We start from the raw sequence: 57,058 nt of genomic DNA, 5'->3' as shown, positions 1-57,058 counted from the left end.
CCGGCCGTGGCGGGCTCCAGTTGCCAGGGAAGAGCGGCGAGCGCGGTCCGCCAGTCGGCGGCCGTGCCACCCAGTTCCCCGGCCGCGATCGCGGCGGCCTCGGCCGGGTGGGCCGCCACCCAGGCGTCCGCCCGGCGCAGTGCGGTGGCGATCGCGGCGACCACCTCGGGGCGCGTGGCGGCGAAGTCCCGGCGGGTGAAGAAGACCGAGCGATCGGTGATGACGTCACCGGTACGGATCAGCTCGCGGAACTCCCCGCCGCGACGGGCGGCGGCGAGTTCGGCGCCCTGGGCGATCCAGCCCGCGATCTCCCCCTCGCGCAGCCGCCGCGCCTGGTCCTCCCCCACCGCCGGGCGGGCCGGGGTGACGTCCTCGCCGTACGAAAGGCCCTGGGCGTGCAGGGCCTTGGCGAGCAGATGGGTCTGCCAGGAGCCGATGCCGAGGACGACGGTGCCGCCCTTGAGGTCGGCGACCGTGCGGACCGGCCCGGCGTCCAGGACCAGCAGCGCACCGTGATCGGGGCGGGGTGCGGAGACCACCGCGTACACCAGGTCGTGGCCGGCCGCCTGGGCGGTGATCGGCGGGGTCGACCCGGTGCCGCCGAAGTCGATGGTGCCGTCGGCGAGCAGCTCCCCGGTGCGGGTGCCGTCGGTGTAGTGGTGGAAGCTGCCGCGCTCGCCGAGCGGGGCCAACTCCTCGTCCAGATAGGGAAGCCGGGCGAGGTAGTAGAGCGAGGGATTGCTGGCGTGGACGCCGAGGGTGACGGTCATCTGGTCAACTCCGGTGGTGCGTGCGGATCGTGCAGGAGACGGACGGGGTGCGAGGAAGGACTGCGGGCGGCGCGGGCGGCCCGCGGCGGGCGGGGTCGCCGCGGGCCGACGTTCAGTGGACGCCGAGATCGGCGAGCAGCCGGCGCCGCAACTCGGCGAAGGCCGGGTCGGCGGGGTCACGGGGGTGATCGACGGCGACGGCGTCGTCCCGGACCAGCCGGCCGTCGCGCAGGACGGCGACGCGGTCGGCGAGCCGGACGGCCTCGTCCACGTCGTGGGTGACCAGCAGGACGGCCGGACGGTGCCTGCGCACCAGGTCCCCCACCAGGTCCTGCATGCGCAGCCTGGTCAGGGCGTCCAGGGCTGCGAACGGTTCGTCCAGCAGGAGGAGCTGCGGCTCGCGCACCAGCGCCCTGGCGAGCGCCACGCGCTGCGCCTCACCGCCCGAGAGGGTGGCCGGCCAGGCCTCGGCGTGCCGCTCCAGGCCGACTTCGGCGAGCGCCCGCAGTCCGGTCTCCCGGGTCGCGGCGCCGCGCGGCAGGCCGACCGTGACATTGGGCAGCACCCGCTTCGACGGTACGAGCCGCGGCTCCTGGAACACCACCGTGCGCACCGGCGGGACGAGCACCGTGCCCTCGTCCGCCTGGTCGAGCGCACCGAGGATGCGCAACAGGGTGGTCTTGCCGGTGCCGCTGGCGCCGAGCAGTGCGACGAACTCACCCCGGGCGATGGAGAGGTCGACCCCGTCGAGGACCGCCCGGGCACCGAACACCTTTCGCAGACCCCGCAGATGGACGGCCGGGACGGCAGTGGGGCCGGTGGCGGGGGCGCCGACCTGGACGGTGGAGGACGGGGTGCTGGGGGTGGTCATCGGGCGACTCCCGGGACGGCGCGGCGCCACGGCATCAGCAGACGTTCCAGGATCCGGACGATGCCGTCGGCGGCGAGGCCGAGCAGCCCGTAGATCAGGATGCAGACGGCGAGGACGTCGGTGCGCGAGTAGTTCTGGGCCTGGGCCATCAAGTACCCGATACCCTCGGTGGAGTTGATCTCCTCGGCGGCGATCAGGGCGATCACGCTGAGTGTCATCGAGAGCCGCAGCCCCGACAGCAGCGACGGCAGCGCCCCGGGCAGCACGACGGTGCGCACGATCGCCCAGCGGCCCAGACCGAAGCTCCGCATCGCCTCGACCAGCTTGCGGTCGGTGTTGCGGACGCCGCCCGAGGCGGAGACGTACATCGGGAAGCTGGTGGCCACCCCGATCAGCGCCACCTTCGCGGTCTCGGTGATGCCGAACCAGACCATGAACAGCGGGACCAGCGCCAGGAACGGTACGGTGCGCAGGACTTGGATCGCCGAGTCGAGCAACTCCTCGCCGAGGCGGGTGAATCCGGTGACCACACCGAGCACCAGCCCGGTGGTGGCGCCGAGGAGGAGCCCGAGCCCGGCCCGGGTCAGCGAGACGGTGAGGGCGTCGGTCAGCTGTCCGTTGCCCCACAACTCGCCGACGGCTTCGGCGACCTGGCCGGGCGAGGCGAGCACGTCCTGGGTGAGTGCGCCGGTGGCGGAGGCGAGCGCCCAGCCGCCGAGCAGGGCCAGCGGGCCGAGCGTGCGCAGGAGCACGGCGAGGGCGCGGGGGCGGGGCCGTCGGCGTTCGGCCCGTGGGGGCACCAGGCCCGCGGCCAGGGCGGCCCGGGTGTCCTCGGCGGCGCGTTCCGGGATCTCCGGTGCCGGGGCCGTCACTTGGTGCCGTCCCCGAGCTTGTCGATGTCGATCAGGTAGGGCTTGACATCGACCAGTTGCTTGGTGACCTTCTGGTCGGCGAAGAACCGGGCCACGGTACCGAAGCGGGCGGTGTCGTCCGCGGAGATGGCACCGGCGGCGGCGCCCTGCCGACCGACGTTGACCGCGACGTCCTTCTCCGCGGGAGTGACCGCGGTCGGGCCGGAGTCGGTGAACACGTTGAGGTAGGCGGCCGGATCGGCCTTCTCCTTCAGGCCGTTGTCACGCAGGTAGGCGTAGAAGGCCTTGACCACCTCGGGGTGCTTGTCGGCGAAGCCGTTGCGCACCGCCCAGACCGCGTAGTTGTCGGAGCCGATCGCCTTGCCGTCGACCAGGAAGTGCGCGCCGGCGTTGGCGATGGTGGGCGTGGAGAAGGTGTTCCAGGTGGCCCAGGCGTCCACCTGGCCCGAGTTGAAGACCCCGGAGGTCTGATCGGCGCGCAGGTAGACCCGCTGGACCTGGTCGGCCGGGACCCCGTTCTTCTCCAGCGCCTTGAGCAGGAGGTACTCGCTGGTGCCACCCTGGGAGACGGCGACCTTCTTGCCGACCAGGTCCTGCACGGTCTTGACCGCGGAGTCGTTCTTGACCAGGATCCCCTCGCCGACACCGTCCGGAGCGGTCTGCGCGAACAGCTTGAAGCCGGGCTTCTGGGCGAGCGCGGCGACGGCCGAGGTGATCGAGCCCTGGGCGACGTCGAGTTGGTCGGCGGACAGGGCCTGGGCGGCGGGGGCGAACGGGCCGGCGCTGCCGGTCCAGGCGACCTTGGCGTGGACGGCCGCCAGGGCCTGGTCCAGCGAGCCGTCCTTCTTGCCACGGGCGAGGAACCCGTTGTTGCCCGGGTCGGGCAGCCGGAGCACGACGTCGGCCTTGCCGCCGGCCCCGCCCCCGGCGGAGTCCTTGGCCCCGTCGGCGGTCGAGCCGCAGGCGGCCAGAGCGGTGGAGGCGAGCAGCGCGGTGGCGGCGAGGGCGAGACGGGCGGTGTTCACGGGCTCTCCAAAGACGGGTGACAGATGGCAGCGGACAACTTTCGAAATCTGTTCGCTGAACTCTGTTGTCTGAACTCTGTTCGCTGAAAGTCGTTCGCTGAGGGTCGTTCGCTGAGGGTCGTTCGCTGGAAGGTGTTCGCCGAAACCCGGTACAGCTGCCGTTCGGCGCGCCGGACCTGCCCGGCGTGCGCCGCCGAACCGCGTGCAACCGGGCCAGGTGGACGAACGACCGGGCGGTCAGCGCGTCACGCCCCGCCGTTCACGCAGCAACGCGCGTGCCTCCCGGAGCGGCTCCGGGTCGGCCCAGTCGCGGATGTCCACCGGACCCGCGAGGAAGCCCTCCCCCGAGAGGAATCGTTCCTGCTGCGCCAGCAGATCCAACCGCTCCTCCGACAGGTCCAGGTGCAGGGTGCGGTGACCGCCCGCCGCGTACGCCCCCGCGACGCCCTCCGCGCCGGCACCGGTCTCGGCCTGCAGGATCCGGGCCACCTCCGCCGGACGCTCGGCCGCCCAGTCGGCGGCCTCCAGCAGCACGGCCAGGAAGCGGGCGACCAGCTCCGGATGTTCGTCCAGCAACCGCTGGTGGACGGTGACCGGCCGGGGCGTGCCGTTGTTCACCCGGGCCCGGCGGTCCGGGGCCGCGTCCAGTTCCACCGCCACCTCCGCGCCGATCCGACGGGCCGCCTCGACGGCGAGAGCCCCCTTCACGTACACGGCGTCCACCACCCCGTCCCGCAATGCGGACAGTTCGGCGGACCACTGCCCGCCGCCGGGGACGGCCGGGACGTCGACCAGTTCGGCATCCTCGAGACGGAGTCCGGCGAGCTCCAGGGCGCCGCGGAATCCGGCCAGTGCCATGGCCCGCCAGAAGTCGATGCCGATCCCATGACGTGGGATCGCCAGTCGCAGTCCGCGGAGCTGTCCCGGCTCGTCGATCCCACTGCCGGCCCGGACCAGGACGGCCTGCCGCTCCTCGATCCAGGTCAGTCCGATCAGCCGGGTCGCCTCGCCCCGCGAACGGGCCCACAGCGCCGGCACATTGCCGCCCTCACGGAACAGACCGGTCAGCGCATGGGTGTAGTGGTGGTCGGCGGCCACCTCGGGCGGGGCGTCCTGGAGCGAGCGGACGGCGATCCCGTCGGCGGCGAACTCCCTGGCCAGCCAGCCCTGGTCGGCCGCGATCCCGGTCGCGGTGGGCACCGGGCAGCGGGTGAACCAGAGGGTCTCGGGCAGTGCGGGGGAACCTGGCGAACGACTGGACACGGGCTTGGTCCTCTCCGGGGGTTCCGGCGGTGGCCGGAAGCGGCGGCGATCGACTACGCCGCTGGCCATCGGGCAACGAGCGTAAAGGAGTTGGAGCTGTCGCGGGCGAAACGAGCGACGGACGCGGTACGGGGTGCGTCAGCGACAACAGGGGCCGGAACGGACGGAGAGGGGCCGGTGGGACGTCACGGCACTGCTCCTTCCTGTTCCTGGGTCCGGGGATCCCCCCGTCGGATCCCCCCGTCGTGGAGGCGCAGCCACACGGACGAACGACCGCTCGGACACGCGTCCGCACCGGTGCCCGGGTACGCCGGTGGGTGATGGGGGGCGGCGCACTGCCCGGTTCGAGGAGCCGGTCGGCGCGATGCGAGGAGCGTTCCACGTCGGCCGATCCGGAGGCAAGGCTTTGCCACATGGTGGGATCACTTGTTCATCAACGCCATTCCATTGCAACGCCGCTGACACAATCCCGCAGCACCGACTGCCCTACGCTGAGACCCGCTCCGGCGGTCCGCCCGGAGTCACGCAACCGAACGCGAGGTGCCATGGCCGAGGCCGCCACCGCCACCGCCACCGCCACCGCCACCGCCACCGCCACCGCCACCCAGAGCCCGCCGGCCGGTGCGCAGGCCGTCCAGCGCGCACTCGGACTGCTGCACTGCTTCCACGACAACGGCCCCGATCTGAGCGCCTCGGACCTGGCCCGCCGGATGGAGCTCTCGGTGTCCACCGCGCACCGGCTGGCCCGCACCCTGGTCAGCGCCGGGTTCCTGGAGCAGGACGAGCAGACGGCCCGCTACCGGCTCGGCCCGGCCGTCGCCGAGCTCGGTCAACTCAGCTTCCACCAGCGCGGACTGCACCTGGCCGGGCCCGAGTTGGACCTGCTGTCCCGACGCACCCACACCACCGCCGACCTGGCGATCCGCAGCGGCCCGCACGCGGTGATCCTGGTCGGCGGCTCGGTCCGCCCGGACACCGGGCTCGGCCTGCGCCGGCCACTGCACTCCACGGCGCTCGGCAAGGTGCTGCTCGCCTGGCCCCGGCCCGGCGAGGCGGCGGTCTCCGCACTCGGCCCGCTGCCCTCCTTCACCGACCGCACCATCACCGAACCGGCGCTCCTGGAAGAGGAGTTGTCCAGGGTTCGGACCACCGGCCACGCGCTCAACGACGGCGAGTCGGCCGCCGGGGTCCGGACCGTCGCGGTTCCCGTGCTGGACGCCGCCGGACAGGCCCGGTTCGCGCTCGCGGTCCGCTCGACCCCGGCGCACCTCACCGACGACCGGCTGGACTGGTTCCTGGCCCACACCCGGACCTGCGCCGACGCCCTGGCCGTCCTCCTGCTACCGCCCGAGCAGCGCCCCTGACCCGGGCAACGGCCCGGACCCGGGCGGGAAGCCGGGCCGACGCGCCGCACCAACACATCGCACCAAAGCCCCCCACCAACACGCCGCAGCGGGCCGCCCGTTCACGGAACGAACGGACAACCCGCTGCGGCGGAGCGGAAATCGACCCCGGTCAGCTGACCGGCGTGTACTTGTACCCGACCCGACGTACCGTCACGATCGAGTCCCGGTAGGCCGGTCCGAGCTTGCGACGCAGGCGGGCGACGTGCACGTCGACGGTGCGGCCGTCCCCGACGTGACCGTAACCCCACACCGCCGAGACCAGGTGGTCCCGGGTGTGCACCCGCTGCGGGTGCTCGGTCAGATGGGCCAGCAGCTCGAACTCCAGGTAGGTGAGGTCGAGCAGTCGCCCGTCGACGTAGGCGTTGCGCCGCTCGGCGTCCACGCTGATGCCGCGCCCGGCGGGACGGACCGGGCGCACGGCACCCGACGCGGCGGCGACGGCCGGACCGGCAGCACTGCCGGGCACGGAGCCCGGCGGTACCGCGCCGGGCACGCCCGCCGGGGCCACCGGGCTCTCGGCCGGCACCAGCACCAGGTACCCGACCATCGGGTGGCCCGCAGCCGCACCGGCCTGCGCCCCGTACTGGGCGAGCAGGCCCTGCGGCAGCAGCCCCTGGGGCAGGGCGGCGACGACCGTCGCCCCCTCCGGGAGCGCGGCGAGCAGGGCGGCGGGCGCCTGCGGTGCGACCGGGCCGGGCTGCGGGCCGACGGCCGGACCGACGACGCCGTGGCGGTTCGGCACGAGCCCCTGACCCGCACCGGGGCGGGCCGGCCCGACGACCGGACCGTGCGGCGGAACGGCGGAGACAGCGGAGACGGACGGGAGGGCGGAGACGGGGGGAACGGACCGGACCGCGCGCAGGTGCGGGGTCGCGGTGGGCAGGGGCAGGGTGGCCGTGGAAGAGGAAGACATGGTGTGCCGCTCATTTCGCGCGTGACGGACGGGGTGGAGTCGTCTGCGCGTCGACCGGGCGTACTGCCGGGGCTGGACCGGGTGGACCGGTGTCAGCGGGCGGAGGGCCGGGACGCGCTGGGCGAGCCGGGACACGTCTGATCGAACAGGTGTGGCTGCCGCGACGGCCAGAACGGTTCGAGGTCGAGGTGACCCCGCCGGCCGTCCTCGGTGAGGCGGGCGCGGTCGCCGCGTCCGTTCCACCGTCCGGTCCGCGGACCCGCGCACATCGCGGGAGCCGGCCCGGCCGGACCGGAACGGCCGGCGACGCCGGGGGGTTTGCTGGGGCAGACGATGTTCACTGGTGGGTTCTCCGCGGGGCGGGGCCGGATCGGTCGGCCGCGGGTACACCTGACGGGCGATCCGCTACGGCCTGGTCGACGGGGTCGGTGGTGCGTCGGGCGGCGGCCCGGAGGGGCCGGAGGTGCCGGGGACGGACCGGGTCGGGGCGAAGCCGGTCAGCGACAACAGGCGCTGCAGATCAGCGCGTGGTCGATGTAGCGGCGGACGGTGAGCACCGGCATGACGGGGCCGGGCACGGCGGTGATGCGTCGCTGGCCGACGGTCATCCCTGCTGCCCTCCCCCTTCGTCCTGCCTCGTCGTGCTGCGTCCGTACGGCGGCGCACCGCGGTCCGGTGCGCGCCGACGGCGCCGCGTCGGATCGTCGAAAGACCGTTGGCCGGTCGGCAGTGTCCGCACGGAACCACCGGCCCGAACGGACCGGCGGAAACAGGACCTTCCCGACCTTCCCGACGGCATGGCCGGGACGGCTTTCGTCCACAGAGCCTTCCACGCCCGAGCCTGTCTAGGCAACCTTCCGCACGCCGATCGTCCGACATGTGGACCGCCGAATGAGACGTCGGATCCGCGAGGGCCCCTGACCAGCGGCGATCCCACGGAGCCTCAGGCCCGGGCAGCGGCCCGGTGGCGGAGCGCGGCGGCGTGCTCGACCAGCGCGACCAGCAGCTCCTTGCCGTCCTCCCGAAGCCGCGCGTCGCACAGCACCACCGGGATCCCCGGGTCGAGGTCCAGCGCGTCCCGGACCTCGTCCGGGGCGAAGCGCTCGGTGCCCTCGAAGCAGTTCACCGCGACCAGGAACGGGATGCCGCGCTGCTCGAAGAAGTCCACCGAGGGGAAGCAGTCGGCCAGCCGACGGGTGTCCGCGAGCACCACGGCACCGAGCGCACCGCGCGCCAACTCGTCCCAGACGAACCAGAACCGGTCCTGCCCGGGCGTGCCGAACAGGTAGAGCGCGAGGCCGGGCCGCAGATCGATCCGGCCGAAGTCCATCGCCACCGTGGTGGTGCGCTTGGCCTCCACGCCCGCGGTGTCGTCCACCGGGCGGCCCAGTTCGCTGAGCTCCTCCTCGGTGCGCAGCGGCCGGATCTCGCTCACCGAACCGACCAGGGTGGTCTTGCCCGCGCCGAAGCCGCCGGCCACCAGGATCTTCACCGCGACCGCCGGACCGCCGCGCCAGCGCGGGTCGTTGGCGCTCGCGCCCGGCCTGGCCGGGGCACCCGGCGGGCCGCTCTGCGGGGCACTCGGCAGGGCGGGGTCAGAGCGCACGGAGTCCATTGATCACGTCTCGCAGCAGGCGCTCGTCCGGGAGCTCGGCGAGCGGAACGGGTCGGGTGACGCTGATCAGGTCGGCGTCGTAGAGGTCGCCGAGGAGGACCCGTACGACGCTGACCGGCAGGTCGGTGTACGAGCCGAGCTCGGCGACGGAGAGCGGCTCGTGCCGGCACCAGGCCAGAAGGGTCTGGTGCTCCGGGTCCAGGACGTGCGCGGGCACGGCTCCCGTGTCCGGTCCGGGGTCCTTGGCGGTGATCAACGAGATCAGGTCGAACAGCCCCTCCTCGACCGGCCGGGTGCGGCCCCGGGTCATCGAGTAGAGCCGCACCACCGGGCCGGCCTCGTCGTCGAACCAGCGGTCGTCGACCGGGGTGCGCGGCCGGAACAGGTCGACGTCGGGTCCGTCCGGCGCCCCCGGCTCCGGCTCGGCCCCCGGCTCCGCGCCGTCGGCCCCGGGTGTGGGTACGGCCCCGGCCCCGGGTACGGGTGCACCCGCAGCCGCCGGGGCGCCGAGCGCCGCGGGGCCGGCCGGCCCGTCCGCCATCGGATCCGCCATCGGACCGCTCAGCCCCTCGGCGCGGCGGTTTCGGAGCGCGGTTCGGCGGCCAGGTGCTCGCCGACCCGCTTGACCAGCAGGGCCATCTCGTAGGCGATCTGGCCGATGTCCGCCTCGGCCTCGCTCAGCACGGCCAGGCAGCTGCCGTCGCCGGCGGCCGTGATGAACAGGAACGCCTCGTCCAGCTCCACCATGGTCTGCCGGACGCCACCGACCTTGAAGTGCCCGCCGGCCCCCTTGGCCAGGCTGTGGAACCCGGCCGCCACGGCGGCCAGGTGCTCGGCGTCCTCGCGGTCGAGATCGCGCGAGGCACCCGTGGCCAACCCGTCGCTGGAGAGGATCACCGCGTGGCGCAGGGCCGCGACGCGGCCCACCAGGTCGTCCAGGAGCCAGTTGAGGTCCCCGGACTGCTGCGTCGAAGTGGTCATGAATCAGTTCCTTCCGCTGGAGCGGGTGGTGCGGGCACTACGGGTTCTGCGGGTGGTGCGGATGTCACGGGCCTTGCGGGTGTCACGGGCCTTGCGGGTGTCACGGGCCTTGCGGGTGTCACGGGCCTTGCGGGTGTCACGGGTCCTGCGGGTGCTGAGCGCCCTGGGGGCACCGAGGCCGCCGAGGCCGTCGCTGGTGGTACGGCCGGGACCGCCGCAGGGTTCCGCCGCACCGGCTGACCGGCCGGGATCCGACGGGCCAGCGGCGCCCGGCCGGCGTCCCCGGGGTCGGGAGCGGGCAGCGCCGCCGGGGCGGGCGCCGGGCCGATCGCCCGCCGGGACGGGTCGGGCGGCAGCCAAGCCGGTACGGCGGCGGGTCGGAACCCCGACCCGGGCGCCCGGTCGGCCGTCGACGGGCCCGCGGGCGCGGCCCGGCCCACCGGGCCGGTGGCCCCGCGGCCCCGGGTGAAGCCGCGCTGGAACGAGGCGAAGGTGGCCCTGGCCTCCTCCGGCGAGCGTTCCCGCACCTCCCGGGCCTCCCGCTCCTCGGCGGTCTCCGCGCCCGACCGTCCGGCCCGGTCCTCGGTACCGGCCTCGCCGCGGAGCCGCTCCTTCGCCTGTTCCTTGAGCTGCGGCGCGAGGTTCGCCTGCCGGACCCGCCGGGGCAGGCCACCGGGCGTCCGGGGCGCCGGGTCCGCAGACCCGGACGTCGGGCCGACGGCAGCGTCGGCAGCGTCGGCAGCGTCGGCAGCGCCAACGGTCCCAACGATCCCCGCCGTGCCGGCGACCTCCGCGGCCTCCGCGGCCTCCGCGGCCTCCGCCGCGTGCCGCCGGTGCCGGCCCGTCCCCGCCGCGCCCTCGCCGTCCGCTCCCGGGGCCGGGACCAGCACCGGCCCGCCCTTGGTCCGCGCCGCCCGGCGCGGCAGCCCGTTGGCCGTACGCCCCGGTTCGGGCGCGGACGGCCGCGGACCGCCGCTCCCCCGGTGGCGGCCGCCCGCCCCGCTGGTACCGCCCGTCCCGTCCTCCGTCGCCGCGTTCCGCCCGGAGCCCGGCACCGAGCCCGACGACGAGTCCGCCGAGGTGCCCGGAACCGTGCCCGGAGCCGTGCGCGAGACCGTGCCCGAGGCCGTGCCTCCGGCGCCGCCCGAGGCCGGGTCCGGCACCGCGACCAGGTCGCGCCGGCCCGCCGTCCGCCCGGCCGTCCGCCCCGCCGGGCGGCGTCCCCCGCCACCGGCCGCGGCGGCGGGCGGCTCGGGCATCCCGTCCGGCGCCTCCGCCAGCAGTTCGCGCGGGATGAGCACGACGGCCGTCGTCCCGCCGTACGGCGAGGGCCGCAGATGCACCCGGATGCCGTGCCGCCGGGCGAGCCGGCTGACAACGAAGAGTCCCAGCCGGTCGGTGTCCGCGAGGTCGAACTCCTGCTCCACGGCGAGGCGTTCGTTGATCTCGGCGAGCAGTTGTTCGCTCAGGCCGAGGCCTCGGTCGTCGATCTCCAGGGCGAAGCCGTGCGCCACCACCTCGCCCTGCACCGTGACCTGGGTGCTCGGCGGGGAGAACACCGCGGCGTTCTCGACCAGTTCGGCGACCAGGTGGGTCACGTCGGCGACGGCACTGCCGAGCAGTCCGGTGCCGGGGAAGGGCCGGACGATCACCCGGGCGTAGTCCTCGACCTCGCCGACCGCCGCCCGGACCACGTCCACCATCCGGACCGGCTTGCGCCAGGCCCGCCCGGGCGAGCCGCCGGCCAGGATGATCAGGCCCTCGGCGTGCCGGCGCATGCGGGTGGTGAGGTGGTCGACCTTGAAGAGGTCCTCCAGCTCGGCCGGGTCCTCGGTGCGGCGCTCCATGGTGTCGAGAAGGGTGAGCTGGCGGTGCAGCAGCACCTGGCTGCGCCGGGCCAGGTTGACGAACACCGCCGCGACGCCCCGGCGCAGTTCGGCCTGCTCGACGGCGGCCTCCACCGCGGCCCGCTGGACCGCGTTGATGGCCTGGCCGACCTGCCCGATCTCGGCCTGCCCGAAGCGCAGCTCGGGCGTCTCGGCGGCCACGTCCACCGGCTCGCCGCGGCGCAGCCGGAGCATCACGGACGGCAGCCGGGTGCTGGCCAGTTCGTTGGCGGCGTTGCGCAGGCCGATCAGCTCCCGGGCCAGGCCGCGGCCGATCCGGAACGAGATCAGCACCGACAGGACCACGGCGACCAGGCCGATGGCCCCGGCGATGCCGCCGCGCCAGAGGGCCGCGACGGCGGCGGAGCGGCCGCGGTCGTCCAGCCCGGCGGTGATCCGGGCGTTGATCGAGGAGAGGTCGCCGAGCGAACGGTCGGCGGTCTGCCGCCAGTCGTCGCCGTTGAGCGCCTGGACCACCCGGTCGGGGCCGCCGGCGCCGACGAAGTCCGCCTCGGCACGGGCCAGCGCGCCCCAGGCCTCGCCACCGCGCAGGGCGATGTAGTCGGACTGGTCGGCGGGTTCGAGTTCGGCGATGTAGACGGTGAACAGCGCCTGCTGGTTGTGCAGGGCGTCCAGCGCGGTCTGGTACTGCTCGGCGGTGGGCCTGGTCGCGCCGGTGCGCAGGCCCTCCATCGCCGCGTCCTCCTGTGCCAGGTACTCGCGGGCGCGCACCAGCTCGATCAGGATGGTCCCCTGGCGCGGGAGTTGGCCGCTCTGCCGGGCGACGTAGGCGGACCGGAAGCCGAACACCGGCCGGACCAGGTCGCTGTACTGCCCGAGCGCGAACTCCCAGTTCAGTGCCAGCCGGCCGACCTGGGCCCGCAGCGGGCCGAGCTGGTCGGCGGCGGCGATGACCTGCATCAGGCGGGCCCGCTGGGCGGTGGAGAGCCGGTCGCCGGCGCCGTCCTTCTTCTGCCGGAGCACCGCGAGGCTGCGGTCGGTGGCGGTCGTGGCGTGCTCGAAGGCGTCCCGGGCGACCGGTGAGTTCGGGTCGGCCAGGTGCTGGACGGCGGCGCGGCGCTCGTTCTGGAGGTCGCCCGTGTACTGGTCCACCGCCGCCCCGTACTCCTTGTACGTACGGCTGATCGCCAGCTGCTTCCAGGCGTCCCCGGTGGCGGTGAGCGTCGCGTACACCCACAGGGCGACGAGCGCGACGATGGGCACCAGGAGCAGCGCGATGATCTTCGCGCGGATCGAGCTGCTGCGCAGACGCATGGAGTCCTCGGTGGGGAAGTGCCAGGCGCGGACGGGGAGCGGTTCGGAGGGTTTCCGGGCTGCTGGGACGGGGGTTCGGCGGGACTGGGGAAGTCCTGGGGAGAGGAGGCTGCAGGAGGCTCCCGGCCACAGGTCTGCGAGACTCTACTACGCCCTGACCACACGTTCGAGGGTCGAACCATTCCGCTTCTTCACGATTCCTTGCCTTGCCCCGAACACGTCAGAAGTCGACCCCGGGTCCGCCTCCCCGCGCGACCGTCTCCCCGGTTTCTCCCCACCGGCGACACCATTCGCACGGGCCCGTGCCGATCTCGTCGCGTCACCGCCACAACCCTGGGCAGTGACAGGGCGATCCGATAGTTTCGCTCCACCCCGCGCTACCGGGCGCCGCCACCCCGGTGCCCGCACGCCGGGACCGGCAGACAGCGCCGCGCGACGCGAACTGGGGAGGAACGTGCGCGAGTTCACCACCCCTGCCCCGGCCGGGCCCGAGGCCGCCGGAGGACTCGCCGACTCGCTGTACGACACCGCCGAACGCCTCCCCGACCTGGTCCAGCTGTCCCGGCGCACCGGCGACGGCCGCTGGCAGGACGTCACCGCACGGGAGTTCCGGAACGAGGTCCTCGCACTCGCCAAGGGCCTGCTGACCCACGGCGTGCGCTACGGCGACCGGGTCGCCCTGATGTCCCGCACCCGGTACGAGTGGACGCTGTTCGACTACGCACTCTGGTCGATCGGCGCGATCACCGTCCCGGTCTACCCCACCGCGGCGCCCGAGCAGGTCCGCTGGATCCTCGCCGAGACCCAGGCGGTGGCCTGCCTGGTCGAGGACGAGAACGCGGCGATGACCGTCGGTGCGGTCTGCGACGCCCTGCCCGAGCTGACCGGGATCTGGCAGTTGGACCAGAACTGCGTCGCCGCGATCACCGAGGACGGCCGGGACGTCCCCGACTCCCTGGTGCACCGCCAGCGACTCGGCGTCACCGCCGCCAACATCGCCACCGTCGTCTACACCTCCGGCACCACCGGGCGCCCCAAGGGCTGCCTGCTCACCCACGCCAACCTGGCCGCCGAGGCCGACGCGCTGCTCACCGGCTGGGGCGAGGTGCTCCGCGACACCGGCGGCGGCCAACCCGCCACCCTGCTGTTCCTGCCGCTGGCGCACGTCTACGGGCGGGCGGTGCAGATCGCGGCGATCCGCGGCGGGTTCCGGATCGGCCACCTCCCCGAGGTCTCCGCCGACGCCCTGCTGCCCGCCATGGAGACCTTCCGGCCGACCTTCCTGCACGCCGTCCCGTACGTCTTCGACCGGATCTTCCAGCGGGCCAGACGCGCCGCCGAGCAGGCCGGGCGGGCCGAACTCTTCGAGCAGGCACGGCAGGTGGCGGTCGAATGGGCCGCCGCCCGGGAGCAGAAGGCCTTCGGACGCGGCCCCGGCCCCGGCCCGGCGCTGCGCCTGCGCCACCTCGCCTACGAACGGACGGTCTACCCCAAGCTGCGCGCCGTCCTGGGCGGCCGGGTGCGCGCGGTGATGTGCGGGGGCTCAGCGCTGCGGCGGGAGTTGGGCCTGTTCTTCACCGGCGCCGGACTCCAGCTCTACGAGGGCTACGGCCTCACCGAGACCACCGCCGCGATCACCGCCAACCCGGCCGGACGCCAGAAGCTCGGCACCGTCGGGCAACCGGTGCCCGGCGCCTCGGTGGCCATCGCCGACGACGGCGAGGTGTGGGTGCGCGGCGGGTCGGTGTTCGGCGGTTACCTCAACCACCCGCAGTGCACGGCGGATTCGCTGGTCGACGGCTGGTTCGGGACGGGCGACCTGGGCCGGCTGGACGAGGACGGCTACCTCACCATCACCGGCCGCAAGAAGGACCTGATCGTCACCAGCAGCGGCAAGAACCTCGCCCCGACCGGGCTGGAGGAGCGGGTCGAGGCCCACCCGCTGGTCTCCCAGTGCCTGGTGGTGGGCGACGACCGCCCGTACGTGGCGGCCCTGATCACGCTCGACCCGGGCGCCCTGGCGCACTGGCTGAAGACGCACGGGCGCGAAGAGGTGGACGCCTGGACGGTGCTCGCGGACGAGCAGCTGCACCTGGAGATCCAGCGCGCGGTGGCGGCGGCCAACACGGCCGTCTCGCGGGCCGAGTCGATCCGCGCCTTCCGGCTGCTGCCGCGGGAGTTCAGTGTGGAACAGGGGCTGCTGACGCCCTCGCTCAAGCTGCGGCGGGCGGCGATCACGGAGTTCTACGCGACGGACATCGAGGAGCTTTACCTCTCCTGACCGGGGGCGGGCCCTCTCGAACAGTCCTTCTCTGCACCATTCCTGACGTGCCGTCTTGTCCTTTTTGCCGTGGTGGCGCTCGGTGCCCGGTTCACCTGCCGTTCCCTTGACGGGCCGATTGGTCCAGTCCATTCTTGCTCTTCGGTCCGAGTGCGGCGCACCAGCACCACCCGCTCCCGCCCCTCCGGGAGCGCCCTGGTTCCACGGTCCAGATTCCTCTTCACGCCCTCCCCACGGGCGTGCCCCCACCTGCTGGAGTCCTCACGTGTCGATGTCCACGCGCCTCTCCGCGCTGGCCGCCTCCGTCGCCCTGCTCACCGCCTTCGCCGTCCCGGCCGCCGCGTCCGCGGCGCCGGCGGCCTCCGATGCGTTCAGCGCCACGGGCGGGGCGGGCGGGCCGGGCAGTACGGCCGCCACCGGCGCCCCGACCGTCAACCTGGCCACCAACCCCGGCTTCGAGCTGCCCGCTCCCGCCCTCGCCGACTGGGGCAGCGTCCCCGGCTGGAACTGCACCGGCGGCCCCGCCGAGGCGGCCGTCACCACGACCGGCGCCCACTCCGGCACCTCGGCCCTCACCGTCACCCCGGCGAACGCCGACTCCACCGGCGAGTGCGCCCAGACCGTCGCCGTGCAGCCCGGCACCACCTACACCGCCTCGGCCTGGGTCCGCGGCGCCTACGTCTACCTGGGCGCCACCGGCACCGGCCACGACGTTCCCCCCGCGTGGACCGAGACCACCTCCGGCGGCTGGCAGCAGTTGACCACCCGCTTCACCACGGGCCCGGACGCCCACAGCATCCGGCTGTACGTGCACGGCTGGTACCAGCAGGGCCCGTTCTCGGTGGACGACGTCCGGGTGGACGGCCCGGCGCCCACCCCGGCGACCCCGGCCGGCTCGATCCCGACCACCGACAAGGTCGTCTTCTTCACCGTGGACGACGGCTGGACGCGCACCCCCGAGGCGGAGCGGTTCATCGCGGACCACCACCTGCCGATCACCGCCTTCCCGCTGCCGATGCCGGCCGGCACCGACCCGGGCTTCTTCCAGCGGGTCACCGCTGTTCCCGGCTCCTCCGTCCAGGACCACAGCGTCTCGCACTCCGACCTCAGCAAGCTGCCGCTGGAGCAGCAGCAGGTCGAGATCTGCGACGCGCGGGACGCGATGACCCGACTGTTCGGCACCGCACCGGTGGTCTTCCGCCCGCCGTACTTCGCCTGGAACGCCGACACCCTCCAGGCCGCCGCCAACTGCGGCATCCGCACCGTGCTGACCGCCGACGCGGACTTCAGCTGGGGCGCCTCCAACATCTGGCACCCGGGCCTGCTCCAGCCGGGCGACGTGATCCTGATGCACTGGACCGACACCCTCGCCATCGACCTGCCCCGCGCCCTCGCCGCCGCCGACGCCGCCGGCCTCAAGCCGGCCGGCCTGATCGACTACCTGCGCTGACCCCGGCGGACCACTGGGCCACCGGCTGACGACCACGAACAACAGACAGCTGACGACTTTCATCATCTGAAATCTGTTAGTTGTCAGCTGTCTGTTGTCATCTGTCTGTTGTCATCCGTTCGTTGACCGCGGCCCGCGTGATCACGCTCGTTGACAGGTCCGTCGCACCGTGGCTCTAATGGGGGCGTGCAGCGCGGCGTCGGCCACAGAGCAGTGGGCCGGCCGACGATCGAGCCGGCACCTGATACGCAAAGGGACGATGCGCGATGAGGTTCTTCTCCGCCGCCCTGATCTGACCCCGGCGGTCACCGCGGTGCCCGCCCCTGTCGCGCGCGAACCGCGTGTGGCCGTGAATCCCCGCATTCCCAGGAGACTTCACCACACACGTATGCCCATGTCCTTCAACCTGAATGTCATCGAGGAGTTCCGCGCCAACGGCGGCCGGGTCACCGGCCCGTTCGAGGGCGGCAACCTGCTGTTGCTGACCACCACCGGGGCCCGGTCCGGCCGACCGCACACCGTGCCGCTCGGCTACGTCCGCGACCACGGGCTGCTCCTGGTCGTCGCGTCGGCCGCCGGGGCGCCCGAACACCCCCAGTGGTACCGCAACCTGCTGACCCACCCGGTGGTCCGGGTGGAGCTCGGCACGGGGACCTTCGACGCGATCGCCGTCCCCGCCGAAGGCGCCCGCCGGGAGCGGCTGTTCGCCGCGGTCGTCCGCGCGGCACCCGGGTACGGCGACTACCAGACGTACACCGAGCGGGAGTTGCCGGTCGTCGTACTGGAGCGCCCTGCCGCTCCTCCCGGCCAACCGCTCGAGGTGCGCAGCCTGGCCGACAAGCTGCTGGAGACGCACGGCTGGCTACGGGCCCAACTGCGTGACGTCCGCAGGGAGGCGCGGTCGCACACTCCCGGGCGTCCGGCCGGCCTCGGCCTGCAACTGCGCCAGCACTGCCTGGCGTTCTGCGCCGGACTGACCCACCACCACACCGGCGAGGACTCGGCGATCTTCCCGGCCCTCGCCCGCAGCCATCCGGAGCTCGCCGGAGTGCTGGACCGGCTCGGCGCGCAGCACCGGGAGATCGGACGGATCACGGAGGAGCTGGTGGCGCTGCTGGCCGCGGTCGAGATCACCGAGCCGGACCGGCTCCTGCTCGAACTGGACCGGATGTCGGCCGAGTTGGAGGCCCATCTGGACCACGAGGAGGAGGCGCTGCTGCCCGCCCTCGCCGGGATCCCCTTCCCACCGGCCCGCCCGGCTGCCGACACACGCTGACGCGGTGGTGCCGCCGTCCGCTCCCACACCTCGGGAGCGGACGGCGGCACGGGTGATCCCAGGGATCCGGCGGGGCGGCGCACCCGTCGGGCCCGCCTCAGGACTGGCTGAAGACCGGGAGGTAGCCGTTGGCCTGACCGGCGTCGGTCGGGTGGTAGCTCTCGTCGATCGGCAGGGTGGTGCTGTGCAGCCAGGTGTCCAGCGAGCCGCAGATCTCGTGCCCGGTGAAGATGCTGCGCACGTCGCCGAAGGTGAAGCCGGCGTTGGCGACCTCCTTGGCGATCACGCCGTCCAGCGTGTCGGAGGCCTCGTTGATGGCGGCGCGCTTGGTGTCGCCGATGCCGAAGAGGCAGTCGCCGCCGACCTGGTAGAGGTGCGGGTAGCCCATCACCACGACGTGGGCGTTCGGGGCCTGGGCACGGATGGCGTTGTACACCTGGTCCAGTTGGCCGGGCAGGGTGTTGGTCGCGTAGTTCTCGGCCGTGTTGACGGCGCTCAGGCAGTCGCTGTCGGAGCCCAGCACGCAGGTCTTCATGGTGCTGGAGAAGCCCGCGTCGTTGCCGCCGATCGACAGGCTGACCAGCGTGGTGCCGCTGTTCAGCGCGGAGATCTGGTTGTTGAGGACATCGCCGGTTCTGGCGCCCGAACAGGCGACGAAGGAGAAGGAGGACGGCGAGTTGGCGTTCGCCCAGAGGGAGGCGTACGCGTTGGCGCTGCGCTTGCAACTACCGCTGTCGCTGAGGTAGTTGCCGGCACCGACACCGGCCGAGTAGGAGTCGCCGAGGGCGACGTAGTTGACGCCGGCCGCGTCGGCGGCGGACGCCGTGAAGAGCGTCGTCACGGTGAGGACCGCCGCTATCGCGGCGACGGAGAGAGCACGGGCGGGGCGGAACATCGCACCTCCAGGTATGACGCGGGTCACAGAAAGGGATACCAAGCGGTAATCGAACATGGAAGCGTTCATGCCAAGGACATTGACGGACCGTCTGCTGGCTGAATGGTGAACTACCGTGCCTGGCACGCCGCTTCACACCGGCTGGCGCGAGCGCGCGGCCACGCGCGGCCCGGCCGCGACGGCGCGCGTGCGTCCACCTCGATGCACGCCCGGGAGCGACCCGACAGAACGGGGCGCACGGCAACGGGGCGCACGGCAGCGGAGCACACGCCGACGGGCCGACCGGGCGCCGGGTCGACCGGCTCCGATCGACCGACATCGATCGGCCGACTTCGGGCACCGCCGCCCCCTCCTGCGCCCCGGGAGGGGACGGCGGCTCCGTCAACGGTCAGTGGCGCCGCCCGGACGCACCGGCGGACGTCACGACCGACTCCCTCAGGAGCGGCTGAAGACCGGGAGGTAACCGCTGGCCTGGCCGGACGAGTTGGGGTGGTAGCTCTCGTCGATCGGCAGCGTGGTGCTGTGCAGCCAGGTGTCCTGCGAGCCGCAGATCTCGTGCCCGGAGAAGGCGCTGCGCACGTCGCCGAAGGTGAAGCCGGCATTGGCGACCCGCTTGGCGATCACACCGTCCAGCGCGTCGGCGGCGCCGTTGATGGCAGCGCGCTTGGTGTCGCCGATGCCGAAGAGGCAGTCCCCGCCGATCTGGTACAGGTGCGGGTAGCCCATCACCACGACGTGGGCCTTCGGCGCCTTGGCGCGGATCGCCGAGTACACCCGGTCCAGCTGGCCGGGCAGGGTGTTCGTGGCGTAGTTCTTCGCCGTGTTGACGGCGTTGAGGCAGTCGCTGTCGGAGCCCAGCACACAGGTCTTCATCGTGTCGGCGAAGCCCGCGTCGTTGCCGCCGATCGACAGGCTGACCAGCGTGGTGCCGCTGCTCAGCGCGGAGACCTGGCTGTTGAGCACATCGCCGGTTCTCGCCCCGGAGCAGGCCACGAAGGAGAAGGAGGACGGCTTGTTCGCGTTCTTCCACAGATACGCGTAGGCGTTGGTGCTCCGCTTGCAGCTACCGCTGTCGCTCAGGTAGCTACCGGCGCCGACACCGGCCGAGTAGGAGTCACCGAGGGCGACGTAGCTGACGCCGGCCGCATTGGCGGCGGACGCCGTGAAGAGCGTCGTCAGGGTGAGGCCAGCCGCTATCGCGGCGACGGAAAGGGTACGGGCATGGCGGAGCATGAAACCTCCTGGTATGACGCGGGTCACAGAAGGGATACCAGGCAGTAGCCAAAGGGGGAAGCGCTCATGCCAAGGACATTGACGGACAGTCTGATAGCGCAGAAGTGAACCACCGCCGACAGAACGTGAGTTCGCCCAGGTGGGTGCGGGTGTATGTCGACCGGCGTCGGTCATCGCGTGTAGACAAAAAACTTTCGAGAGGTCAGCTCCCCGTCAGCCGCCGGTCAGCGTACGGCCGCCGGTGCGTCAGTTCTGCGGCGCAGGACCGCCTCCCCCGGGCACGCTTTCGAACACCCTCGGACGGACACGCCTCACCGCCCGCGCCGGTGCGGCTCAACACCCCGCGCCGGTGCGGCTCAACACCCCGCGTCACCGCGACTCAACACCCCACACCGCTGCGGCTCGACACCCCGCCCCGGTGGGGCTCAGCGCCCCACGCCGCGTCCGCCACCCGGGTAGACCGGGCCCGGCAGGACCGGGCAGCCCTCGACCGGGAGCTCCTCGATCGCCTCGTTCGCGGCAGCGGGGACACCGAGCCAGTGGACGGCCGTGGCGACCGCCGCCCGGGCCTGGCGCAGCCCGGGCTCACCCCAGCCCAGCAGCTCGACCGCGAGCCCCGGGGCGACCAGCAGCCGCCGGTAGTGCCGGCCGGAGGCCGGGTCGGGCACGCTCGGTCCAACCGCCCGCAGCGCCGCCGCCATCCGGACCCGCGCGCACTCGTGGCCGCCGTTCGCCGAGCCGACCCGGTCGTAGAGGTAGCCGAGGTAGTACGGCCGGCCGATCACGGCCTGGGCCTCCTCCCCCGCCTCACGGGCCAGGGCCGCGCCCGGGTCGCCCTCGTCCTCCGGCTCCAGCGAGCCGCCGGGCAGCGAGCAGATGCCGTCCCGCGGGTTCACCAGGGTCAGCACCCGCCCGTCCGGGGCGAACAGCCAGCCCCAGGACTGCTTCACCGGCAACCCGTCCGGCACCTGCTCGCCCGGACGCCACGGCCAGCCCGCCGTAGGACGCCGGCGCACCTTCCCGAGCAGCTCGGCGATCTCCGCCGTGAACTCGATCCGGCCCATGCCGCGCGTCCCCCCTCTCGCTGTCGGGCCCGCCGGACCTGCGGAGCACGGTTCGGAGCGGAGCGGCCGGAGCGGCGGCGTGGGGTACCGCGCGCTCCTGCTGTTGATCTTCTCCGATCTTCCCCGAACAGGCGGTCGATGAACAGTCCCCAGCGCCGCATGGTGGATGCACGGCTGCGAACCCCCTGGTCACCTCACCCCAGCGGCCCACCTCCGCTCCCGGCCTCCGGGAATCCCGGCAACGGGAACCCCGGCCGCGGAACCACGCCGGGTGGGAAGGGCAGCCCGCGCGCCGCATCGTCGGCCAGTTCGTCGAACACCTCGTGGGCCGTCATCGGCCGCAGCCGCCCACCGGCCAGCGCCCACCCCCGCACCCGCGGCCCCGGCCTCGCCCGGCCCGACGAACCGCCCGACGGATCGCTCGACGCGCCTCCCGACCCGCCTTCCGACCTGCCCTCCGCCGGACCGCCCGACGAACCGGGCGGGGCCGGATCGCCGTGCAACAACAGCGCCCCCTCGCCGCCGGAGGCCACCCCGGCGGCGAGCGTGACGCAGAACGCCTCCACGTCCCGCCCGGCGGGTTGCAACCGCCCGGCCTCCACGCACACGTCCACCGCAGAGGTGAGCTCCTCGCCGTCCTCCGGCCCGTGGCAGCGCAGCGTCAGCAGGTGGCAGCCCTCCCCCGCACCCTCGGCGAGCGCGAGGTAGACCGAGGTGACGTACCGCATCACCGCCGCCATCCGCCGCTGACCGGCCGGGTCGTCGCCCAGCGCGTCCAGCAGCGCCGCACAGGCGACGGACATCCGCACCCGGGCCCGGTGGTCGTCCAGCAGCACCGGGACGAGCTCCGCCAATCGCTCCCCCGCGTAGACGAAGGGCTCCCCGGCCAGGTCCGGATCCCCGGCGTACGCGACCCGGGCGGCCGGCGATCGCGGATCGAGCCCGAGCGCGGAGCAGTAGTCCTCGAAGTCACCGGCCTCGAGCACCCGCAGGTGCACCTCCAGCCCCTGTTCGTACAGGACCCTCAGGTGCCCCTCCGCCCGCCGCAGGTACTCCTGGTGCCCGAGCGCGCCGAACACCCCGTACGCGGCCAGCCCGGCGAAGTCCGCCGCCTCGACCGCCAACGCCAGTGCCACCGGCTGCGGCGGCGCACCCCGGGCCCGACCGCCGCGGCGCCCGCGGGCACCGCCGCCTCCGACGCCGAGGGCACGCGCACCCGGCGGCCGCCCGCCGCCGGGCGGCGCAGCCCCACCGGCCCCGGATCCCGCCCCGGACCGGGCGCCGGAACCGCTCCCCCGCCCCGACCCGGACCCCGGCCGCCGCCCACCGAACAGCGCCGCCCGGGGCGCCCCGGGCGGCCGACCGCCCACCACCACGACACCCCGCACCTCGTACACCGACTCCCGCACCGTCATGGGATCCTCCCGTTCACTCGACCAGCACGAACCGACACCGACCGCCCCGAACCCGGAGCAACCGACGCCACGGAACCTACACAGAGCCACTGACAATCCACCACAAGTAATCGAACACCGGCCCTTGAGCTGGCTTGAGGGGGCCAAAATGTGCCCCTCAATCGCCGTTCGAATCGCCCACCGGCCACGCGCCGACGGCCCTGGAGGAACAAAATGTGCCCCTCGCTCGATCGACGACCCACCACCGGCGAACGGCACCCCGGATCCCCCGCCCCCGTGGCCACTGGGCCCGCCGGGATTGTCGGTGCCGGGCGTTAGGGTCGGGGACCATGCGACTGCTGCATACCTCCGACTGGCATCTCGGGCGATCGTTCCACCGGGAGAGCCTGCACGACGCCCAGCGCGCCTTCCTGGACCACCTGGTGGAGGTGGTCCGGTCCGAGGGCGTGGACGCGGTGCTGGTCGCCGGGGACGTCTACGACCGGGCGCTGCCGAGCCTGGACGCGGTCGCACTGTTCGACGACGTGCTGCACCGGCTGGCCGACCTCGGCGTGCCGACGGTCTTCATCAGCGGCAACCACGACTCCGCCCGCCGCCTCGGGGTCGGGGCCGGGCTGATCGGCCGCGCCGGGATCCATCTGCGGACGGATCCGGGCGAGTGCGCCGAGCCCGTACTGCTGGCGGACGAGCACGGGCCGGTCGCCGTGTACGGGCTGCCGTACCTGGAGCCGACGCTGGTGCGCGAGCGGTTCGGACTGGCCAAGGGCGGACACGCGGCCGTGCTCGGCGCGGCGATGGAGCAGGTCCGGGCCGATCTGGCGACGCGCCCCCCGGGCACCCGGGCCGTGGTGCTGGCGCACGCCTTCGTCACCGGGGGCGAGGCCAGCGACAGCGAGCGGGACATCGCGGTCGGCGGGGTCGCCTCCGTCCCGGCCTCGCTCTTCGACGGGGTGCACTACGCCGCGCTGGGCCACCTGCACGGCTGCCAGACCCTCGCACCGCACCTGCGCTACAGCGGCTCCCCGCTGGCCTACTCCTTCTCCGAGGTCCGCCAGCGCAAGACCATGTGGCTGGTCGACCTCGCGGCCGACGGCTCGGTGACGGCCGAGCGGGTCGACTGCCCGCAGCCCCGCCCGCTGGCCACCCTGCGCGGCCCGCTGGAGGCGCTGCTCACCGAGGAGGCGTACGCGGAGCACGAGCAGTCCTGGGTGCAGGCCACGCTCACCGACGCGGCCCGCCCGAGCGAGCCGATGGAGAAGCTGCGCCGCCGCTTCCCGCACACCCTCCAGTTGCTGTTCGACCCCGAGGACGGCGGGGCCGAACCCTCCCGGTCGTACGCGGCCCGGGTCAGCGGCCGGAACGACCTGGAGATCGCCGAGGGCTTCCTGCGGCACGTCCGCCCCGGCGCCGCGCCCGAGGCGGACGAACTCGACTGGCTGCGCGAGGGCTTCGAGCACGTCCGCGAGGGCGCCGACCGGAAGGCGGACCTGCCGCGATGAGGCTGCACCGACTCACCGTCACCGCCTTCGGCCCGTTCGCGGGCAGCGAGACGGTGGACTTCGACGCGCTCGCCGCCGGCGGGCTGTTCCTGCTGCGCGGCGCGACCGGCGCGGGCAAGAGCAGCGTGCTGGACGCGGTCTGCTTCGCCCTGTACGGCGAGACGCCGAACGCCCGCCGGGCCAACCGGCTGCGCAGCGACCACGCCGACCCCGGGCGGCTGACCCGGGTGGAGCTGGAGCTGACGCTCGGCGGGCGGCGGCTGCAGATCACCCGGCTGCCCGAGCAGCGCCGACCGAAGAAGGTCGGCACCGGCACCACCGTCGAGCGGCCGCAGACCCTGCTGCGCGAATGGGCCGCCGATGCCGGCGACGGCGTGCCGGGCTGGCGGCCGGTCAGCAAGTCGCACCAGGAGGCCGGGGAGGAGATCCACCGGCTGCTCGGGATGAGCCGGGAGCAGTTCTGCCAAGTGGTGCTGCTGCCCCAGGGCGACTTCGCCCGCTTCCTCAAGGGCGACTCCGAGGAGCGCGGCAAGCTGCTGCGCCGACTGTTCGACACCGAGCGCTACGGGCTCGTCGAGGCCTGGCTCGCCGAGCGGCGCCGCGCCCAGGAGAGTGCCGTCCAGACCGGCCGGCGCCGCCTGCGCGACCTCGCCAGCAAGGCCGAACAGGCGGCCGGGCCCGGGGCCGAACCCGCCGGGGACTGGCTGCCGGACGAGGCCGACAACGCCGAACCGACCGCCGGGCTGCTCGGCTGGGCGGCGATCCTGCGCAGTGACGCGACCGAACGGCTCGCCGTCGCCGAGGCCGCGCTCGCGGGCGCCGAGGCGGCGCAGCGGTCGGCCCGGCACGGCCGGGAAGGTGCCGAGGAGTTGGCCGGGCGGCAGCGCCGGCACCGGGAGGCCCTGGCCGAGGCCGAGCGCCAGACCGCTCTCGAACCGGTCGCGGCGCGGGACCGCCGGCGGCTCGCGGACGCCCAGGCGGCGGTCGGGGTGGAGTCGGCGCTGCGCCTGCGGGAGAGCGCGGCCGAGGCGCTCGGCCGGGCACGGGCGGCGGAGCAGCGGCACCGGGCGGCGCTCGCCCGCGCGGCCGACGGGATCGACGGGATCGACGACGCCCACGGGGCCCACTGGCTCCACGAGGTCCACTGGCTCCACGGGGTCGACGACGCCCCCGGGGTCGACGACGCTCACGGGGTCCACCACGGAGCGACGCGCCCGTCGGCCGAGGCCGACGCCACCGCGCTGGCCGAGGCGGAACTGCGGCTGCGCGCCGAGGTGGTCCGGCTGGAGGCGGCCCGGGCCGAGGAGCGGCGCTGCGCCGAACTCGGCCGTGAGCAGCACTCCTTGACGCAGGAGCGGCGGGGAGCGGAGGAGCTGGCCGAGGAGGCCGAGGACTGGCTGGCCGAATTCGACGGCGAGCTGGGCCGGTTGGAGGAGCAGCAGGCGCGGGCCCAGGCCGCGGGCGCCCGGGTCGAGCAACTGGACGGCCGACGGGCCGAGTTGGCCACCCGCCTGGGCGCGGCCCGGGAGCGGGACGGCCTGCGGGCGGAGATCGCCGTGGCCGAGCCGAAGGTCGCCGACCTGCGCACGGCGGCGCTGGACGCCCGCGAGTTCGGCCTGGACCTGCGGGACCGCCGCCTGGCGGGCATGGCCGCCGAACTGGCCGAGCAGCTGCGCTCGGGCGAGGCCTGCCGAGTCTGCGGCTCGCCCGAGCACCCGTCCCCGGCCGAGGCCGCCGCGGGCAGCCGGGTGAGCGCCGAGGACGAGGAGCGGGCCGGCCGGGCCCAGGCCGCCGCCGAGCGCCGCTGGAGCGAGGCCGACCAGGCGCTGACCGCTCTGCGGGTGCGCGAGGCGACGGCCGTCGGCACGGCCGGCCCGGAGAGCACCGAGGCACTCGCCCACGCGCTCGCCGATGCCGAGCGGGAGCACCGCACCGCACTGCGGGAGGCGGAGGCGCTCGGCCGGGTCGGGCAGGACATCGCCCGGCTGTCGCAGGACCGCACCCGTCGGCTGGACGAGCTGCACGAGGCCAAGGAGCGCGCCGCCGTCATCACCGACCGGCTGCTGAAACTGACCGACGAGCAGCGGGAGTCGGCGGCCAGGGTGGCGGCCGCCCGCGGCGGGGCCGAATCGGTCGCCGCGCGGGCCGCGGCGCTGACCGGGCTCGCCGAGGCGGTCGCCGGAGCGGCCGCCGCGGCCCGGTCGGCGGCGGAGGTGCGGGCCCGGCTGGGCGGCGCCGAGGAAGAGCTCGGCAAGGCTGCGGTCGCGGCGGGCTTCCCGGACGCCCGGGCGGCCCTCGCCGTCCTGCTGCCGCGCGAGGAGCGGGAGCGGTTGGAGGCCCGCCTGGAACGGCACCGCGCGGAGTCGGCCGCCGTCCGGCACGAGCTGGCGCTGCCCGAGCTGGTGGAGGCCGCCGCCCGTCCGCCGGTCGACCTGCCCGCCGCCGCGGCCGCGCTCGACGCCGCCACCGACCGGCTCGGCCGGGCGCACGCCGCCCGGGCGGCGGCGCACGAGCGGTGCACGGCACTGGCCGCGATCGGGCGCGCCCTGACCGAGCTGACCGCCGAGCTGGCCCCGGCCCTGGAGCGGTACGGGCGGATCAACCGGCTCGCCGCGCTGGCCGCCGGCACCTCCACGGAGAACCGGCTGCGGATGCGCTTGGAGTCGTACGTCCTGGCCGCCCGGCTGGAGCAGGTCGCGGCGGCGGCCAGCGCCCGGCTGGTCCGGATGTCCGGCGGGCGCTACACCCTGGTGCACAGCGACGACCGGGGCACCGGCAACAAGCGCTCCGGCCTGGCCCTGCGGGTGATCGACGCCTGGACGGGCACCGAGCGGGACACCGCGACCCTCTCCGGCGGCGAGAGTTTCTTCGCCTCGCTCTCGCTCGCCCTCGGCCTGGCCGACGTGGTCACCGACGAGGCGGGCGGAATGCCGCTGGACACCCTGTTCATCGACGAGGGCTTCGGCACCCTGGACGAGCAGTCGCTGGAGGAGGTGATGGACGTCCTCGACGGCCTGCGCGAGCGGGACCGCGCGGTCGGCATCGTCAGCCACGTGGCCGACCTGCGCAGCCGGATCCCGGCCCAACTGCTGGTCCGCAAGGGCCGGCACGGTTCCACCCTGGCACTGGCCGGACGGGAGGACGCGTAACGGCCGGCCTCCCGACGGCTCGGCCCCGGACCCGACCCCGGAAACCCAACCCCGGTCCCGGCCCCGACCCTGGAGCCGGCCTCAGCCCGAACAGGCGATCCGCTGGGCCTGCTGCCAGGCGCAGGTCGGGCACAGCGTGCTGCCCGGCTGGTCGGCGGGCAGCACGGTCGGCTCGCCGCACAGCACGCAGTCGGCCCGCGGCCCTGCGGCCGCCGGGTCCTCCCGCAGCGCCGCCTCCGCCGAGTCGGCGGGCGCCGCTGCACAGACCGCCGCGCCCTCGCCCACGACGGCCTCGTTCGTCCCGGTATCGCTCATGCCGCCTTCCTACTCCCCGGCCCCGCCCCACCGCAAGGCGCCCCCTCCCCGAGCCCGCCCGCTGAACCCTCGGAAGCCCCGGACCCACCCCGCTGCGGAGCGGGTCCGGGGCCCGGATAGCGTGGCCGGCATGGTTGCCGATCTTCACCAGCGGCTGCGCGCCGCCCGGGCCACCGAACCCAGCTACGCCGAGGTGGGGGCCACACGCGGCGGGCGACTGCCGGACGGCTACGCCCACCTGCGGCGGCGGGTGCACCTCGGCCGGGGGCCGGAGGTGCTGGAGCGGGCCGGGCGGTACGTGCTGGGCTGGGGCAGCCAGCTGGGGACCGGTTTCGCGGTGCACCCCGGCGGCCCCGCCCGGGAGGGCGCCACCGTGCTGCTGCGGCTGAGCCTGCCGGGGGCCCGGTGGCCCCGGCTGGTGATCCCCTGCCGGGTGGTGTGGACGGTCGCGGAGCCGGACCGGATCGGCTTCGCGTACGGGACGCTGCCCGGGCACCCGGAGTGCGGCGAGGAGTCGTTCCTGGTGTCGATGGACGCCGAGGGCGAGGTGTGGTTCGAGGTCGCCGCGTTCTCCCGGCTCGCCGCCTGGTACGCGAGGCTGGGCCGGCCGGTCGCGCTGCTCTGCCAGCACCTGGCGATCGAGCGCTACCTCGCCACCGTGGCCGACCACATCGCCCGCGCCGACCACATCGTCCGTGCCGACCGCGAAGGCCACAACACCTGCGAAGGCCACACCGCCGAGGGGCGGACGGCTCCGGTCTAGCCGAGGAAGGACAGCCGGACGGTGCGGCGCGGGTTGTCGCCGTTGGTGTCGATCAGGACCACCGACTGCCAGACACCGAGCGCCAGTTGACCCCCGAGCACCGGCAGGGTGGCGTGCGGGGCCACCAGTCCGGGCACCACGTGGTCGCGTCCGTGGCCGGGGCTGCCGTGCCGGTGGCGCCAGCGGTCGTCGGCCGGGAGCAGCTCGCGCAGCGTGGCGAGGAAGTCGTCGTCGCTGCCGGAGCCGGTCTCCAGGACGGCGATCCCGGCGGTGGCGTGCGGGACGAAGACGTTGAGCAGCCCGTCGCGCCCGGGGGCCCGCTCGTCGAGGAACGCGGCGCAGCGGTCGGTGATGTCGAGCGCGACCTCGCGATTGCCGGTGGTGATCTCCAGCACGGTGGTCTGGAACGACCCGGTCGACCCGGTTGACGTGAAGTGGTTGTTGTCCGCCATGGCGCCATCCTGACCCAGCCCGGCGGGCCGGGGGTACTGCCTCGCCGACTGCCCACGCCGAGGTGGCGGCCTCGCATAGGGTGAGAGGTTCAGACCAATGTGGCGCCCCGGCCCCCGGAGACGCCGAAGACCCGACGGACCACTGGTCCGACGGGTCGTTCCGGGGCCGGATCCGGCCCCGACTCCGAGCCCGGGGCCGGAGCCCCGGGCCGGGTTCCGAGCTAGCCTCGCCCGCCGAAGAGACTCCGGCGCAGCCGGCGCAGCGGCGCCAGCAGCGAGACCCTGCTGTGGCGACGGCGGGCCGCCGCCGGGGCGTCGGCGCCGCGCGGCGTCAGCTCCCTTATCAACCCGAGCGCCTCGGCGGTGTCCACCGCCGGGAGTGCGGGCGCGCCGAGCACGGCCAGGTGTCGGTCGATCCGGCGGCCGGTCGCGCCGACACCGCACTGGATCGCCGGCACACGGGGCCGAGTCCGCACTTGCATGTGTTCCATCAGTTTTCCCACCCCTACGAGGCGCCAGGGCCGTGAGGCGAAGACTATCCGTGAGGGACGGCCTTCGCGCAACCGTCCATGGTGTTGTGCCACCGTACCGTGCGACGTCAACTGACGGTGCACCAGGGGCCGCCAGGGCGGTCACGACTAGGCATCAATGATGGTGCACGACCGGCCTTCCGTCACCAGGGCCAGGAGGCGCGGGCCCGGCGCCCGTTCGCGCCGCGTGCGCCGGGCGCGGGGAGGCGCCCGGACGGCGCCGTGGAGGTGTCGACGTATCGCCCCTATAGAAGGGGACAGTCGCAAGGTCGACAAAACGATCACCGGCGGCCGGTCGAGCACGCCGGTCGAGCACGCCGGTCGAGCACGCCGGTCGAGCACGACCGCGAGCACGGGGACGAGCGCGGCGACGAGCCCACCCGAGGGGCTTCATGAAGTGAACACATTCGAGGGATTGACTCGCGTCAATCATCCAAGCAATATCTGATGCATCACGCCGGTGCCCGCATCGCACCCAGCCGTGTGTTCGAGTGATGAATGGCTCGGACGAAGAACTCCGGCTCCTGCGGGCCACTGCCCGGCCACCTCGACGCTGCGGTGGCCAGGCCCGCACGGTGCCCGGACCGGCGGTCGGCCGTAGAGGGTCGGCCGGACCGCCACCAGACTGCCGGTGCCGCCCCGCTCGGGGCCCGGCACCGGCGGTTCCGGGCCCCGGCCCCGCAGCCGCCCCGACCCCCGCGGCCGCCTTGCCGCCCCCACCGCCGCGCTTCCGACTCCCGGCCCCGGCACCCGGCCCGCCCAACCGGACGTCCCCGCAGGTCGTACCGTGTGGATCGGTAGACTCGGCCAGCGTGTCCCTCCTCCTCAGCATCGTGCTCCCGGTCCACGGCGTGGAGCGGTACCTGCCGCGCTGCCTCGACTCGATCCTCGGCGACACCCCCGCCGCCGAGGCCCGCTTCGAGGTGATCGCGGTCGACGACCTCTCCCCCGACGGCTCCGGCGCGATCCTGGACGCCTACGCCGCCCGCGACCCCCGGCTACGGGTGATGCACCTCACCGAGAACCAGGGCCTCGGCGGCGCCCGGGCGGCCGCCCTGCCGCAGGTGCGCGGTGACTACGTCTGGTTCGTGGACAGCGACGACTGGCTGCCCGAGCGGACGGTCGGCGTGATCCTGGACGAGTTGGCGCAGGAGCAGCGCCGCGAGGTGCCCGCCGACGTGCTGCTCACCGACTTCACCCACGTCTACCCCGACGGCGGGAGCGAGCCCAACCCCTGGCGGCACGTGCTGGTCGGCTCCCCGCTGGTCGAGGGCTGCACAGTGGCCGAGCACCCGGCGCTGTTCCAGACGGTGATGTCGGTCTGGAACAAGGTGTTCCGCCGTACCTTCCTGGAGGGCCTGGGCGTCGCCTTCGGGCGCGGCTACTACGAGGACATCTCGGTCACCTACCCGGCCCTGCTGGCCGCCGGGCGGCTGCGCTACCTGGACCGCCCCTGCTACTTCTACCGGCGCGGCCGGGACGGCGCGATCACCGCCACCGCCTCCCCCAAGCACGCCGACGTGTTCGCCCAGTACGACGCGATCTTCGCCTTCCTGGACCGCTGCGACCGCCCGGACGGCCCCGCCGGGCCCGTCCCGGAGTCGCTGCGCACGCTGGTCTTCGACCGGACCGTCCGCCAGTCGCTGAACGTCTACGACACCCCGGGGCTCGTCCCCGTCTCCCGCCGCAAGGACTACTTCCACCGGGTCGCCGTCCACTTCGAGCGGCACCGCCCGGCGGACTACCGCTTCCCGGGCGGAGTGCGCGGTGTGCAGTACCGGCTGGCCGCGCGCGGCGCCCGGATCGCGTACGCCGAACTGCGCCGCACCGGCCGGCTGCCGCGCGAACTCAAGCGCGGGGCAAGGGCGGTGGCGCCCGCGGTGAAGAAGGGCGTGCGCAGCGGCGCCCGGTTCACCGCCTACAACGCGTTCCGCCGCCTCCCGCTGGACGAGCACCTGGCCGTCTACGCCGCCTACTGGCACCGGGGTTACGCGTGCAGCCCGGCGGCGATCTACGAGAAGGCGAAGGAACTCGCCCCGCAGATCAGGGGCGTGTGGGTGGTGGAGAACCGCCGGCAGGCCGAGGCCATGCCGCCGGGCGTGCCGTACGTGGTGGTCAACACCCCCGCCTACCTCAAGGCGATGGCGACCGCCAAGTACTTCGTCAACAACGTCAACTTCCCGCGCACGATGGCGAAGCGCCAGGGCACGGTGCACGTCCAGACCCAGCACGGCACCCCGCTCAAGGCGATGGGCATGGATCTCCAGGGACGTCCCGAGGCGGCCGAGGACATGGACTTCGACCGGCTCCAGGAGGCCATCGACCGCTGGGACTTCCTGGTCTCCTCCAACCCGCACACCAGCGAGCACTTCACCCGGGCCTTCCCCGGCCGGTACGAGATGCTGGACACCGGCTACCCGCGCAACGACCGCCTCGCCAACGCCGGTCCGGCGGAGGTCCGGGCGATGCGCGAGCGGCTGGGCCTGCGGCCCGGCACCACGGCGGTGCTCTACGCGCCGACCCACCGCGGCGGCAAGGGCGGTTACGTGCCGCTGCTGGACGTGGCGGAGCTGGCCCGGCGGCTGGGCCCGCGGTTCACGCTGCTGGTGCGCACCCACTACTTCCACACCGACGGCCCGGGCGACCTGACGGCCGGTGAGGACGCGGCGGAGATCGTCGACGTGTCGGCGCACCCGGTGGTCGAGGACCTGTACCTGGCGGCGGACGCGCTGGTGACGGACTACTCCTCGATGATGTTCGACTACGCGGTGCTGGACCGGCCGGTAGTGATATTCGCCCCGGACTGGGAGGAGTACCAGCGCGAACGCGGCGTCTACTTCGACCTGTTCGCGGAGCCGCCGGGCGCGGTCACGGTGGACGTGGACGGGCTGGCGCGGGCGCTGCGGGCGGGCGATCCGGAACCGGGGGCGCGGGAGCGGTTCCGCGCGAAGTTCTGCGTCTGGGACGACGGCGGGGCGGCGGAGCGGGTGGTGCGCCGGGTGTTCCCGGTGCCGCCGGCCGACCGGTGACCCGGCGGTCGCGGCCTCCGACGGGAGCCCGGTAGCGGCCTCCGGTGGGAGCCGGGTAACAGTCTCCGGTGGGAGCCGGGTAACGGCCTCCGGCAGACGACCCGGCGGTCACGGCCTCCGACGGGAGCCGGTGCCGCCGGTACGGCGACCGGCCCCGTCGGCGGGTGCTCAGCGCTGGCGGGCGGCCAGGAACTCCTCGAAGTCCAGGTAGCCCTGGTGCCGGGTGTCCATCGTGTGGATCAGCGCCTCGGCCATCGAGAGCGTGACGCCGTGGTCACCCATCTCGTTGGCGGCCAGCGCGTACTCGGCCGCGGTGATCCTGCCGTCACCGTTCTTGTCGATACGGTCGAACATCTCCTTGATGGCTTCGACGCTCTCCATCGTTCCCTCCTGGGTACTGCGGGGTCTTGCCCGGTTCGGACGGACGCACCCTACCCGGCCGTGGTGTTCGCCACGGTCGCCGGGAGTGGACGGCCGCCGGGGTCGGTGTCGTAGTCTGCGGATCTGATTGCTGACCCGGGCTCCTCCCGGGCGGTCGTTCGTCCAGGGAGGGAACCGTGCTCGACCTCGCCACCAAGCTGGTGCTGAAACCCGTGTCACGGGGCATCTGGCGCCCGGTCATCGAGGGCATCGAGAACGTGCCGCGCAAGGGCGGGGTGATCCTGGCCAGCAACCACCTGTCCTTCATCGACAGCGTGGTGATCCCGCTCACCGCCCCGCGCCGGGTCCACTTCCTCGCCAAGGCCGAGTACTTCACCGGCACCGGGCTCAAGGGCCGGCTGTCCAAGGGCTTCTTCGAGTCGATCGGCGCGGTGCCGGTCGAGCGCGGCACCTACCGTTCCGCTCAGGCCTCGCTGGAGTCGGCGCTGGAGATCCTGGAGGCCGGCAAGGCCTTCGGCATCTACCCCGAGGGCACCCGCTCGCTGGACGGCCGGCTGTACCGGGGCAAGACCGGCGTGGCCTGGCTCGCGCTGACCGCGGGCGTCCCGGTGGTGCCGGTGGCGCTGGAGGGCCCGGAGCAGATCCTGCCGGTCGGCAAGCGCGTCCCGCGGCTCAAGAAGGTGACCGTCCGCTTCGGCGAGCCGCTGCACTTCGACGAGTTGCACGGGCAGGCCCGTTCGCTGAAGGCGCGCCGCCAGGTGACGGACGAGGTGATGGCGGCGATCCAGCGGCTCTCCGGCCAGGAGGTCGCGGAGAGCTACAACGAGGCGCCGAAGGCGGCCTGACCCGCTGCGCGCGGCCGTCGGTTGCGCGCGCTCGTCGCTTGCGCGCGGTCAGTCGGTCGCGCGTGACCGACCGTTACGCGTGGCCCCCGGTTACGCCTGCCCCCGGTCACGCGTGGCCGACCGCGGCCTCGGTCAGGGCCGCCGCTTCGGCCGCCTCCGCCGCGTCGACGGCGTCCGGCGACTCCGGGGCCTCCCGGCGCAGCAGCGCCGCGTAGCGGCCGTCGAGCTCCACCAGCTCCTCGTGGGTGCCGAGTTCGACCACCCGGCCGCGGTCGAGCACGGCGATCTGGTCGGCGGCGCGGACGGTGGAGAGCCGGTGCGCGATGGTGATGGTGGTGCGGCCGGCGGCCAGGGTGTCCACGGCCTGCTGGACGGCGTGTTCGGTGCGGTTGTCGAGCGCGCTGGTGGCCTCGTCCAGGATGAGCACCGGCGGGTTGCGCAGGATGGTGCGGGCGAGCGCGAGACGCTGCTTCTCGCCGCCGGAGAAGCGGTAGCCGCGTTCGCCGACCATGGTGTCGTAGCCGTCCGGGAGGGCGGAGATGGTGTCGTGGATCTGGGCGGCTCGGGCGGCCTCGACCAGTTCGGCGTCGCTGGCCCCGGGCTTGGCGAAGCGCAGGTTCTCGGCGACCGAGGCGTGGAACAGGTAGGTCTCCTGGGAGACCACGCCGACCGCGCGGGCCAGGGTGTCGAAGGACAGCTCGCGCACGTCCACGCCGTCCAGGGTGACCCGGCCGCCGGTGACGTCGTACAGCCTCGGCACCAGGTAGCTGAGGGTGGTCTTCCCGGAGCCGGTCTCGCCGACCACGGCCAGTGAACTCCCGGCCGGGACCTTGAGTTCGACGTCGGCCAGGGTCGGCTGCTCCTGCTCGGGGTCGTAGCGGAAGTCCACGGCTTCGAAGCGGACCTCGCCGCGGATGTCGGTCAGGTTGACCGGGCGCGGCGGTTCGGCGATCTCCACCGGCAGGTCGAGGTACTCGAAGATGCGCTGGAACAGCGCCAGCGAGGTCTGCACGTCGACACCGGTGGACAGCAGGCTGACGGTCGGGCGGAACAGGCCCTGCTGGAGGGTGACGAAGGCGACCAGGGTGCCGACCGAGACGATCGGCGCGCCGGCCGCCGAGGTCAGTCCGGCCGCCCAGTAGATCAGCGCCGGCATCGCGGCCATCACGATCTGGATGGTGTTCATCCGCCAGCGCCCGGCCATGCTGGACCGCACCTCGAGGTCGGCGAGCTGGTCGGACTGCTCGGTGAACTCGCGGGCGAGCGAGCCGGAGCGGCCCATGGTGCGGCCGAGCAGGATGCCGCTGACCGACAGCGACTCCTGGACCGCCGAGCTCATCGCGGCCAGCTGCTTCTGCCGCTCGGTGGTGATCTTCTTGCGCTCCTGGCCGACCCGTCGGCTGATCCAGACGAACAGCGGGAGCAGCAGCAGCGACACGACGGTCAGGCGCCAGTCCAGCGCGACCATGGCGACGATCGAGGCGATCACCGCGGTCAGGTTGGAGACCAGGCTGGTCGCGGTGGAGGTCACCGTGGACTGCATGCCGCCGATGTCGTTGGCGATCCGGGACTGCACCTCGCCGGTGCGGGTCCGGGTGAAGAAGGCGAGCGACTGCCGTTGCAGGTGGCTGTAGACCGAGGTGCGCAGGTCGTGCATGACGCGCTGGCCGACGGTGGTGGAGATCAGTGTCTGCAGCACGTTGAAGATGCTGTTCACCACGGCGGTGAGGATCATCCCGAGCGCGAGCAGGCTGAGCAGCCCGGTGCGGCCCTGCGGGATGGCGGTGTCCAGCACGGCGCGGAGCAGGAACGGCGAGATCACCGAGACCACGGCGGAGGCCGCGACCAGCAGTCCGACGGTGGTGAGACGGCCCCGGTAGGGGCGGAAGAGTGCGAGGATCCGGCGCCACTGGGCCGGCGGGCGGGGATCGCCCTCGGCGTGTTCGGGCGGGGTCCAGTCGATGGTGGTGGGCCTCAAGGGCGAACCTCCGTGGGTAGGGCGGACAGGCGGACGCCATCAGCATAGCGAGCATAGCTCATAGTTAGACAAACTAATAGTGAGCCTCCCTCTATTCCCGCTGCCGACGACGATCCGCCCGCCCGCGCGGCCGCCGGGGCGGCCTTACCGCAACCCGAGCACCCGGCCGCCCTTACTGCGACCCGAGCACCCGAGCACCCTGGCGGCCTCAGTCGGTCCGGTACGTCCGCGCCGCCTTGTTGGACAGGCCGCCGAGCTTGCCGGACGGCAGCACCCGGGCGACCGCCACCGCCAGCTTGTAGCGCTTGCCCGGCACGGACACCGACCGGCCGCGGGCGAGGTCGCGCATCGCCTCGTTCACCACCCGCTCCGCCGAGAGCCAGGACCAGGACGGGATGTTGCCGGTGCCCATGCCCGCCCGCTCGTGGAACTCGGTCCGGGTGAAGCCCGGGCAGAGCGCCATCATCCGCACGCCCGTCCCGCCCAGGTCCCGCAGCACGCCCTGGGTGAAGCTCACCACCCACGCCTTGCTCGCCCCGTACGTGCCGCGCGGCAGGAACGCCGCCACCGAGGCCACGTTCACGATCGCGCCCCGGCCGCGCTCGCGCATCCCCGGCAGGGCGGCCGTGGTCAGCCGCAGGATGGCCTCGATGTGCACCTTCAGCATGTCCAGCTCGTCCTGGAGCGGGACCGTCCCGAAGGCGCCCTTGTTGCCGAAGCCGGCGTTGTTGATCAGGAGGTCCACCGGACGCTCCGCGTCCGCGAGCCGCGCCTCGACGGCGGCGATGCCCTCCTCGGTGGCGAGGTCGGCGGTCAGCACCTCCGCCTCGACGCCGAACTTCGCGTGCAGGTCGGCGCTCGCGCGCTCCAGGCGCCCGGTGTCCCGGGCCACCAGCACGAGCTGGTAGCCGCTACGGGCGAGCCGGCGGGCGAACGCGGCTCCGATGCCGGCGGTCGCGCCGGTGATCAAGGCTGTGGTCATGCCCAGACCGTACCGACTCACCGCAGCCGCGCCCACACCCAGGGCAACGTCCCAGCTCAGCGGAGTGCGGATGCAGGTGGCCGACCCCACTCGTACTCTCGAACGGGGGCACCGCCCGACCGGGCGGCGAACTCCAGACGAGGAGGCACATCTGATGCTTACTCAGTTCCGGATCGAAACCGCTTCGCCGTCACGCAGCGCGACGGCCGAGGCCGACGTACTCGCGAGCCTGATGGTGGAGGACGAGGCCGTCGTGTCCGACGCGCCCACGTACCTCCCGGAATGCATCGGAACCGGGGCCCTGCTGCTGGGGCTGGCGCTGTCGCCGAAGCCGCCGAAGGAGAAGCCGTCCCGGTAGGCAGCCGGCCGGCACGATCGCTGGGCCGGACCGCGGGGGCGGATCGGCCCAGCTCCTCATATCGGCCCAGCGCCTCATGAGGATCACGGGGCGGCGCAGGAGTTGCGGGGGCTCTCGGGGGGCGTGGGGGATCACCAGGGGTCGTGGTGGATCACCGAGGAACGTGGTGGACCCGCCGGGCCCGCGAGGAGGAGCGGAAGAGATGCCGTTCGCCGGGACGTCCCTGCGGGACGAGTACGCCGCCGCCGTCGAGCGGGTGGCCGGCCTGACCCTGGACGCCCTCCGGAACGGCGGCGGGCCGACGCCCCTGACCGACCCGGACACCGCCGTGCCGCGCCCGGTGCTGGCCGCGGTCCGGGTGGTCGGCACGGACCTGTTCGCCCCGCAGCTGCTCACCGGTCGCGAGCCCGACCCGGCCGCTGCGGCACTGCTGGCCCAGGCGCAGCGGAGCCTCCCGCCGCCCGCGCCCGCCTCCGCGGACGCCGCGCTGGTGATCGGATGGCAGAACTGGGCCGCCGGCCGGATCCTCGCCCGCACGCCGTACGGCACCGCCGCTCCGCAGCCCGCCCCGCCGCCCGGGCCGGAGGCCGTCGGCTGGCAGACCTGGTCGGTGCGCATGGCCCAGCTGTCCCGGCTCGCCCTGCCCGGCCTCGACGGGCCGGTGCACGACGCCGTCCGTTCGCACGTGCTCGCCCTCGCCCGCGGCACCGTCCGCTCCCTCCTGCGCAGCGACCTCGCCACCGCCGCCCACCTGGCCCGCTGGCTCGCCTGGGCCGCGGCTGCGGGACGGCCGCCGGGCCTGGAGGTCGAGCCCGTCCTGGACCGGATCCGGCTGGCCGGGGACGGCAGCGCCCGCACCGGACTGGAGCTGGCCATCGCCGCTCGACTGCTCCCCCCGTCCGGTCAATCATCCGGTCATTCGCCCGGCCACCCATCCGGCCACCCATCCGGCCACCCGTCCGGCCATCCGTCCGGCCATCCGTCCGGGCCGCCGGTCACCGACGGAGGCGGGGCAGCATGACCGACACCCACGTCCTCACCACCGCCCAGCGGCTCGGCTCCCAGGCGCTGGCGTGGTTGCACGCCGCCCACCGCGACGGCCTCGGGTGGCTCCAGGACAGCTCCCTGATCGACCTGAAGGACGCCGACAACGCCTACAAGCCGCTCTGCGAACTCGCGCTCGCCGCCTCCCTGGTCCTGCGCGACGGCGTCGCCGGCCCGGCCGAGGCCCGTGCCGCGCGCGAACTGCTGGACGAGGGCTGGGAGCAGTTGCACGAGGGCGACCTGCTGTACGAGCGGCAGCTGCGCCACTTCACCATGACCGACCCGCTGGAGACCTACGCCCACTTCGCCCGGGCCGGCTACCGCCACCCGGCGCTGGAGGAGATGTTCGACTCGCTCAGCCGCGTCCGGGCCGTGCACGCCGCCGAGATCCGATCCAACCGTCGCCTCGGCGTCGCCAACGCCCGGCGGGTCGTCGGGCTCGCCCACCGGCCGGACTGGGCGGCACTCGCCGCCGGCACCTGGCTCGGCGCCGGGCCCGAGCCGTGGGCCATCGACTGGCTGACCGGCTACGACGTCACCCACACCGTCTTCCACCTCACCGACTGGGGAGCCCGCCCGGAAGGCCTGCCCGGGCCGATGCACGACTACGTGCGGGACTGGCTGCCGGTCTGGCTGGACGTCTGGCTGGAGGTCGGGCAGTGGGACCTCGCCGGTGAACTCCTCGCGGTCGACGCCTGCCTCGGCGAACCCGCCACCGGGCGGCAGGGCTGGGACGCGCTGGCCGCCGTCCAGCACCCGGACGGACTGGTGCCGCGCGACACCGACCCGGTGGACGAGGACCGCGAGCGCGCCTTCCACGACCACCAGCACACCGCCGTCGTCACGGTGGTGGCCGGCGACGTCACCCTCGCCCGGGCGCTCGGGGCCGGGACGGTCGCCGCGTGAACACGGCGAGCGAGGCGGACGCGCCGAACGCGGCGGAAGCCCCGGAGGCGGCGCGAAGGCCGGCGGCACAGCAGGCGGTGCAGCAGGCGGTGCAGGAGGCGGTACGGGCGGCCGGGCCGTACGCCACCGCGGTCACCGTCGTGGTGGCGTCCGGGGGCCGGGAGGAGGTGCACTGCCGCGGCCGGCTCGGACGGGAGGGATCGGCCCCGTGCACACCGGACAGCGTCTTCGAACTCGGCTCCGTCAGCAAGACGTTCACCGCCCTGCTGCTCGCCGAGATGACCGCACGCGGTGAACTCGCCCTGGACGACCCGTTGGAGAGCCGCCTACCGGCTGACTGGCGCCCGCCCACGGTGCGTTCGGCCGAGCCGATCCGGCTGCTGCACCTGGCCACCCACACCTCGGGCCTGCCGCGCCTGCCCCCCGGACTGGTCGCGGGGGCCCTCCCGCAGCTGGGCGACAACCCGTACGCCGCCTTCGGGGAGGAGGAGTTGCGCACGGCGCTGGCCCGAACCACCGTACGGTGCCGCCCCGGCAGCCGGTACCGCTACTCCAACTACGGGGTCGGACTGCTCGGACGGGTGCTCGCCGAGACCGCCGGGGCCCCCTACGGGCAGCTCCTCGTCGAACGGATCTGCCGGCCGCTCGGGCTCGCGGCCACGACCTGCGCGCCGGACGCGCCCGGGCGCGCGGTCGGGTACCGACGCGGACGGGCGCTGCCGGTCTGGCACATCCCCGGGCTCCCGGGTGCGGGCGCGGTCCGCTCCAGCGGCGCCGACCTGCTGCACTACCTGCGCTGCCATCTCGACGGCGGGGCCGGCCAGTTGGGCGCAGCACTGCGCGAGGTCCAGCGGGTTCGGCTGCGGCTGCCGCACTCGACGGACCGGCTCGGGCTGGTCTGGCAGCACCGGCACTCGGGCGGCCGGGACCTCTACTTCCACTCCGGCGGCACCCGGGGGTTCACCTCCTTCGTGGGGTTCTCGCCGCAAGGCCCGTCCGCCGTCGCGGTGTTGGCCAACACCGGGCCCGCGCGGGACGGGCGGTTCGTGCAGGCGGGGTACGAGGTGCTGCGGGCGGCCGGATGACGCCCCGGCCTCGCGGGCCCGGCCGTCAGACCGCGACGGCCCTGGCCCGGTCGGCGGCGATGCGCAGGGCGAGGCCCGCGAGCACGGTGCCCATCGCGTAGCGCTGGATCCGCAGCCAGGCCGGGCGGCGTTCGAGGAAGCCCGCGATGCTGCCCGCGCTCACCGCGATCAGGCCGTTCACGCTGACCGCGACCACGATCTGGACCAGTCCCAGCACCAGGCTCTGCAGTCCGACGTGACCGCGCCCGGGCGCCACGAACTGGGGCAGCAGCGAGATGTACATGATGGCGATCTTGGGGTTGAGCAGGCAGGTCAGGAAGCCCATCGTGAACAGCCGGCGGGGCGGGTCCGGGGGCAGCTGCTGCGGGGCGAAGACCGCCGTGCCGCCGGGCCTGACCGCCTTCCAGGCCAGCCGGAGCAGGTAGCCGGCGCCGGCCAGCTTGATCACGGTGTAGAGCGCGGGGACCACGGCGAAGACCGCGGCCACCCCGGCCGTCACCGCGACCAGGTAGACCAGGAATCCGGTCGCCACGCCCAGCAGGGAGACCAGGCCGGCCCGGCGGCCCTGGGCGATCGAGCGCGAGACCAGGTAGATCATGTTCGGCCCCGGCGACAGCACCATGCCCAGCGCCACGGCGGCGACACCGAGCACGGCGTGGCCGTCCACCACGGACGCGGCGGAGGCCACCGAGGCCGCGGAGGTCGAGGCGAGCGAATCGTTCATGGGGCGAGGCTAGGGTCCGACGCGAGGTCGATGCAATGATGACTTTGCGCTCGGTGCAATCATGGGGTTGCCCGCCGACGAGGGGACGGCCCGGAATGGACGACTACCGGCTGATCGCGGACGGCATCGCCGCCGACATCGCCGACGGGCGGCTGCGGCCCGGCCAGCAGCTGCCCACCCAGCGCGCCTTCGCCCGCCGCCGGGGCATCGCCAACTCGACGGCGACCCGGGTCTACCGCGAACTGACCCGGCGCGGGCTGACCGTCGGGGAGGTCGGCCGGGGCACCTTCGTCCGGGCCGGGCGCGGCAGCAGGGACGGCGACGACGGGCTGGTCGCGCTCGCCGAACCGGCCGCCGCACCCGTCGACCTGGAACTCAACTACCCGGTCGCGCCCGGGCAGGCCGACCTGTTGGCCGGCGGACTGGCGCCACTGCTGCGGGCGGACGCGCTGGGCGAGGCGCTGCGGCCGGTCGGGGTGGCCGGGACGGGCGCGGCGCGGCGGGCCTTCGCCGGGCTGCTGTCGACGGATGCCTGGACCGTCGACCCGGAACACCTGCTGTGCGCGGGCAACGGGCGGCAGGCCATCGCCGGAACGCTCGCCGCGCTGGTGCCGCCGGGGCAACGGCTGGGTGTGGAGGCGCTGACCTATCCGGTGGTCAGGGCGGTGGCGGAGCGACTGGGCATCCGGCTGGTGCCGCTGGCGGTGGACGAGGACGGGCTGCTGCCCGGAGCCGTGACGGCGGCCCACCGGACGGCGCCGCTGCGCGCGGTGTACCTCCAGCCCCGGCTGCAGAACCCGACCGGCGCGAGTCTGCCGCACGAGCGGGCGGTCGCACTGGCCGAGGAGGTGCGGCGGCTGGACCTCCCGGTGGTGGAGGACGCGATCTGGTCGTTCCTGCGCCCCGGCACGGCGCCGCTCGCCGCGCTGGCGCCGGAGCGGACGGTGCTGGTGGACAGCCTGTCCAAGCGGCTCGCGCCCGGGCTGACCACGGGGTTCGCGGTCGTCCCGGACGGGCTGCGCGAGCGGGTCGCGGGCGCCTTGCGGGCGGGCGGCTGGGCTCCGGGCGGCTTCGCGCTGGAGGCGGCGGTGCGGTGGATCGGGGACGGTACGGTGGCGGCGGTCGAGGCGGCGAAGCGGTCGGACGCGGTGGCGCGCCAGGCCCTGGCGCGGGAGCTGCTGGCGGGGCAGCGGGTGCGGGCGGACCCGTGCTCGTACTACCTGTGGTGGGAGCTGCCGGGACCTTGGCGGGCGGAGACCTTCGTGGCGGCGGCGGCGCGGGCGGGGATCTCGGTGACACCGGCGGCGGCGTTCGCCGTCGACCCGCGGAGCACGCCGTCGGCGGTGCGGGTCGGACTGGCCTCGCCGCCGCTGCCGGTCCTGGAGCGGGCGCTGGGCGTGCTGGCGGGGATCGCCGCGGACGGGGATGCCCGCGGGTGACGGCGACGAGGCACGGCGACGAGGCACGGCGCGGAGCAGGCGACGGCGAGGCGCGGAGCAGGCGACCGCGAACTGCGAACAGCTGACAGAAGACAGATAACAGCCGACAGATAACAGATGATGAAATTTGTTATCTGTCGGCTGTCGTTTGTCAGCTGTCCGCGGTCACTCCCCCACCCCGGTCCGGCTCCCTCGCACCGCCGTGTCCGCGGCGCCGCCGGCCCCGACCGCGCGCAGGCGCGAGGCGGCCGTGGCCGCGAGCTGCGGGGCGAGCTTCGCGACGTCGCGGGAGCCGACCACCGCGATCAGGCTCGGCAGCAGCCAGCGCACCGGCTGCATCCCGCGCAGCCAGGCCTGGGCGTACACATGGGCGGACCGACGGGCGATGCCCGCCACGATCCGGTCCACCGCGGGCTCCAGCGGGTAGGTCTTGTTGGCCGGCCAGGGCAGCCGACCGCGCATCTGCTTCAGGACGGCGTCCTCGTCGGCACCGCGCACCATGTCCGTGTCGGTCCAACTCAGGTACCCCACACCGACCTTGACCCCCTGATAGGCGACCTCGGCGCGGATCGAGTGGGCGAAGGCCTCCACCCCGGACTTGCTCGCGCAGTACGCGCTCATCAGCGGCGCGGGCGTCAGCGCGGCGAGCGAGGCGATCTGCAACAGGTAGCCGCGGCTCTCGGTGAGCGCCGGCAGGAAGGCGCGCGCGGTGGCGACGCTGCCCAGCAGGTTGACCTCGATCACCCGGCTGAACGCCCGGTGGTCGCTGTCGGCCAGCGGACCGCCGATCGCGATGCCGGCGTTGGCGACCACGGTGTCGATCCGGCCGTAGTGCTCCTTGATCCGCTCCGCGGTGTCGGTGAGCGCCTCCAGGTCGGTGACGTCCACCTCCCAGGCGGTGGCGGCCGCGCCGCACTGCGCCGCGACCGCCTTCAGCTCCTCCGGCTCCAGCCCGAGCAGCGCGACCTTGGCCCCGCGTCGGGACAGCTTGCGGGCCAGCGAGGCACCGACCCCGCGGGCGGCCCCGGTGACCACCACGACCTGCGCGGACAGCGGCGGAATGGCGTTCATGCGACGGTGGTCCTCTCGACGGCGGCGGGAGCGGTGGCGGGAGCAGGGACAGGAGCAGGGACGGGAGCGGAAGCAGCAGCGGGAGCGGCCGCGTCGACGGCCGTCGGCCCACCGGCGGAGCGTCGCGGGGCCAGGTGGGCGGAGGCCATCCGGTGGATCTCCGCGGCCACCTCCTCCGGCCGTTCCAGCGGTGCCATGTGTCCGACCCCGGGAAGCAGCAACAGCCCCTGCGGGTCGGCGAGTTCGGCGACCATCCGGTGGGCGTGCACCGGCGGGGTGAGCCGGTCCGCGGTCCCCACCACCACGGCCGTGGGGGCCGTGATCCGGCCGAGCCCGGCGCGTACGTCCAGCCGCTCCAGCACTCCGGCCCAGTGGAAGCGCACGGCGGACGGGCAGGCGTGCACGATCCGGGCCGTCGCCTCGACCTGTCCGGCCGGCGAACTCGGCCCCATGGTGGCGTACTTGAGCGCTGCCCGGCTGACGTTCGACACCGGCCCGAGCGGCATCCGGGAGCGCAGCAGCTGCCGGTGCAGGAAGCGCCGCAGGCCCGGGGCGCGGACGCCGTCCGGCAGGACGGTGAGCTCCGCGACCAACTCGGCCGGGCCGGTGGAGATCAGGACGGTGGCGGCGGTCCGCTCGGCGACCTCGGGGCGGCCGCCGGCGGCCATGATGGTCATCCCGCCCATGCTGTGCCCGGCCAGGACGGCGCGCTCCCCCGCCGGGACGGTCCGCGCGAGCACCGCGGCCAGGTCCTCGGCCAGCGCCCGGGTGGAGTAGCGGACCCGGCTGGGCGGCACCTCGCTGTGCCCGTGCCCGCGCTGGTCGTAGGCCACCACCCGGTAGCGGTCGGCGAGTCGGCGGATCACCGGGGCCCAGAAGGCCGTCGAGCAGGTCCAGCCGTGGGAGAGCACGACGGTCAGCGCCCCGGGCTGACCGTGCACCTCGACGTGCAGTCGGATGCCGTCGGCCGAGCGGACGCTCAACTCCTCGACGGGCGTGGGCGGTACGTACTCGGCGGGCAATGCGACGGCGCTCATGCGCTGGCCTCCTGGACGGCGGTGCGGGCGGCGGTCGGGGCGGTGCGCATGATCAGCTCGTACTCGCCCAGGTCGACCTTGCGGGTGGCCCGGCGGAAGGAGGTCGTGGAGCCGGGCCAGAGCACGGTGTTCCGGCCGCTCGGGTCCAGGTACCAGCTGCGGCAGCCGCCGGTGGTCCAGACCGTCCGGTCCATCCGGTGCTGGAGCTCCAGGTTCCACTGCCGCTGGGCCCGCACGGTGGGCTGCATCGCGGTGGCCCCGACGGCGTCGAGCGTCGTCAACGCATCGATCATGTAGTTCAGTTGGGACTCGATCATGAGGATCATCGAGCTGTTGCCGAGGCCGGTGTTCGGGCCGATCACGAAGAAGAGGTTCGGGAAGCCGTGCACGGTGGAGCCGCGCAGCGCCTCCATGCCGCCCTTCCAGTGCTCGGCCAGGCTCGTCCCGTCCGCCCCGAACACCCGGGCGCCGATGGGCATGTCGGTGACGTGGAAGCCGGTGCCGAAGACGATGGCGTCCACCTCGTGCTCGCTGCCGTCGGCGGCCACCAGGGTGGAGCCGCGCAGCTCGCGCAGGCCGGAGGAGACGACCTCGGTGTTGGCGGCGGCGAGCGCCGGGTAGTAGGTGTTGCTGAGCAGGATACGCTTGCAGCCGATCCGGTAGTCCGGGGTCAGCCGGGCGCGCAGCGCCGGGTCGGCGACGCCCTGGGCGAGGTGGCGTTCGGCGAGTTGCTGGACCACGCGCAGCATTCCGGGGCGGCGCACGAAGGCGTCGACCTGGAGCTCGCGCAGGGCGAACAGGGTGCCCCGGCGGATCGCGGCGGTGACCGGCAGGCGGCCGTGCAGCCACTTCTCCAGCTGGCTGATCTCGCGGTCGCGGCGCGGCAGGACCCACGCGGGGGTGCGCTGGAAGACCGTCAGCTTGCCGACCTTCGGCTGGATCGACGGGATGATCTGGGCGGCGGAGGCACCGGTGCCGACCATCGCGACGCGCTTGCCGGTGAGGTCGAAGTCGTGGTCCCAGCGGGAGGAGTGGAACACCTTGCCGGGGAAGGTGCTCAGGCCGGGCAGGTCGGGGATCTGCGGGTCGGCGAGCGGTCCGGCGGCGGACACGACGGCGTCGGCGGTCCACTCGCCGGCCGCGGTGGTGATCCGCCAGCGGGTCTGCTCGCTCTCCCAACGGGCCTCCAGCACCTCGGCGTTGAAGCGCAGGTGCGGGCGGAGGCCGAAGACCGTGGCGACCTTCTCCAGGTAGGCGCGGATGTCCGGCTGACCGGAGAAGCTGCGCGGCCAGTCGGGGTTGGGTGCGAAGGAGAAGGAGTAGAGGTGCGAGGGGACGTCGCAGGCGCAGCCGGGGTAGCTGTTGTCGCGCCAGGTGCCGCCCACCGAGTCCGCGCGCTCCAGCACGACGAAGTCGGTGATCCCGGCGCGCCGCAGCCGGACGGCCGCGCCGAGGCCGCCGAAGCCGGAGCCGATCACCGCCACCCGCACGTGCGGTACGGGCTCCGCCGCAGCGCTGGGGTCGGTCGCACCGGCCGTGCCGGAGCGGGGGCGCTTGCTGCTGGATGCCATGCGGCTCCTCCTGAGGGTGGGGCGGTGGTCTTCACGCTCTTCCGAGGGGTCGTACCCCTCGGAGCCTCCGGGGTCGCCGGGAACCCCCGGAGCCTCCCGGGGCTTCCCGGGGCCGTCCCCGGAACCCTGCCAATCGCGCCAGTAATCACTGGCATGGTTGGCAGGGTAGTCCTTGCCGACACCGGATGGAAGAAGCGCGACAGACCGGATTCACCGGAAGTTCCCGGCGACTCCGGGAGGCTCCGTCCCCGACGTCCCGGACCTATGCTGATCGCCGTGGACAAGGTCAGAAGTGCGGCGGACGACAGAAAACGCGAGTACCGGGTGGAGGAACTGGCCGAGGCGGCCGGCATCACCACCCGCACCCTGCGCTTCTACCGCGAGCGCAAACTGCTCCCGCCGCCCCGCCGGGAGGGCCGGATCGCCTGGTACGGCGAGGAGCACCTGGCCCGGCTGCGGATGATCGCCGAACTGCTCGAGCGCGGCCACACCCTGGGCGGGATCGCCGAACTGATCGGCGCCGGCGAGAGCGGGCGGGACGTCGCCGAACTGATCGGGCTCGAAGCCGCCATCGTCGCGCCCTGGTCGGACGAGAGCCCGGTCCGCCTGGACTGGGAGGAACTGAAGACCGCCTTCGGGGACCAGCTCACCGAGGAGAACACCGCCGAGGCCATCGCCCAGGGCTACATCTCGATCGAGGACGACGGGATCACCCACATCAGCCGGCGCCTGATGGACGCCACCACCGAGCTGGTCGCCGAGGGCGTACCGCTCGCGGCCGTCCTGGACGCCAGCCGGCGCACCCGGGACTACGTCGACGCCATCGCCGAGATCTTCATCGGGGTGGTCACCGACCACCTGCTCAGCGCGCTCTCCGGCGAGACCCCGCTGGCACCCGGCGAGGCGGCCCGGCTCACCGAGCGCATCCTGCGGGTGCGACCGCTCGCCCGCACGGTCGCCGACGCGCAGTTCACCCTCGCGATGGACCGCCGGGTGCAGGCCGAGTACGCCGAACTGCTGCGCCAGCGACGGGAGTACGGGCCCGAGGCGTAGCGTGGCCGCCGGGCGGGAAGGGATTCCCGGTCCCCGTCCGCCGGTTGGGGTCGCCCGCTCGCCGGAGGAGCCGCCGATGTCCCGAATCCTCAGTCGCCGCACCGCACTCGGCCTCGCCGCCGGGCTCGCCCCGGGCCTGCTGCTCACCTCCTGCGGCTCCGACTCCGGCTCCTCCGGCGGGAGTTCACCCGGCGGCGGTGCGAGCGGTGGAGGTGCGAGCGGCGGCACCCGGACGGTCGAGCACGCCCGCGGCGAGAGCACGGTGCCGCAGCGCGCGAGCCGGGTGGTGGTGCTGGACACCGACGCACTGGACTCGGTGATCACCCTCGGCCTGAGCCCGGTCGGCGCCACCACCGTCGACGAGCGCGCGCCGTTCCCCGCCTACCTGCCCGCCGATCGGCTGTCCGGGACGAAGGCGGTCGGCGCGATCGGCCAGCCCGACCTGGAGGCGATAGCCGCGCTGCGGCCGGACCTCATCCTGAGCAACCAGGTCCGCGACGACAAGCGCTACGAGCAACTGTCCAAGATCGCACCGACGGTGCTCTCCAAGACCACCGGACCGACCTGGAAGGAGAACGTCCGGCTGCACGCCGAGGCGTTGGGCCGCCAGAGCGAGGCCGAGGCCGCGGACTCGGCGTACCGCACCAAGTTGCGGGACGTGGTCACCGCACTGGGCGGGCCGGCCAAGGCGGCGGCCACCCGGGTCGAGATGGCCCGCTTCCTGGCGGGCGCGCCCACCCGGCTCTACCTGGACGACACCTTCGTGGGCTCGCTGTTCAAGGACCTCGGACTCGGCCGCCCGGCCAACCAGGACAAGCCCGGGTTCTCGCTGGAGATCAGCCCCGAGCAGGTGGACCAGGCGGCGGCCGACGTCATCTTCTACTCGGTGTACGGGGATCCGGCGAAGTCCGACCGGGGCCGGATCACCGACGGCCCGCTGTGGAAGAACCTGGACGCGGTCCGCAACGGCAAGGTGTTCCAGGTGGACGACAACCTGTGGATGCTCGGCATCGGCTACACCGGCGCCGGGCTGATCCTGGACCAGATCCACCAGGACCTGGGGTGACCGGGCCGGGACGGGAGGACGGCCTGCGGAGATCCAGGGGAGACGACGAACAGCTGACAGATTTCATCATCTGTCAGCTGAACTCTGTCGTCTGACATCTGTCCGTTGAAATCTGTCGTCCGACATCTGTCGGCTGACAGCCGACAGCCACCAGCCGCCCGCCGCCCGCCGCACACGCGACGGCGGGGGCGACGGTGGTCCGCACACCGTCGCCCCCGCCGTCAGGCCCGACCGTTCGGCACCCACAGTTCGGCCGGGCCCTGCTCGGACGTGCCCCGGGACGGACCTGCCCAACTCAGTCCCGGCCCCGGTTCACGCCCGAGTCAGTTGACGTTGACCGCGGTCCAGGTGGCCGCGACCGCGTTGTACTCGGCGCTGTTCGCGCCGTACAGGTCCGTCGCCGCGCTGAGGGTGGCCGCACGGGCGCCCGCATAGTCGGTCGTCGAGGTGAAGTACGTGGTCAGCGCGCGGTACCAGATCTGCGCGGCCTTGTCGCGACCGATGCCGGCGAGCGAGGAGCCGTCCGAGGTCGGGCTGTTGTAGTTGAACCCGTTGATGGTCTTCGCGCCGCTGCCCTCGGACAGCAGGTAGAAGAAGTGGTTCGCCACACCGGACGAGTAGTGCACGTCCAGGTTCCCGACGTTGGCGTCCCAGTAGTCGGCGGAGGAGCCGTCCTTGCTGGGCTGGTCCATGTAGCGCAGCGGGCTGCCGTCACCGCGGAGGTTGATCAGCTCGCCGATCCAGTAGTTCGGCGGGTTGGAGGGCAGGTTGGCGTACCACTCCACCATGGTGCCCATGATGTCGGAGGTGGCCTCGTTGAGGCCGCCGGACTCACCCGCGTAGTTCAGGTTGGCGGTCGCGGCGGTGACGCCGTGGGTCATCTCGTGGCCCGCCACGTCGATCTCGGTGAGCGGCGCGCTGTTGTTGGCACCGTCGCCGTACGACATGCAGAAGCAGTCGTCGCTCCAGAACGCGTTGACGTAGTTGGAGCCGTAGTGCACCCGGCTGAGGGCGCCGACGCCGTCGTTGCGGATGCCGTTGCGGTTGAAGGTGTTCTTGTAGAAGTCCCAGGTGGTGGCGGCGCCGAACTGGGCGTCCACGGCGGCGGATTCGCGGTTGTTGTTGGTGCCGTCACCGAAGCTGTTGCTGGTGTTGGCGAACAGGGACCCGTTGCCCGACTCGCTGTTGTTGAGGTCCGTGGTGGACTGGCCGCCGCGGCTGGTGTCCTTGAGCTCGTACTGCGAGCCGTTCTGGTTGGTGTTGAGCGAGACCTGCCCGACGAAGATGCCGGTGCCGGTGCCGGCCGCGGTCTCGATCTTCTCGTGGGTGGAGAGGACCTTGCCGTCGGCCGCGTCGGTCACCAGGATCTGGGCGCTCGGGGTGCCGTCGGCACGCACGCCCTCGACGGTGGTCCGGTAGGCGAGCCGCGGGGTGCCGTCGGTGGCCCACACGACCAGCTGGGCCTTGCCGACCTGGTGGACGTCGGCCATCGGGGACTCGTCGGCGTCGATGGTCTGCCCGATGGTGGCCTTGACCGTGCCGGAGGCCTGGTCCGCGGCCTTGTCGGCGGGGATCTTCGGCGTCAGGCTCGGCAGCGCGATCTTGGCGGCGACCGCCTTGTCGACCGACTTCACGGCGCCGTCGGCCTTCTGGTGGACGACCAGGTCGCCGCCGATCACCGGGAGGCCGGCGTAGGTGCGCTCGAAGCGCAGGTGACGGGTGCCGTCCTTGTCGACGACCGCGTCCTTGGCGATCAGCTTCTCCTGACCGCCGAGGCCGAGGGCCTTGGCGAGCGGCGCGGACTGGCCGTTGGCCACCGCGAGCACGGCCTCGTGCTGCTGGGCGGCCTGCGCCTGCAGCGAGGGGGCCGCGGGGGCGGCCTGGGCGGCGGTGGTCGACACCTGGATGACACCGGTCAACATGGCCGTGGCCGAGAGTACGGCGACAGCGGCGAGCTTTCGCTTCACGTACGAGTCCTTCCGGGAAACCGCGTGTGGGCGCGGTCGCACCGCGTCCCGGGGGCCGGGTCGGCACCTGTGGGGCGGAACGGGCGCTGACGTGCTGGAACCCCGTGCGGGTCGAGCGGCTCGCCACCGAGGGGTGGGGGTGGGGGGCTACCGCTGGGGGTGACCAGAAGCATGACAATCCAGCAGGTGAAATGACAGGTCTGCCTCAGGAATTGGCCAGGTCCCGCCAGAAGGTAAAGGAATTCAAATGGCGGTCAAAACGGGGCAATCCAACGCGCCTTGCAGCGGGTCCCGATTCGAACCACGGCCGACCGCCTGGGCCGACGGGCAGTCGGTCACCAACAACCCAACCGAGTGTCAAGAGCGATCGTCGGGCGATCGACTTTTACATCCTTGTAGAACTTTCCATACACACCCTTGACACGCCGATGGCGAGGTCCCGCCACCGGGTGCCCTTGTCCGCCGCACGGGGGTCTGCTAACGGACCCGCCCCGGAACGGGCGGCCGATCAACGGCAACCGGCCCGGACCAGAACGGTCCGGGCCGGCGCGGAGACGATCCTCAGATGTCGGTGGAGGCGTCCGACTCCCTTACTGCACGCAGCAGTTGACGCAAGGACGGGTTCACGGTCGGGCGGCCGGCCACGGTGACGGTCGGCACCGTCTCGTTCCCGTCCGCGACCGAGCGGACGAAGGCGGCCGCGTCCGGGTCCTTCCAGATGTTGACCCGGGTGAAGCGGCGGCTGTACCGCAACCGGGTGAAGAGCAGGCCGAAGCGCAGCTTCATGCAGTACGCGCACAGCGGGCGCCAGTAGAGCACGACTCCGTCGCGCCGGCCGGTCACTGCTGGAACCGCCATTCCTGCGTCGCGAGGTTGGGAGTACAGGTCTGCATGGTGACGTTCCGCCCTCCGCCGTTGGCCGTCAGGCAGCTCTGCCCGGCGGCCAGCGTGTAGCTGCCCGAACTGGTCTTCTGCACCGTCCAGTTGTACAGGAACGACATGCCGGGACTGAGCGTCACCGCATCGCTCTGGAAGGTCTGGACCAGCTGGGGACCGTTGAGGTTGCAGGCGTTGAACTGGTACCAGTTGCCCGGCGTGACGACCCAACCGTACTGCGAGGCCCCACCCAGGACGATCGGGGTGGAAGGCGCCAGACTGTCGTCGGCCAACCCGATCGGCTGGCCGTACTGGACACTGACGATGCGGGTCCAGCCGTCGCCGCCGCAGGACGCGGGCCGGGCGACGGACGGCGGCGCGGGCGGCTTGTCACCGGACGAGGACCCGCCCGAACCACCGCTCTGTGAGGTCGAGTTGCCCGGCTTCGCGGGCGGCTGGGCGGCCGTGCCGGCTCCGCTCGCGGGCTGATCGGCCTGGCCACCCGAGGAGCCACCGGGTGCCGCGCCACCGCCGCCCCCACTCGCCCCGCCGTTGCCCCGCCCCTGCCCGCTGCCGTTCCCGCCCTGGGCGGGAACGGGCTGCTGTCCACCGGGCGGCTGCTGCCCGCCGGCCGGCTGCTGGGCGGCGGCCGGCGCCGTCGTCGGCGGGTCGGTCGGCTGCGGGGTGGCGGTCGCGGAACCGGAGGCCGGGGCGGTGGTCGCCGTGCCGGTGACACCGGCCGCCGCCGGAACGGTCACCACGACGGTCGGTTGGGCGCTGGGCGACCCGGCCGCCGCGGAGCTGCCGGGGCCGCGGTCGATCAGCAGCGCGGTGGCCGTGCCCATCGAGATGACGATCGGGATGACGACGGGTATCAGCAGGGTCCGGCGCGAACGGCGCTTCCCCGGCTCGGTGTCGGCCTGCGGATCCACCTTCACCAGCGGCTCCGGCCCGGCCGGAACGGCCGGCGCACCCGCGCCCGGCTCCGCCCGCAGGTCGATCGTCCCGGTGTCCACCGCTCTCCGGGCCGTACCCGGCAGGCCGATCGCCACCCGGGCCGCCGCCGCCATCCCGGCCGCGCTCTCGAAGCGGTCCTCGGGCCGCTTCGCCAACGCGGTGGTGACCAGCGCCCGGACCGCCGCCGGGAGGGTCTCCGGCAGCTCCGGCACCGGCTGGTTGACGTGCTTGAGCGCGACCTGCAACGGCCCCTCGCCCAGGTACGGCACCTGCCCGACCAGCAGTTCGTAGCAGACCACGCCGATCGAGTAGAGGTCGGAGGCCGGGCCGGTGGCCTCCCCGGAGGCCTGCTCGGGGGACATGTAGGCGGCCGTACCGATGATCGCGTAGGGCGCGGTGAGCTTGGTGCTGGCGACGGCGCGCGCGATGCCGAAGTCGGTGACGACCACCCCGCCGTCCTCGCGCACCATCAGGTTGGAGGGCTTGAGGTCACGGTGCACGATGCCCCGCCGGTGGGCGGCGTGCAAGGCGTCCAGGGTGTCCGCGACGAGGCTCAGGGCGCGCTCGGCGCTCATCGGGCCGTCCTCCTTGAGCACCTGGTTGAGCGGACGGCCCTCGATCAGGTCCATCACGATGTACGCGCAGTGCGGGACGGCGCCGGAGGCGTCCCTGCCATCGGAGCCGCCCGGCTTCCCGGAGCCGTCCGGATGCTCGGAGCCGTCCGGATGCTCGGAGCCGTCCGGGCCGCTCTCCCCGTAGTCGTGGACGCCCACGATGCCCGGGTGGTCGATCGCGGCGACCAACTGGGCCTCGCGACGGAAGCGCTGGACGGCGGTCCCGTCCTCGAACAGGTCCGCCCGGAGGATCTTGACGGCAACCGGCCGCGCCAGCACCCGGTCGTCCGCGCGCCAGACCGCGCCCATCCCCCCGCCGCCGATCTTCTCGACCAGCGTGTACCGCCCGCCGAGCACGGTTCCCGTGCTGCTCATCTCCCCTGCCCCCAGGTGTCATGACCCTCCCCGCCGGGTCGTCGGCACACAGTGTGCCAGAGCGTGCGGCGGGCTCAGCAGCCCCTGTGCGGGCGGCGGTTGCGGCTCAGGAGCCGACGTTCCGGGCGATTCGGGAGTGGCCGGACACCTCCCGGACGGCCGCGGCGACCGCCCCCGGCGCGTCCTGGTGGACGGCGTGCCCGGCACCGGGCACCACGACGTGGACGCCCCGGACGCCGCCGGCCACGATCCGGGCCTGCGCGGCGGTGAAGCGGGCGCGCAGCACACCGGGCAGGCCCTCGGTCGCGCTCAGGACGGCCACGGGCACCTCGGGCAGCGGCCGGGCAGCCCGCAGCCGGCGCAACTGCGCCGTGGCCCGGTTCGACAGCCGGTCCTCGCGCAGGACCGCCCGCCGCTGGTGGGGGTGGGCGACGACGGCTGCCTCGGCGCGGGCCTGCGCGTCGCCCGGCGCGGGCCGGGCGGGTGCCAGCGCCGACCGGAGCAGCCAGTAGCGGGTCAGCGCCGTCTCGAGCAGGGCGAGCGCGCGCGGCCGGAAGTCCTCGTGCGCCGGATCCGCCAGGACCAGGCCGGCCACCAGCTCCGGCCGTTGCCTGGCCAGGAGTTGGGCCAGCTGGCCGCCCCAACTGTGCCCGACCAGGACGACCGGCCCGGCGTCCAGGTGCCGGACCAGCGCGGCCAGGTCGTCGACCTGCGCCGCCAGGGTGAGGACCGGGGCGCGATCCGGTTCGGCAGCCCCGAGCCCGGCCCGGTCGTACGCCACGACCCTTCCCAGGTCGACGAGTTCGGGCAGCAGCGGGGCCCAGGTGAGCGAGGAGGTGCCGATACCGGCGATCAGGACGATCGCCGTCCCCTCCTCCGGCCCTGCCTCCAGCCAGCGCAACACCCGTCCGTCCCGGTCGAGTTCACCCGGGCGTACGCCGCCGGGCGTGTGCTCGGCCAGCACCTCGGCGACGGCCCGCTGGACGTCGGCGAGCGCCGGGAGGCCGGTTCGCATGGTCCGGCTGCCCGCTCTGATCGGCACGTTCGGCTCCCCCGTCGGCTGTGTCGGCGGGGTCCGCCACTCCGAAGCTCCGCCGCTCCGCGGCTCCGCCGCGACGGGATCCGGCACCGGCCCCCGGCGCCCCACTGTACGGCCGGTGGATCGGTGGCCGACAGACCGGAATCCGGCCCGGTTCGCCGGGATCGGAGACCGGCCCGACTCCTCCGGGCCGGTGCCTCCGGCCTGCACCGTCGGTTGAACCGACGGTTGCACCGGTGGGTTTCCCCGTACGGCTACGCCGGGAGGGCGCGCTTCAGCAGGTCGAGGAGCGCCACCCAGTGCCGGGCGTCGCCGACCGCGTCGTACCGGGTGGTGTCGGCCTGGGTGAAGCCGTGGGCGGAGCCCTCGTACACCTCGGAGCGGAAGCGGACCTCGGCGGCGGTGAGCGCCTCGTCGAGCTGGGCGATCTGCTCGGACGTCATGGACGGGTCCTGGTCCGCATGGCCGAAGTACAGCTCGGCGGTGACCCGCCCGACGGCCAGGTGCGGGCTGTCCGGAAGGTCGCTGACGAGGCGGCCGCCGTGGAAGGCCGCCGCGGCGGCGACCCGGTCCGGGTGGGCGATGGCGGTGCGCAGCGAGAGGTAGGCGCCGAGGCAGTAGCCGGTGACGCCGACCGGGCCGTCCGTGACCAGCGGGGAACCGGCGAACCAGGACAGGTAGGCCTCCGCGTCGCGGACGGCCACCTCCGGGACGGCGGCGGCGCGGAGCAGCGGGCCGACCTGGGCGAAGATCTCGTCGCACTGCTCGATGTCGATCAGCTCGGGCAGTTCGACCAGCGGCGCACGGCCCGTGCGGTAGTAGACGTTGGGGACCAGGACGGTGTAGCCGGCCTCGGCGATCCGGTCCGCCATGGCGTTCAGGTGGGGCCGGACCCCGAAGGCGTCCTGGTAGAGGAGGACGCCGGGGTGCGGCCGGTCGTCGTCGGGGCGGGCGAGGTAGGCGTCGGCGGTGCCGTCCGCCATCGGGATGTCCACGAGGGTTCCGCGCACGGTCATGGGTGAGAGCACTCCTTAGGGTCGGCGGGCAGCCTAGCCGGAACCCGACCGACGCCGGGAACGCCGCTGCGGGGGAACGGCGTTGGACGGCGTTGGACCGGGAACGGGGCTGGTGGCGGGAGTGACGGGAGCGGTGTGCGCGGACGCGGCGGCCGCCGTGCGGTCTCGGACGGGCGGCCGCCGTGCGACCTCGGACGGGCGGTGGCAGCGGTGCGTCAGAACCGGCGCAGCCGTTCCTCGTCCCCGGTGCGCGGGCAGGTCAGGCAGGCGACGGCTCCGGGCTCGACGGCGTAGTACAGGCAGCAGCCGAGCCGGGTGCGGGTGTGGTGCTCGCGGCCGTCCGGGGTGCGCAGCCGACGGAAGTCGGCGGCTCCGGGGAGCGGCAGGGTGCCACCGGGCAGCAGGGCGGTGGCGGCCGCGACGGCGGCGTCCTCGCCGACGGTCCCGGCGTCTTCGGCCGTCCCGCCTTCGACCGTCCCGCCTTCGACCGTCCCCTCTGTGGCCGTCCCGCCTTCGACCGCCCTGTCGGTTCCCACCCCGTCGGCGGCCGCCCACTCGGCGTCCAGCATCCGGCCCAGGTACCAGACGGCGGAGGAGAGATCGTCCGTCACCATGCCCCAGAGCGCGCGGTCGCGGCGCCGGGTCGGTCCGGCGAACGCGGCCAGCACCGGTGCCAGGTGGGCGACCACGGCGGCCCGCAGCTCCGCGCGCAGCTCGTCGTCGCCGGGGAGGGCGACGTGCCCGCGCGGACGCAGCGCGAGCGCGCCGGTGGGGGCGTGCAGCCAGAGGTCGGCGGGGTCGACCTGCGGGACCCGCCGGGCGAGGTGCCAGGGCCCGGCGATGAGCAGGCAGACGGACCAGGCGTAGTGGTGGAGCAGTCGGGAGGCGGTGACGTGCGGGCGGGGCGCCCGGCCGTGCTCGGCCGCGATGCGGTCCTCCTGCCCGGCCAGGACGGCCGCCAGGGCCCGTTCGTCGGCGGCGAGTTCGGCCCCGGAGTACCAGCCGTCGGCGGCCGACGGGTCGGGTTCGGCGGGGTCGAGCAGGTGCAGTCGGAGCACCGGGCAGAGTTCGCGCAGGCGTCCGTAGTCGCCGACCAGGGCGCTCGGCCGCCCGGCGGGAAGCAGGGTCGGCACGACGGGCAGGGGTGTTCCGGGGACCATCGCCGCTCCCGAGATCGACTCCGAGTCATCGATTAAGGCGAGCCTCACCTTACAGCGATCAGGAGCATCCGGATTCCGGTCACCGGCCGCACAATCGTTCGACCACCGACCACCCCGCGTTCCCCAACACCTTCCGGCCGCAAGGCCGGAGAAGCCGCCAGGGCGTCGACCCCACGTTGACGTGGTCAGGCAAACCTAACCTAAGATGTCGCCTCGTGTTGAGAACCGATCCGCCGGCCGCCACCGCCCCGGCGACACCGCGCTCCTCGGCGGTCCAGCGGCCGTTGCTGCTGGTCGTCGGCGTGTGCGTGCTCGTCCTGTGCGCCGCCCTGAGCCTTGCGCTGGGCTCCCGGTCCATCCCGCTGTCCACCGTCATCGACGCCCTCACCGGCGCCGCCCACGGCGGGGACGCCGACGTGGTGACGGGCCTCCGGGTCCCGCGCACGATCATCGGACTGACCGTCGGCGCCGCGCTCGGCGTCGCCGGCGCGGTCGCGCAGGGCGTCACCCGCAACCCGCTGGCCTCCCCGGTCACCCTCGGCATCAACGCCGGCGCGAGCCTCGCCGTGGTCGCCGCGATCTACACGCTCGGCCTCTCCCGCCCGTCCGAGTACGTGTGGTTCGCCTTCGCCGGGGCGGCCGTCGCCGCCGTCGCCGCGTACGCCATGTCCCGGCGCGGCGGGGACCTCGACCCGGTCCGGCTCGCGCTCGGCGGCACCGTACTCACCGTGGTGCTCACCTCCTGGACCTCCGCGCTGATGCTGGCCAGTCACCGCACCCTGGACGAGGCCCGGTTCTGGCTGGCCGGCTCGATCGCCGGGCGCCACCTGGACACCCTCACGCCCGTGCTGCCGTTCCTGGTGCTCGGACTGGTGGCCGCCCTCGCGATCTCCCCCGCGCTGAACGCCCTGGCCCTCGGCGACGAGACGGCGCAGGCGCTGGGCGTGCCGGTGGCCCGGATCCGGGTGGTCGGCGGACTGGCCGTGGTCCTGCTCGCGGGCAGTGCGGTCGCCGTCGCCGGGCCGGTCGCGTTCATCGGGCTGGCCGCACCGCACCTGGTCCGCCAGGTGCTCGGCAACGACCACCGCTGGCTGCTGCCCGGCTGCCTGATCACCGGCCCGCTGCTGCTGCTAGCCGCCGACGTGCTCGGGCGGCTCGTGGTCCAGCCCTCCGAGATCGAGGTCGGCATCGTGACCGCCTTCCTCGGCGCACCGCTGCTCGCGGTGCTGGCCCGAAGGGTGGCCAAGTGACCGCGCTCATCGCCCCGTTGGGGGCGATCACCCGCC

The 57,058-nt window shown here is 73.8% G+C and carries 47 protein-coding genes (1 of these 47 running past the window's edge); 17 read left to right on the top strand and 30 right to left on the bottom strand.

The features are described from left to right. The 5 genes from AB0O91_RS19660 to AB0O91_RS19640 form a co-directional block, all read right to left on the bottom strand. Window positions 1-770, bottom strand: the 5' portion of a protein-coding gene (locus AB0O91_RS19660) for an ABC transporter substrate-binding protein (RefSeq protein ID WP_363434560.1). The gene continues 136 nt to the left of window position 1, outside the view; only the first 770 of its 906 coding nucleotides appear in the window; it begins with the start codon at window positions 768-770; its stop codon lies beyond the left edge, outside the window. Window positions 771-882: 112 nt separating this feature from the next. Next, a complete protein-coding gene (locus AB0O91_RS19655; protein ID WP_363434557.1) occupies window positions 883-1,641 on the bottom strand; it encodes an ABC transporter ATP-binding protein in 759 nt (252 codons plus the stop codon). After that, window positions 1,638-2,444, bottom strand: a complete 807-nt coding sequence (locus AB0O91_RS19650) for an ABC transporter permease (RefSeq protein WP_363434656.1) — start codon at window positions 2,442-2,444, stop codon at window positions 1,638-1,640. The genes AB0O91_RS19655 and AB0O91_RS19650 overlap by 4 nt, the downstream gene beginning before the upstream one ends. 65 nt (window positions 2,445-2,509) lie before the next feature. Beyond that, window positions 2,510-3,538, bottom strand: coding sequence for an NrtA/SsuA/CpmA family ABC transporter substrate-binding protein (locus AB0O91_RS19645; RefSeq protein ID WP_363434554.1), 1,029 nt, complete (start codon window positions 3,536-3,538; stop codon window positions 2,510-2,512). Between the two features lie 237 nt (window positions 3,539-3,775). Further along, on the bottom strand, window positions 3,776-4,801 hold the full coding sequence (locus tag AB0O91_RS19640; RefSeq protein ID WP_363434551.1) for an ABC transporter substrate-binding protein: 1,026 nt from the start codon (window positions 4,799-4,801) through the stop codon (window positions 3,776-3,778). A 545-nt stretch (window positions 4,802-5,346) separates the two neighbouring features. Between AB0O91_RS19640 and AB0O91_RS19635 the strand changes: the two genes are divergently transcribed. Further along, window positions 5,347-6,165, top strand: coding sequence for an IclR family transcriptional regulator (locus AB0O91_RS19635; protein WP_363434548.1), 819 nt, complete (start codon window positions 5,347-5,349; stop codon window positions 6,163-6,165). Between the two features lie 151 nt (window positions 6,166-6,316). Here AB0O91_RS19635 and AB0O91_RS19630 read toward each other — a convergent pair whose 3' ends face one another. The 5 genes from AB0O91_RS19630 to AB0O91_RS19610 all read right to left on the bottom strand — a co-directional run bounded on the left by AB0O91_RS19630 (window position 6,317) and on the right by AB0O91_RS19610 (window position 12,877). Continuing rightward, window positions 6,317-6,871: a winged helix-turn-helix domain-containing protein gene (locus AB0O91_RS19630; RefSeq protein ID WP_363434653.1), complete on the bottom strand. Its 555-nt coding sequence runs from the start codon at window positions 6,869-6,871 to the stop codon at window positions 6,317-6,319. A gap of 1,192 nt (window positions 6,872-8,063) precedes the next feature. Then, on the bottom strand, window positions 8,064-8,612 hold the full coding sequence (locus AB0O91_RS19625; RefSeq protein WP_363434650.1) for an ATP/GTP-binding protein: 549 nt from the start codon (window positions 8,610-8,612) through the stop codon (window positions 8,064-8,066). Window positions 8,613-8,715: 103 nt separating this feature from the next. Next, on the bottom strand, window positions 8,716-9,120 hold the full coding sequence (locus AB0O91_RS19620) for a DUF742 domain-containing protein (RefSeq protein WP_363434647.1): 405 nt from the start codon (window positions 9,118-9,120) through the stop codon (window positions 8,716-8,718). A gap of 176 nt (window positions 9,121-9,296) precedes the next feature. Further along, window positions 9,297-9,716: a roadblock/LC7 domain-containing protein gene (locus AB0O91_RS19615; RefSeq protein WP_363434545.1), complete on the bottom strand. Its 420-nt coding sequence runs from the start codon at window positions 9,714-9,716 to the stop codon at window positions 9,297-9,299. Further along, window positions 9,713-12,877, bottom strand: a complete 3,165-nt coding sequence (locus tag AB0O91_RS19610) for a nitrate- and nitrite sensing domain-containing protein (protein WP_363434542.1) — start codon at window positions 12,875-12,877, stop codon at window positions 9,713-9,715. The genes AB0O91_RS19615 and AB0O91_RS19610 overlap by 4 nt, the downstream gene beginning before the upstream one ends. A gap of 454 nt (window positions 12,878-13,331) precedes the next feature. On the opposite strand from AB0O91_RS19610, the gene AB0O91_RS19605 reads away from it, so the two are divergent. The 3 genes from AB0O91_RS19605 to AB0O91_RS19595 all read left to right on the top strand — a co-directional run bounded on the left by AB0O91_RS19605 (window position 13,332) and on the right by AB0O91_RS19595 (window position 17,884). Further along, a complete protein-coding gene (locus tag AB0O91_RS19605; RefSeq protein WP_363434539.1) occupies window positions 13,332-15,158 on the top strand; it encodes an AMP-dependent synthetase/ligase in 1,827 nt (608 codons plus the stop codon). Between the two features lie 271 nt (window positions 15,159-15,429). Further along, entirely contained in the window at window positions 15,430-16,608 is a 1,179-nt protein-coding gene (locus AB0O91_RS19600; protein ID WP_363434644.1) for a polysaccharide deacetylase family protein, read from the top strand. A 388-nt stretch (window positions 16,609-16,996) separates the two neighbouring features. Further along, window positions 16,997-17,884, top strand: coding sequence for a nitroreductase/quinone reductase family protein (locus AB0O91_RS19595; protein WP_363434537.1), 888 nt, complete (start codon window positions 16,997-16,999; stop codon window positions 17,882-17,884). A gap of 97 nt (window positions 17,885-17,981) precedes the next feature. Here the strand turns inward: AB0O91_RS19595 and AB0O91_RS19590 are convergent, their stop codons facing one another. The 4 genes from AB0O91_RS19590 to AB0O91_RS19575 form a co-directional block, all read right to left on the bottom strand. Further along, window positions 17,982-18,779 (bottom strand): SGNH/GDSL hydrolase family protein, encoded by a 798-nt coding sequence (locus AB0O91_RS19590; protein ID WP_363434534.1) that lies wholly within the window; start codon window positions 18,777-18,779, stop codon window positions 17,982-17,984. A 435-nt stretch (window positions 18,780-19,214) separates the two neighbouring features. Further along, entirely contained in the window at window positions 19,215-20,012 is a 798-nt protein-coding gene (locus AB0O91_RS19585; RefSeq protein ID WP_363434531.1) for an SGNH/GDSL hydrolase family protein, read from the bottom strand. 425 nt (window positions 20,013-20,437) lie between these two features. After that, the gene (locus tag AB0O91_RS19580) at window positions 20,438-21,076 is read right to left on the bottom strand and encodes a hypothetical protein (RefSeq protein WP_363434528.1); all 639 of its coding nucleotides are present in this window, start codon (window positions 21,074-21,076) and stop codon (window positions 20,438-20,440) included. 194 nt (window positions 21,077-21,270) lie between these two features. After that, a complete protein-coding gene (locus AB0O91_RS19575; RefSeq protein ID WP_363434525.1) occupies window positions 21,271-22,212 on the bottom strand; it encodes a hypothetical protein in 942 nt (313 codons plus the stop codon). A gap of 608 nt (window positions 22,213-22,820) precedes the next feature. Between AB0O91_RS19575 and AB0O91_RS19570 the strand changes: the two genes are divergently transcribed. Further along, window positions 22,821-23,990, top strand: coding sequence for an exonuclease SbcCD subunit D (locus AB0O91_RS19570; protein ID WP_363434522.1), 1,170 nt, complete (start codon window positions 22,821-22,823; stop codon window positions 23,988-23,990). Beyond that, entirely contained in the window at window positions 23,987-27,139 is a 3,153-nt protein-coding gene (locus AB0O91_RS19565; protein WP_363434519.1) for an SMC family ATPase, read from the top strand. Before AB0O91_RS19570 ends, AB0O91_RS19565 begins: the two co-directional genes overlap by 4 nt. A gap of 81 nt (window positions 27,140-27,220) precedes the next feature. Here AB0O91_RS19565 and AB0O91_RS19560 read toward each other — a convergent pair whose 3' ends face one another. Continuing rightward, entirely contained in the window at window positions 27,221-27,454 is a 234-nt protein-coding gene (locus AB0O91_RS19560) for a hypothetical protein (protein ID WP_363434516.1), read from the bottom strand. A 130-nt stretch (window positions 27,455-27,584) separates the two neighbouring features. Between AB0O91_RS19560 and AB0O91_RS19555 the strand changes: the two genes are divergently transcribed. Further along, complete coding sequence (locus tag AB0O91_RS19555) at window positions 27,585-28,217, top strand: DUF1990 domain-containing protein (protein WP_363434513.1); 633 nt, start codon at window positions 27,585-27,587, stop codon at window positions 28,215-28,217. Here AB0O91_RS19555 and AB0O91_RS19550 read toward each other — a convergent pair. Then, entirely contained in the window at window positions 28,214-28,669 is a 456-nt protein-coding gene (locus tag AB0O91_RS19550) for a YjbQ family protein (protein ID WP_363434510.1), read from the bottom strand. The two genes, AB0O91_RS19555 and AB0O91_RS19550, sit on opposite strands and share 4 nt — an antisense overlap. A gap of 221 nt (window positions 28,670-28,890) precedes the next feature. Then, window positions 28,891-29,160 carry a hypothetical protein gene (locus AB0O91_RS19545; protein ID WP_363434507.1) on the bottom strand — a complete coding sequence of 90 codons (270 nt, stop codon included), beginning with the start codon at window positions 29,158-29,160 and terminating at the stop codon, window positions 28,891-28,893. 851 nt (window positions 29,161-30,011) lie between these two features. Between AB0O91_RS19545 and AB0O91_RS19540 the strand changes: the two genes are divergently transcribed. Continuing rightward, window positions 30,012-32,228, top strand: a complete 2,217-nt coding sequence (locus AB0O91_RS19540; RefSeq protein WP_363434504.1) for a bifunctional glycosyltransferase family 2 protein/CDP-glycerol:glycerophosphate glycerophosphotransferase — start codon at window positions 30,012-30,014, stop codon at window positions 32,226-32,228. Window positions 32,229-32,396: 168 nt separating this feature from the next. Here AB0O91_RS19540 and AB0O91_RS19535 read toward each other — a convergent pair whose 3' ends face one another. After that, the gene (locus tag AB0O91_RS19535; protein ID WP_363434501.1) at window positions 32,397-32,609 is read right to left on the bottom strand and encodes an EF-hand domain-containing protein; all 213 of its coding nucleotides are present in this window, start codon (window positions 32,607-32,609) and stop codon (window positions 32,397-32,399) included. A 176-nt stretch (window positions 32,610-32,785) separates the two neighbouring features. On the opposite strand from AB0O91_RS19535, the gene AB0O91_RS19530 reads away from it, so the two are divergent. Continuing rightward, the gene (locus tag AB0O91_RS19530) at window positions 32,786-33,454 is read left to right on the top strand and encodes a lysophospholipid acyltransferase family protein (protein ID WP_363434498.1); all 669 of its coding nucleotides are present in this window, start codon (window positions 32,786-32,788) and stop codon (window positions 33,452-33,454) included. Between the two features lie 106 nt (window positions 33,455-33,560). Here the strand turns inward: AB0O91_RS19530 and AB0O91_RS19525 are convergent, their stop codons facing one another. Both AB0O91_RS19525 and AB0O91_RS19520 read right to left on the bottom strand, forming a co-directional pair. Beyond that, window positions 33,561-35,432: an ABC transporter ATP-binding protein gene (locus AB0O91_RS19525; protein ID WP_363434495.1), complete on the bottom strand. Its 1,872-nt coding sequence runs from the start codon at window positions 35,430-35,432 to the stop codon at window positions 33,561-33,563. 208 nt (window positions 35,433-35,640) lie between these two features. Beyond that, complete coding sequence (locus AB0O91_RS19520) at window positions 35,641-36,414, bottom strand: SDR family oxidoreductase (RefSeq protein ID WP_363434493.1); 774 nt, start codon at window positions 36,412-36,414, stop codon at window positions 35,641-35,643. 154 nt (window positions 36,415-36,568) lie between these two features. Between AB0O91_RS19520 and AB0O91_RS19515 the strand changes: the two genes are divergently transcribed. The 4 genes from AB0O91_RS19515 to AB0O91_RS19500 all read left to right on the top strand — a co-directional run bounded on the left by AB0O91_RS19515 (window position 36,569) and on the right by AB0O91_RS19500 (window position 39,807). Beyond that, the gene (locus tag AB0O91_RS19515) at window positions 36,569-36,772 is read left to right on the top strand and encodes a hypothetical protein (protein WP_363434490.1); all 204 of its coding nucleotides are present in this window, start codon (window positions 36,569-36,571) and stop codon (window positions 36,770-36,772) included. 202 nt (window positions 36,773-36,974) lie between these two features. After that, window positions 36,975-37,793, top strand: coding sequence for a hypothetical protein (locus tag AB0O91_RS19510; RefSeq protein ID WP_363434487.1), 819 nt, complete (start codon window positions 36,975-36,977; stop codon window positions 37,791-37,793). Next, complete coding sequence (locus tag AB0O91_RS19505) at window positions 37,790-38,722, top strand: hypothetical protein (RefSeq protein ID WP_363434485.1); 933 nt, start codon at window positions 37,790-37,792, stop codon at window positions 38,720-38,722. Before AB0O91_RS19510 ends, AB0O91_RS19505 begins: the two co-directional genes overlap by 4 nt. Then, a complete protein-coding gene (locus tag AB0O91_RS19500) occupies window positions 38,719-39,807 on the top strand; it encodes a serine hydrolase domain-containing protein (protein WP_363434482.1) in 1,089 nt (362 codons plus the stop codon). The genes AB0O91_RS19505 and AB0O91_RS19500 overlap by 4 nt, the downstream gene beginning before the upstream one ends. A gap of 25 nt (window positions 39,808-39,832) precedes the next feature. On the opposite strand, the gene AB0O91_RS19495 is transcribed toward AB0O91_RS19500, so the two are convergent. Next, window positions 39,833-40,477 (bottom strand): LysE family translocator, encoded by a 645-nt coding sequence (locus AB0O91_RS19495; RefSeq protein WP_363434641.1) that lies wholly within the window; start codon window positions 40,475-40,477, stop codon window positions 39,833-39,835. Between the two features lie 149 nt (window positions 40,478-40,626). Between AB0O91_RS19495 and AB0O91_RS19490 the strand changes: the two genes are divergently transcribed. Next, window positions 40,627-41,970 (top strand): PLP-dependent aminotransferase family protein, encoded by a 1,344-nt coding sequence (locus AB0O91_RS19490; protein WP_363434479.1) that lies wholly within the window; start codon window positions 40,627-40,629, stop codon window positions 41,968-41,970. A gap of 165 nt (window positions 41,971-42,135) precedes the next feature. Here the strand turns inward: AB0O91_RS19490 and AB0O91_RS19485 are convergent, their stop codons facing one another. Genes AB0O91_RS19485 through AB0O91_RS19475 form a run of 3 tightly spaced genes read right to left on the bottom strand, consistent with a single transcriptional unit; the run spans window position 42,136 to window position 45,649 of the window. Then, window positions 42,136-43,041, bottom strand: a complete 906-nt coding sequence (locus AB0O91_RS19485; RefSeq protein WP_363434476.1) for an SDR family oxidoreductase — start codon at window positions 43,039-43,041, stop codon at window positions 42,136-42,138. Then, window positions 43,038-44,078: an alpha/beta hydrolase gene (locus AB0O91_RS19480; protein WP_363434473.1), complete on the bottom strand. Its 1,041-nt coding sequence runs from the start codon at window positions 44,076-44,078 to the stop codon at window positions 43,038-43,040. Before AB0O91_RS19480 ends, AB0O91_RS19485 begins: the two co-directional genes overlap by 4 nt. After that, window positions 44,075-45,649, bottom strand: coding sequence for an NAD(P)/FAD-dependent oxidoreductase (locus AB0O91_RS19475; protein WP_363434470.1), 1,575 nt, complete (start codon window positions 45,647-45,649; stop codon window positions 44,075-44,077). The genes AB0O91_RS19480 and AB0O91_RS19475 overlap by 4 nt, the downstream gene beginning before the upstream one ends. 276 nt (window positions 45,650-45,925) lie before the next feature. Between AB0O91_RS19475 and AB0O91_RS19470 the strand changes: the two genes are divergently transcribed. Together AB0O91_RS19470 and AB0O91_RS19465 are read left to right on the top strand one after the other, a co-directional pair. After that, window positions 45,926-46,702 carry a MerR family transcriptional regulator gene (locus tag AB0O91_RS19470; protein WP_363434467.1) on the top strand — a complete coding sequence of 259 codons (777 nt, stop codon included), beginning with the start codon at window positions 45,926-45,928 and terminating at the stop codon, window positions 46,700-46,702. A gap of 76 nt (window positions 46,703-46,778) precedes the next feature. Then, window positions 46,779-47,768: an iron-siderophore ABC transporter substrate-binding protein gene (locus AB0O91_RS19465; protein ID WP_363434464.1), complete on the top strand. Its 990-nt coding sequence runs from the start codon at window positions 46,779-46,781 to the stop codon at window positions 47,766-47,768. A 323-nt stretch (window positions 47,769-48,091) separates the two neighbouring features. Here AB0O91_RS19465 and AB0O91_RS19460 read toward each other — a convergent pair whose 3' ends face one another. From AB0O91_RS19460 to AB0O91_RS19435, 6 genes are all read right to left on the bottom strand, one after another. Further along, complete coding sequence (locus AB0O91_RS19460) at window positions 48,092-49,735, bottom strand: M4 family metallopeptidase (protein ID WP_363434461.1); 1,644 nt, start codon at window positions 49,733-49,735, stop codon at window positions 48,092-48,094. Between the two features lie 561 nt (window positions 49,736-50,296). Further along, window positions 50,297-50,593 carry a glutaredoxin domain-containing protein gene (locus AB0O91_RS19455; RefSeq protein ID WP_363434458.1) on the bottom strand — a complete coding sequence of 99 codons (297 nt, stop codon included), beginning with the start codon at window positions 50,591-50,593 and terminating at the stop codon, window positions 50,297-50,299. Further along, window positions 50,575-52,557 (bottom strand): protein kinase, encoded by a 1,983-nt coding sequence (locus tag AB0O91_RS19450; protein WP_363434455.1) that lies wholly within the window; start codon window positions 52,555-52,557, stop codon window positions 50,575-50,577. The genes AB0O91_RS19455 and AB0O91_RS19450 overlap by 19 nt, the downstream gene beginning before the upstream one ends. A gap of 106 nt (window positions 52,558-52,663) precedes the next feature. Beyond that, window positions 52,664-53,599: an alpha/beta fold hydrolase gene (locus AB0O91_RS19445; RefSeq protein ID WP_363434452.1), complete on the bottom strand. Its 936-nt coding sequence runs from the start codon at window positions 53,597-53,599 to the stop codon at window positions 52,664-52,666. Between the two features lie 251 nt (window positions 53,600-53,850). Then, window positions 53,851-54,612 carry a dienelactone hydrolase family protein gene (locus AB0O91_RS19440; RefSeq protein WP_363434450.1) on the bottom strand — a complete coding sequence of 254 codons (762 nt, stop codon included), beginning with the start codon at window positions 54,610-54,612 and terminating at the stop codon, window positions 53,851-53,853. Between the two features lie 215 nt (window positions 54,613-54,827). Next, entirely contained in the window at window positions 54,828-55,772 is a 945-nt protein-coding gene (locus AB0O91_RS19435) for a (2Fe-2S)-binding protein (RefSeq protein ID WP_363434447.1), read from the bottom strand. A 284-nt stretch (window positions 55,773-56,056) separates the two neighbouring features. Here AB0O91_RS19435 and AB0O91_RS19430 point away from each other — a divergent pair, with 284 nt between their 5' ends. Beyond that, a complete protein-coding gene (locus AB0O91_RS19430) occupies window positions 56,057-57,022 on the top strand; it encodes an iron ABC transporter permease (RefSeq protein ID WP_363434638.1) in 966 nt (321 codons plus the stop codon). The last annotated feature ends 36 nt before the right edge of the window (window positions 57,023-57,058 follow it).

It is taken from the genome of Kitasatospora sp. NPDC089797, assembly GCF_040684795.1.
In the GTDB taxonomy this organism is placed as follows: domain Bacteria; phylum Actinomycetota; class Actinomycetes; order Streptomycetales; family Streptomycetaceae; genus Kitasatospora.
The sequence above is the reverse complement of the archived record's forward strand: the minus strand, read 5'-3'. Positions and strand labels throughout refer to the sequence as shown.

What these genes read in the sequence shown, in the direction of transcription:
- AB0O91_RS19510 (WP_363434487.1), top strand. Translation starts at nt 36,975, where the DNA reads ATGCCGTTCGCCGGGACGTCCCTGCGGGACGAGTACGCCGCCGCCGTC.
- AB0O91_RS19520 (WP_363434493.1), bottom strand. Translation starts at nt 36,414, where the DNA reads ATGACCACAGCCTTGATCACCGGCGCGACCGCCGGCATCGGAGCCGCG.
- AB0O91_RS19450 (WP_363434455.1), bottom strand. Translation starts at nt 52,557, where the DNA reads ATGAGCAGCACGGGAACCGTGCTCGGCGGGCGGTACACGCTGGTCGAG.
- AB0O91_RS19610 (WP_363434542.1), bottom strand. Translation starts at nt 12,877, where the DNA reads ATGCGTCTGCGCAGCAGCTCGATCCGCGCGAAGATCATCGCGCTGCTC.
- AB0O91_RS19595 (WP_363434537.1), top strand. Translation starts at nt 16,997, where the DNA reads ATGCCCATGTCCTTCAACCTGAATGTCATCGAGGAGTTCCGCGCCAAC.
- AB0O91_RS19490 (WP_363434479.1), top strand. Translation starts at nt 40,627, where the DNA reads ATGGACGACTACCGGCTGATCGCGGACGGCATCGCCGCCGACATCGCC.
- AB0O91_RS19440 (WP_363434450.1), bottom strand. Translation starts at nt 54,612, where the DNA reads ATGACCGTGCGCGGAACCCTCGTGGACATCCCGATGGCGGACGGCACC.
- AB0O91_RS19590 (WP_363434534.1), bottom strand. Translation starts at nt 18,779, where the DNA reads ATGTTCCGCCCCGCCCGTGCTCTCTCCGTCGCCGCGATAGCGGCGGTC.
- AB0O91_RS19580 (WP_363434528.1), bottom strand. Translation starts at nt 21,076, where the DNA reads ATGGGCCGGATCGAGTTCACGGCGGAGATCGCCGAGCTGCTCGGGAAG.
- AB0O91_RS19485 (WP_363434476.1), bottom strand. Translation starts at nt 43,041, where the DNA reads ATGAACGCCATTCCGCCGCTGTCCGCGCAGGTCGTGGTGGTCACCGGG.
- AB0O91_RS19545 (WP_363434507.1), bottom strand. Translation starts at nt 29,160, where the DNA reads ATGGAACACATGCAAGTGCGGACTCGGCCCCGTGTGCCGGCGATCCAG.
- AB0O91_RS19615 (WP_363434545.1), bottom strand. Translation starts at nt 9,716, where the DNA reads ATGACCACTTCGACGCAGCAGTCCGGGGACCTCAACTGGCTCCTGGAC.
- AB0O91_RS19465 (WP_363434464.1), top strand. Translation starts at nt 46,779, where the DNA reads ATGTCCCGAATCCTCAGTCGCCGCACCGCACTCGGCCTCGCCGCCGGG.
- AB0O91_RS19600 (WP_363434644.1), top strand. Translation starts at nt 15,430, where the DNA reads ATGTCCACGCGCCTCTCCGCGCTGGCCGCCTCCGTCGCCCTGCTCACC.
- AB0O91_RS19505 (WP_363434485.1), top strand. Translation starts at nt 37,790, where the DNA reads ATGACCGACACCCACGTCCTCACCACCGCCCAGCGGCTCGGCTCCCAG.
- AB0O91_RS19535 (WP_363434501.1), bottom strand. Translation starts at nt 32,609, where the DNA reads ATGGAGAGCGTCGAAGCCATCAAGGAGATGTTCGACCGTATCGACAAG.
- AB0O91_RS19455 (WP_363434458.1), bottom strand. Translation starts at nt 50,593, where the DNA reads ATGGCGGTTCCAGCAGTGACCGGCCGGCGCGACGGAGTCGTGCTCTAC.
- AB0O91_RS19515 (WP_363434490.1), top strand. Translation starts at nt 36,569, where the DNA reads ATGCTTACTCAGTTCCGGATCGAAACCGCTTCGCCGTCACGCAGCGCG.
- AB0O91_RS19570 (WP_363434522.1), top strand. Translation starts at nt 22,821, where the DNA reads ATGCGACTGCTGCATACCTCCGACTGGCATCTCGGGCGATCGTTCCAC.
- AB0O91_RS19555 (WP_363434513.1), top strand. Translation starts at nt 27,585, where the DNA reads ATGGTTGCCGATCTTCACCAGCGGCTGCGCGCCGCCCGGGCCACCGAA.
- AB0O91_RS19480 (WP_363434473.1), bottom strand. Translation starts at nt 44,078, where the DNA reads ATGAGCGCCGTCGCATTGCCCGCCGAGTACGTACCGCCCACGCCCGTC.
- AB0O91_RS19655 (WP_363434557.1), bottom strand. Translation starts at nt 1,641, where the DNA reads ATGACCACCCCCAGCACCCCGTCCTCCACCGTCCAGGTCGGCGCCCCC.
- AB0O91_RS19550 (WP_363434510.1), bottom strand. Translation starts at nt 28,669, where the DNA reads ATGGCGGACAACAACCACTTCACGTCAACCGGGTCGACCGGGTCGTTC.
- AB0O91_RS19475 (WP_363434470.1), bottom strand. Translation starts at nt 45,649, where the DNA reads ATGGCATCCAGCAGCAAGCGCCCCCGCTCCGGCACGGCCGGTGCGACC.
- AB0O91_RS19560 (WP_363434516.1), bottom strand. Translation starts at nt 27,454, where the DNA reads ATGAGCGATACCGGGACGAACGAGGCCGTCGTGGGCGAGGGCGCGGCG.
- AB0O91_RS19565 (WP_363434519.1), top strand. Translation starts at nt 23,987, where the DNA reads ATGAGGCTGCACCGACTCACCGTCACCGCCTTCGGCCCGTTCGCGGGC.
- AB0O91_RS19435 (WP_363434447.1), bottom strand. Translation starts at nt 55,772, where the DNA reads ATGGTCCCCGGAACACCCCTGCCCGTCGTGCCGACCCTGCTTCCCGCC.
- AB0O91_RS19635 (WP_363434548.1), top strand. Translation starts at nt 5,347, where the DNA reads ATGGCCGAGGCCGCCACCGCCACCGCCACCGCCACCGCCACCGCCACC.
- AB0O91_RS19585 (WP_363434531.1), bottom strand. Translation starts at nt 20,012, where the DNA reads ATGCTCCGCCATGCCCGTACCCTTTCCGTCGCCGCGATAGCGGCTGGC.